This window comes from Paenibacillus sp. GM1FR (genome assembly GCF_002803315.1).
Classification (GTDB): domain Bacteria; phylum Bacillota; class Bacilli; order Paenibacillales; family Paenibacillaceae; genus Paenibacillus; species Paenibacillus amylolyticus.
In genome coordinates this window covers 749,729-807,399 of sequence record NZ_MKZL01000011.1, presented here as the reverse complement: position 1 = coordinate 807,399, position 57,671 = coordinate 749,729, and the positions used below count along the sequence as shown (strand labels likewise).

The 57,671-nt window shown below is 44.6% G+C and carries 57 protein-coding genes and 1 pseudogene (2 of these 58 running past the window's edge); 19 read left to right on the top strand and 39 right to left on the bottom strand.

The window, feature by feature from the left end:
• From PAEAM_RS09450 to PAEAM_RS09430, 5 genes are all read right to left on the bottom strand, one after another.
• Nucleotides 1-1,034, bottom strand: the 5' portion of a protein-coding gene (locus PAEAM_RS09450) for a methyl-accepting chemotaxis protein (RefSeq protein ID WP_100527317.1). Its footprint begins 556 nt before the window's first position; 1,034 of the gene's 1,590 nt are visible here — the first part of the coding sequence; its start codon is at nucleotides 1,032-1,034; its stop codon lies beyond the left edge, outside the window.
• 554 nt (nucleotides 1,035-1,588) lie between these two features.
• Nucleotides 1,589-2,269, bottom strand: a complete 681-nt coding sequence (locus tag PAEAM_RS09445; RefSeq protein ID WP_100527316.1) for a hypothetical protein — start codon at nucleotides 2,267-2,269, stop codon at nucleotides 1,589-1,591.
• A 178-nt stretch (nucleotides 2,270-2,447) separates the two neighbouring features.
• Complete coding sequence (locus PAEAM_RS09440; RefSeq protein WP_076250084.1) at nucleotides 2,448-3,044, bottom strand: cupin domain-containing protein; 597 nt, start codon at nucleotides 3,042-3,044, stop codon at nucleotides 2,448-2,450.
• A gap of 139 nt (nucleotides 3,045-3,183) precedes the next feature.
• Nucleotides 3,184-4,140, bottom strand: coding sequence for an aldo/keto reductase (locus PAEAM_RS09435; protein WP_036613441.1), 957 nt, complete (start codon nucleotides 4,138-4,140; stop codon nucleotides 3,184-3,186).
• A 135-nt stretch (nucleotides 4,141-4,275) separates the two neighbouring features.
• Nucleotides 4,276-5,082 (bottom strand): helix-turn-helix transcriptional regulator, encoded by an 807-nt coding sequence (locus PAEAM_RS09430; protein WP_243391289.1) that lies wholly within the window; start codon nucleotides 5,080-5,082, stop codon nucleotides 4,276-4,278.
• 162 nt (nucleotides 5,083-5,244) lie between these two features.
• On the opposite strand from PAEAM_RS09430, the gene PAEAM_RS09425 reads away from it, so the two are divergent.
• Nucleotides 5,245-6,783: a DUF3450 domain-containing protein gene (locus tag PAEAM_RS09425; RefSeq protein WP_100527314.1), complete on the top strand. Its 1,539-nt coding sequence runs from the start codon at nucleotides 5,245-5,247 to the stop codon at nucleotides 6,781-6,783.
• Nucleotides 6,784-6,903: 120 nt separating this feature from the next.
• On the opposite strand, the pseudogene PAEAM_RS09420 reads toward PAEAM_RS09425, so the two are convergent.
• Nucleotides 6,904-8,440 (bottom strand): annotated as a pseudogene (locus PAEAM_RS09420) (FAD-dependent monooxygenase).
• A 120-nt stretch (nucleotides 8,441-8,560) separates the two neighbouring features.
• Between PAEAM_RS09420 and PAEAM_RS09415 the strand changes: the two are divergent.
• Nucleotides 8,561-9,199: a TetR/AcrR family transcriptional regulator gene (locus PAEAM_RS09415; protein WP_100527313.1), complete on the top strand. Its 639-nt coding sequence runs from the start codon at nucleotides 8,561-8,563 to the stop codon at nucleotides 9,197-9,199.
• 184 nt (nucleotides 9,200-9,383) lie between these two features.
• Here the strand turns inward: PAEAM_RS09415 and PAEAM_RS32255 are convergent, their stop codons facing one another.
• The 7 genes from PAEAM_RS32255 to PAEAM_RS09385 form a co-directional block, all read right to left on the bottom strand.
• Nucleotides 9,384-10,034: a glucoamylase family protein gene (locus PAEAM_RS32255; RefSeq protein WP_243391288.1), complete on the bottom strand. Its 651-nt coding sequence runs from the start codon at nucleotides 10,032-10,034 to the stop codon at nucleotides 9,384-9,386.
• A 6-nt stretch (nucleotides 10,035-10,040) separates the two neighbouring features.
• The gene (locus PAEAM_RS32250; protein WP_243391287.1) at nucleotides 10,041-10,736 is read right to left on the bottom strand and encodes a DUF3131 domain-containing protein; all 696 of its coding nucleotides are present in this window, start codon (nucleotides 10,734-10,736) and stop codon (nucleotides 10,041-10,043) included.
• Between the two features lie 290 nt (nucleotides 10,737-11,026).
• Nucleotides 11,027-11,518 carry a hypothetical protein gene (locus PAEAM_RS09405; RefSeq protein ID WP_100527312.1) on the bottom strand — a complete coding sequence of 164 codons (492 nt, stop codon included), beginning with the start codon at nucleotides 11,516-11,518 and terminating at the stop codon, nucleotides 11,027-11,029.
• Between the two features lie 20 nt (nucleotides 11,519-11,538).
• The gene (locus PAEAM_RS09400; protein ID WP_100527311.1) at nucleotides 11,539-11,910 is read right to left on the bottom strand and encodes a hypothetical protein; all 372 of its coding nucleotides are present in this window, start codon (nucleotides 11,908-11,910) and stop codon (nucleotides 11,539-11,541) included.
• 18 nt (nucleotides 11,911-11,928) lie between these two features.
• Nucleotides 11,929-12,618: a hypothetical protein gene (locus tag PAEAM_RS09395; protein WP_165789867.1), complete on the bottom strand. Its 690-nt coding sequence runs from the start codon at nucleotides 12,616-12,618 to the stop codon at nucleotides 11,929-11,931.
• Nucleotides 12,619-12,671: 53 nt separating this feature from the next.
• On the bottom strand, nucleotides 12,672-13,979 hold the full coding sequence (locus PAEAM_RS09390; protein ID WP_100527309.1) for an SPFH domain-containing protein: 1,308 nt from the start codon (nucleotides 13,977-13,979) through the stop codon (nucleotides 12,672-12,674).
• Between the two features lie 285 nt (nucleotides 13,980-14,264).
• Nucleotides 14,265-14,534, bottom strand: a complete 270-nt coding sequence (locus PAEAM_RS09385) for a DUF6809 family protein (protein ID WP_100527308.1) — start codon at nucleotides 14,532-14,534, stop codon at nucleotides 14,265-14,267.
• A 253-nt stretch (nucleotides 14,535-14,787) separates the two neighbouring features.
• Here PAEAM_RS09385 and PAEAM_RS09380 point away from each other — a divergent pair, with 253 nt between their 5' ends.
• Entirely contained in the window at nucleotides 14,788-15,768 is a 981-nt protein-coding gene (locus PAEAM_RS09380; protein ID WP_100527307.1) for a serine hydrolase domain-containing protein, read from the top strand.
• 83 nt (nucleotides 15,769-15,851) lie between these two features.
• Here PAEAM_RS09380 and PAEAM_RS09375 read toward each other — a convergent pair whose 3' ends face one another.
• The 3 genes from PAEAM_RS09375 to PAEAM_RS09360 all read right to left on the bottom strand — a co-directional run bounded on the left by PAEAM_RS09375 (nucleotide 15,852) and on the right by PAEAM_RS09360 (nucleotide 18,408).
• Entirely contained in the window at nucleotides 15,852-16,874 is a 1,023-nt protein-coding gene (locus PAEAM_RS09375) for a serine hydrolase domain-containing protein (RefSeq protein WP_100527306.1), read from the bottom strand.
• A 239-nt stretch (nucleotides 16,875-17,113) separates the two neighbouring features.
• Nucleotides 17,114-17,842 (bottom strand): DUF1361 domain-containing protein, encoded by a 729-nt coding sequence (locus tag PAEAM_RS09365; RefSeq protein ID WP_100527305.1) that lies wholly within the window; start codon nucleotides 17,840-17,842, stop codon nucleotides 17,114-17,116.
• A gap of 29 nt (nucleotides 17,843-17,871) precedes the next feature.
• On the bottom strand, nucleotides 17,872-18,408 hold the full coding sequence (locus tag PAEAM_RS09360) for a hypothetical protein (RefSeq protein ID WP_100527304.1): 537 nt from the start codon (nucleotides 18,406-18,408) through the stop codon (nucleotides 17,872-17,874).
• A 361-nt stretch (nucleotides 18,409-18,769) separates the two neighbouring features.
• Between PAEAM_RS09360 and PAEAM_RS09355 the strand changes: the two genes are divergently transcribed.
• Together PAEAM_RS09355 and PAEAM_RS09350 are read left to right on the top strand one after the other, a co-directional pair.
• Entirely contained in the window at nucleotides 18,770-19,411 is a 642-nt protein-coding gene (locus tag PAEAM_RS09355; RefSeq protein WP_100527654.1) for a spore coat protein, read from the top strand.
• A 242-nt stretch (nucleotides 19,412-19,653) separates the two neighbouring features.
• Nucleotides 19,654-20,607: a hypothetical protein gene (locus PAEAM_RS09350; protein WP_100527303.1), complete on the top strand. Its 954-nt coding sequence runs from the start codon at nucleotides 19,654-19,656 to the stop codon at nucleotides 20,605-20,607.
• A gap of 99 nt (nucleotides 20,608-20,706) precedes the next feature.
• Here the strand turns inward: PAEAM_RS09350 and PAEAM_RS09345 are convergent, their stop codons facing one another.
• Together PAEAM_RS09345 and PAEAM_RS09340 are read right to left on the bottom strand one after the other, a co-directional pair.
• Nucleotides 20,707-21,642 (bottom strand): sigma-70 family RNA polymerase sigma factor, encoded by a 936-nt coding sequence (locus tag PAEAM_RS09345; protein WP_100527302.1) that lies wholly within the window; start codon nucleotides 21,640-21,642, stop codon nucleotides 20,707-20,709.
• A gap of 33 nt (nucleotides 21,643-21,675) precedes the next feature.
• A complete protein-coding gene (locus PAEAM_RS09340; protein ID WP_100527301.1) occupies nucleotides 21,676-22,122 on the bottom strand; it encodes a carboxymuconolactone decarboxylase family protein in 447 nt (148 codons plus the stop codon).
• A 409-nt stretch (nucleotides 22,123-22,531) separates the two neighbouring features.
• On the opposite strand from PAEAM_RS09340, the gene PAEAM_RS09335 reads away from it, so the two are divergent.
• Nucleotides 22,532-23,578, top strand: a complete 1,047-nt coding sequence (locus PAEAM_RS09335) for an aromatic ring-hydroxylating oxygenase subunit alpha (protein WP_100527300.1) — start codon at nucleotides 22,532-22,534, stop codon at nucleotides 23,576-23,578.
• A gap of 466 nt (nucleotides 23,579-24,044) precedes the next feature.
• Here the strand turns inward: PAEAM_RS09335 and PAEAM_RS09330 are convergent, their stop codons facing one another.
• Together PAEAM_RS09330 and PAEAM_RS09325 are read right to left on the bottom strand one after the other, a co-directional pair.
• Entirely contained in the window at nucleotides 24,045-24,866 is an 822-nt protein-coding gene (locus PAEAM_RS09330; RefSeq protein WP_100527299.1) for a cupin domain-containing protein, read from the bottom strand.
• Between the two features lie 151 nt (nucleotides 24,867-25,017).
• Nucleotides 25,018-26,067 (bottom strand): leucine-rich repeat domain-containing protein, encoded by a 1,050-nt coding sequence (locus tag PAEAM_RS09325; protein ID WP_100527298.1) that lies wholly within the window; start codon nucleotides 26,065-26,067, stop codon nucleotides 25,018-25,020.
• A 108-nt stretch (nucleotides 26,068-26,175) separates the two neighbouring features.
• Between PAEAM_RS09325 and PAEAM_RS09320 the strand changes: the two genes are divergently transcribed.
• On the top strand, nucleotides 26,176-26,475 hold the full coding sequence (locus tag PAEAM_RS09320) for a hypothetical protein (RefSeq protein ID WP_133120422.1): 300 nt from the start codon (nucleotides 26,176-26,178) through the stop codon (nucleotides 26,473-26,475).
• A 90-nt stretch (nucleotides 26,476-26,565) separates the two neighbouring features.
• Here the strand turns inward: PAEAM_RS09320 and PAEAM_RS09315 are convergent, their stop codons facing one another.
• The 7 genes from PAEAM_RS09315 to PAEAM_RS09285 are packed head-to-tail and all read right to left on the bottom strand — an operon-like array spanning nucleotide 26,566 to nucleotide 31,606.
• The gene (locus PAEAM_RS09315; protein ID WP_243391286.1) at nucleotides 26,566-27,171 is read right to left on the bottom strand and encodes an SMI1/KNR4 family protein; all 606 of its coding nucleotides are present in this window, start codon (nucleotides 27,169-27,171) and stop codon (nucleotides 26,566-26,568) included.
• A gap of 21 nt (nucleotides 27,172-27,192) precedes the next feature.
• Entirely contained in the window at nucleotides 27,193-27,615 is a 423-nt protein-coding gene (locus tag PAEAM_RS09310; RefSeq protein ID WP_100527296.1) for a hypothetical protein, read from the bottom strand.
• 32 nt (nucleotides 27,616-27,647) lie between these two features.
• Nucleotides 27,648-28,949: a hypothetical protein gene (locus PAEAM_RS09305; RefSeq protein WP_100527295.1), complete on the bottom strand. Its 1,302-nt coding sequence runs from the start codon at nucleotides 28,947-28,949 to the stop codon at nucleotides 27,648-27,650.
• Nucleotides 28,950-28,970: 21 nt separating this feature from the next.
• A complete protein-coding gene (locus PAEAM_RS09300; protein ID WP_100527294.1) occupies nucleotides 28,971-29,705 on the bottom strand; it encodes an SMI1/KNR4 family protein in 735 nt (244 codons plus the stop codon).
• A gap of 45 nt (nucleotides 29,706-29,750) precedes the next feature.
• Nucleotides 29,751-30,311: a hypothetical protein gene (locus PAEAM_RS09295; protein WP_100527293.1), complete on the bottom strand. Its 561-nt coding sequence runs from the start codon at nucleotides 30,309-30,311 to the stop codon at nucleotides 29,751-29,753.
• Nucleotides 30,308-30,958 carry a hypothetical protein gene (locus PAEAM_RS09290; protein ID WP_100527292.1) on the bottom strand — a complete coding sequence of 217 codons (651 nt, stop codon included), beginning with the start codon at nucleotides 30,956-30,958 and terminating at the stop codon, nucleotides 30,308-30,310. The genes PAEAM_RS09295 and PAEAM_RS09290 overlap by 4 nt, the downstream gene beginning before the upstream one ends.
• A 39-nt stretch (nucleotides 30,959-30,997) precedes the next feature.
• The gene (locus PAEAM_RS09285; RefSeq protein ID WP_100527291.1) at nucleotides 30,998-31,606 is read right to left on the bottom strand and encodes a hypothetical protein; all 609 of its coding nucleotides are present in this window, start codon (nucleotides 31,604-31,606) and stop codon (nucleotides 30,998-31,000) included.
• Nucleotides 31,607-31,885: 279 nt separating this feature from the next.
• Between PAEAM_RS09285 and PAEAM_RS09280 the strand changes: the two genes are divergently transcribed.
• Both PAEAM_RS09280 and PAEAM_RS09275 read left to right on the top strand, forming a co-directional pair.
• Complete coding sequence (locus PAEAM_RS09280; protein ID WP_100527290.1) at nucleotides 31,886-32,878, top strand: multicopper oxidase domain-containing protein; 993 nt, start codon at nucleotides 31,886-31,888, stop codon at nucleotides 32,876-32,878.
• Between the two features lie 56 nt (nucleotides 32,879-32,934).
• The gene (locus PAEAM_RS09275; protein WP_100527289.1) at nucleotides 32,935-33,636 is read left to right on the top strand and encodes a Crp/Fnr family transcriptional regulator; all 702 of its coding nucleotides are present in this window, start codon (nucleotides 32,935-32,937) and stop codon (nucleotides 33,634-33,636) included.
• A 132-nt stretch (nucleotides 33,637-33,768) separates the two neighbouring features.
• Here the strand turns inward: PAEAM_RS09275 and PAEAM_RS09270 are convergent, their stop codons facing one another.
• A complete protein-coding gene (locus PAEAM_RS09270) occupies nucleotides 33,769-34,491 on the bottom strand; it encodes a ZIP family metal transporter (RefSeq protein ID WP_017687819.1) in 723 nt (240 codons plus the stop codon).
• A 177-nt stretch (nucleotides 34,492-34,668) separates the two neighbouring features.
• Between PAEAM_RS09270 and PAEAM_RS09265 the strand changes: the two genes are divergently transcribed.
• The 6 genes from PAEAM_RS09265 to PAEAM_RS09240 all read left to right on the top strand — a co-directional run bounded on the left by PAEAM_RS09265 (nucleotide 34,669) and on the right by PAEAM_RS09240 (nucleotide 38,467).
• The gene (locus PAEAM_RS09265; RefSeq protein WP_100527288.1) at nucleotides 34,669-35,370 is read left to right on the top strand and encodes a Crp/Fnr family transcriptional regulator; all 702 of its coding nucleotides are present in this window, start codon (nucleotides 34,669-34,671) and stop codon (nucleotides 35,368-35,370) included.
• Between the two features lie 302 nt (nucleotides 35,371-35,672).
• Complete coding sequence (locus PAEAM_RS09260) at nucleotides 35,673-35,906, top strand: DUF2249 domain-containing protein (protein WP_036613358.1); 234 nt, start codon at nucleotides 35,673-35,675, stop codon at nucleotides 35,904-35,906.
• A 17-nt stretch (nucleotides 35,907-35,923) separates the two neighbouring features.
• Nucleotides 35,924-36,298, top strand: coding sequence for a hypothetical protein (locus PAEAM_RS09255; RefSeq protein ID WP_100527287.1), 375 nt, complete (start codon nucleotides 35,924-35,926; stop codon nucleotides 36,296-36,298).
• Nucleotides 36,285-36,890, top strand: coding sequence for a DUF2249 domain-containing protein (locus PAEAM_RS09250; RefSeq protein ID WP_036613355.1), 606 nt, complete (start codon nucleotides 36,285-36,287; stop codon nucleotides 36,888-36,890). The genes PAEAM_RS09255 and PAEAM_RS09250 overlap by 14 nt, the downstream gene beginning before the upstream one ends.
• 13 nt (nucleotides 36,891-36,903) lie before the next feature.
• Nucleotides 36,904-38,136: a hypothetical protein gene (locus PAEAM_RS09245; RefSeq protein ID WP_100527286.1), complete on the top strand. Its 1,233-nt coding sequence runs from the start codon at nucleotides 36,904-36,906 to the stop codon at nucleotides 38,134-38,136.
• A gap of 31 nt (nucleotides 38,137-38,167) precedes the next feature.
• Nucleotides 38,168-38,467: a metal-sulfur cluster assembly factor gene (locus PAEAM_RS09240; protein ID WP_100527652.1), complete on the top strand. Its 300-nt coding sequence runs from the start codon at nucleotides 38,168-38,170 to the stop codon at nucleotides 38,465-38,467.
• A gap of 226 nt (nucleotides 38,468-38,693) precedes the next feature.
• Here the strand turns inward: PAEAM_RS09240 and PAEAM_RS09235 are convergent, their stop codons facing one another.
• The 9 genes from PAEAM_RS09235 to PAEAM_RS09195 all read right to left on the bottom strand — a co-directional run bounded on the left by PAEAM_RS09235 (nucleotide 38,694) and on the right by PAEAM_RS09195 (nucleotide 51,747).
• A complete protein-coding gene (locus tag PAEAM_RS09235; RefSeq protein ID WP_100527285.1) occupies nucleotides 38,694-39,035 on the bottom strand; it encodes a cupin domain-containing protein in 342 nt (113 codons plus the stop codon).
• Nucleotides 39,036-39,178: 143 nt separating this feature from the next.
• On the bottom strand, nucleotides 39,179-41,137 hold the full coding sequence (locus PAEAM_RS09230) for an ABC transporter permease (RefSeq protein ID WP_100527284.1): 1,959 nt from the start codon (nucleotides 41,135-41,137) through the stop codon (nucleotides 39,179-39,181).
• The gene (locus PAEAM_RS09225; RefSeq protein ID WP_017687815.1) at nucleotides 41,112-41,882 is read right to left on the bottom strand and encodes an ABC transporter ATP-binding protein; all 771 of its coding nucleotides are present in this window, start codon (nucleotides 41,880-41,882) and stop codon (nucleotides 41,112-41,114) included. Before PAEAM_RS09225 ends, PAEAM_RS09230 begins: the two co-directional genes overlap by 26 nt.
• Before the next feature lie 190 nt (nucleotides 41,883-42,072).
• Nucleotides 42,073-43,071 (bottom strand): sensor histidine kinase, encoded by a 999-nt coding sequence (locus PAEAM_RS09220; protein WP_100527283.1) that lies wholly within the window; start codon nucleotides 43,069-43,071, stop codon nucleotides 42,073-42,075.
• A complete protein-coding gene (locus tag PAEAM_RS09215) occupies nucleotides 43,068-43,781 on the bottom strand; it encodes a response regulator transcription factor (RefSeq protein WP_100527282.1) in 714 nt (237 codons plus the stop codon). Before PAEAM_RS09215 ends, PAEAM_RS09220 begins: the two co-directional genes overlap by 4 nt.
• A gap of 83 nt (nucleotides 43,782-43,864) precedes the next feature.
• A complete protein-coding gene (locus PAEAM_RS09210) occupies nucleotides 43,865-44,839 on the bottom strand; it encodes a diacylglycerol kinase catalytic domain-containing protein (protein ID WP_100527651.1) in 975 nt (324 codons plus the stop codon).
• A gap of 71 nt (nucleotides 44,840-44,910) precedes the next feature.
• On the bottom strand, nucleotides 44,911-45,954 hold the full coding sequence (locus PAEAM_RS09205; protein WP_100527281.1) for an SPFH domain-containing protein: 1,044 nt from the start codon (nucleotides 45,952-45,954) through the stop codon (nucleotides 44,911-44,913).
• A 457-nt stretch (nucleotides 45,955-46,411) separates the two neighbouring features.
• Complete coding sequence (locus PAEAM_RS09200) at nucleotides 46,412-50,773, bottom strand: glycosyl hydrolase 53 family protein (protein WP_100527280.1); 4,362 nt, start codon at nucleotides 50,771-50,773, stop codon at nucleotides 46,412-46,414.
• A gap of 257 nt (nucleotides 50,774-51,030) precedes the next feature.
• Nucleotides 51,031-51,747, bottom strand: coding sequence for a YceI family protein (locus PAEAM_RS09195; protein ID WP_100527279.1), 717 nt, complete (start codon nucleotides 51,745-51,747; stop codon nucleotides 51,031-51,033).
• Nucleotides 51,748-51,939: 192 nt separating this feature from the next.
• Here PAEAM_RS09195 and PAEAM_RS09190 point away from each other — a divergent pair, with 192 nt between their 5' ends.
• Nucleotides 51,940-52,626 carry a response regulator transcription factor gene (locus PAEAM_RS09190; protein ID WP_036613325.1) on the top strand — a complete coding sequence of 229 codons (687 nt, stop codon included), beginning with the start codon at nucleotides 51,940-51,942 and terminating at the stop codon, nucleotides 52,624-52,626.
• Nucleotides 52,611-54,077 carry a HAMP domain-containing sensor histidine kinase gene (locus PAEAM_RS09185; RefSeq protein WP_100527278.1) on the top strand — a complete coding sequence of 489 codons (1,467 nt, stop codon included), beginning with the start codon at nucleotides 52,611-52,613 and terminating at the stop codon, nucleotides 54,075-54,077. Before PAEAM_RS09190 ends, PAEAM_RS09185 begins: the two co-directional genes overlap by 16 nt.
• Nucleotides 54,078-54,172: 95 nt before the next feature.
• Here PAEAM_RS09185 and PAEAM_RS09180 read toward each other — a convergent pair whose 3' ends face one another.
• Nucleotides 54,173-54,985, bottom strand: a complete 813-nt coding sequence (locus tag PAEAM_RS09180) for an AAA family ATPase (protein ID WP_100527277.1) — start codon at nucleotides 54,983-54,985, stop codon at nucleotides 54,173-54,175.
• 564 nt (nucleotides 54,986-55,549) lie between these two features.
• Here PAEAM_RS09180 and PAEAM_RS09175 point away from each other — a divergent pair.
• Entirely contained in the window at nucleotides 55,550-55,702 is a 153-nt protein-coding gene (locus PAEAM_RS09175) for a DUF1540 domain-containing protein (protein ID WP_076209985.1), read from the top strand.
• Between the two features lie 202 nt (nucleotides 55,703-55,904).
• On the top strand, nucleotides 55,905-57,362 hold the full coding sequence (locus PAEAM_RS09170; protein ID WP_100527276.1) for a 4-hydroxyphenylacetate 3-hydroxylase family protein: 1,458 nt from the start codon (nucleotides 55,905-55,907) through the stop codon (nucleotides 57,360-57,362).
• A 20-nt stretch (nucleotides 57,363-57,382) separates the two neighbouring features.
• On the opposite strand, the gene PAEAM_RS09165 is transcribed toward PAEAM_RS09170, so the two are convergent.
• A protein-coding gene (locus PAEAM_RS09165; protein ID WP_100527275.1) for a nitroreductase family protein crosses the window boundary here: on the bottom strand, nucleotides 57,383-57,671 show its 3' portion. The gene runs 278 nt beyond the window's last position; only the last 289 of its 567 coding nucleotides appear in the window; its start codon lies off the right edge, out of view; it ends in the stop codon at nucleotides 57,383-57,385.

Below are 57,671 nucleotides of genomic sequence, written 5' to 3'. Positions count from 1 at the left end.
AATGAAGTCTGTACAACAATTCCACCTTCACGGGCAGTCTTCACCGTATCGTTGGACAGTTCAGCCGCTTCTTCCGCACTTGCAGCGACGGAGTTGATGGCAAGTGAAAGCTCTTTGAACAATTCAGAGATATTTCCCGCCTCACTGGATTGGCTCGTGCTGGTGCTCGCAATTTCCTGTGTACTGGCTGAGATCTGTTCCGAAGAAGCTGCAACACTTTGGGAGTTCATCACGATATTGTTAATTAACTCTTTCAGATTATCAACCATCCGATTCAGTGCCGCGGCTAGTTGACCCACTTCATCTTTGCTGGAGATGTCTGACTTAAGGGTTAGATTTCCATTGGCAACTTCCGTAGCTAGACCCAGCATGGCCATGAGTGGCTTCGAAATGGAGCGAGAGATGATATATCCAATGAGAATACTGAAGAGTACGGACAGAACCACAAGAATTATCGTTACTTTAAATGCTTGTGAATAGGCAGCCTGAGATTGTATATTCGCCTGTTCAGCCATACTTTCATTAAGGTCGATCAAATTGGTAAGGAGTTCTACAATCCTGTCTCCTTGTGGTTTAAGCTCAGATTTAAGGAAGGTATTAAAGGCACTTTGATCATCTGCAACAGCCAGATTAGTTGCTCGTTCAAACATTGTTAAATATCCTGGATATTCCGCATCAAAATTACGGAGTAACTCTATTTCTTCAGGGGTTGTTGCAAGCGGACGATAGATGGTCAGGCGATCATTCACACTCTGACGGATCGAAGCGATGTTCTCCGTGATCCGAGTTTTTTCGGTTTCAACGGTTTCAAAGCTCAAATCACGCACGTTCACACGCATTCTTTGATAATCAATCTGAGCAGAGGATAATTCTTTCACAGAGATTAGATTGTTGTTATACATCTCTTGCATTCGTTCATTCGTACTTCTCAATGTTACTACAGAGTAGACGCCAAGCGCCGCAAGGATTATCGACACAACTAAAAACGCTGAGATAATCTTTGTTGCTGTTTTCAAATTTCCAAACCACTTCATGTAATCTCCTCCTAGGCATCGTAGTGTCCAGTTATGTATATAACGCTTGGTAAACCCTTCTCTTGGTCGCGCTCCAGACAACTTACGATCTATTTCGACATAAATATATTAAAACTGAATAGGAGATTTTTATTTCTATAAATTTGCACTATTATGAATTTTTATTTCAGATATAAAGAATCTTCTTTTTAATATAAATTATACTTTTTACCTATTAAATTGCTTTTTCCATTTACATATATACGTATAATCAACATTCTGAATGGACTTACACATACATCTCCATACAAAATTTCATGTGACATGATCTTCTTTTATTTTATATAAGAAGTTGTATAGTTCTTACGTCTAACAAATATCATTATCCACACAAAAAATTATGTATTTTTGCTGTACACACCAACATTTCAAGACCTAAGTCTAATAAATGATTACTTATACTGAGTCCATTTTCCCATAAAAAAAAACCAAACCCGAATCAACAAAGTTTGGTTCTGAAGCGAAAAAATACACTTTAATTTAATTTAACATAAAATCCGTTTAAAACTAATTATTTATGTGTTATATAGTTGCTCCAGTTCCATTAAGCGGTCCTTAATCCTGTGTGGAATAATTCCAAATAGATTATCCCACGTCATGAACATCTCCGGTTTTAGTAAATATTCTTCGAACTCCATGGTAGGTACAAACGCTTTGGTCTGCAGATAACACTCTACCTGATCATCGATCTGTTCATTTGTTTCAAAATAATCTTGAAACAACTCATTCACAAGTAGCCCATCACATCCAGCTTCGGCACCTGCTGCACTATACAGGTTTGGCAATAACTCAAATACAACCGGAAGTGGTGAGAAAGCATGTTTGCCAGGCTGTGAGTACAGACATACATGATGTCCAACCACATTGACCCGTTCCTTCAATAATCCGCGCAGCACCTTCCCATGAAAGCTGGCTTCACAGTCTACTACCTCTCCGTCATGACCCACATAAACCCATACATGCTCCATTTCATACAGATGTCCAATCTCATAATCCCACCAGATTGCATATTCAATTACATATTGTACTACCTCGGTCGGAAACTTAATGTCCCTTCTGAACGATGGTGAAGGCCCAGATTGATGCAACACAGAAATGCCAACAAAATCAGGATAAAAGGGTTCGGCTCTGTCAAACATCAAAATAGGTGCATAACTCATTGCAGTTTCAAGCGTTTTCATTTCTGACATGTTCATTCATGAGTCCTCCGTTTTTGTTGGATGTTCATACTATACTAACAGAGAACGTAACCCACTGACTCAAGCATTTTGAATTTTTATCATACGATTATTACATCGACACATCAAAAAAGCCTGCAACTGATATTCTCCAGTTACAGGCTGTGTACTTTGATAATAAATAAGGAATCTTGACTTAAGATTTCAGCTTATTGGATGGTGACACGGACGTCTTGGAAGGTGAAGTCGATTGATCAGAAACCTGCGTATCACACCCTATTGGAGGGCCCAGAATCGCATCATTTTTAATGGAAGCAACAGCTCTCGTATATGCCTCTTCATCCAAACAGTACGCGCGGTGAGCCACCTCCGGCGGTGTAGCTGCCAAGAAATCCGCTCCAAACACAATATCAGGCGTTGGTTGATCAAAGATTGTTAAGACATATACATCATCTGTCTCAGCGACAAACCAGTGAAACCAGCCTTTCGGAAATACCACAACCTGACCTGGTTTCAGACGATATGTCAATCGTTCACGCGTAAACGGATTAAAGACTGACGCTGTAATTTCACCGGTGATGACCACAACCATCTCCGTGACATTGGTGTGCCAGTGTGGCTGCACAATGATTCCTTTGCTTAAGTACACGTTGAAGAACCCATTTGCAATGGTCGGCAGCTGTTCTCCAAACAACTGGGTTACATAGTTGCGTGAATCCCTCTGATAATTGACAACCGCATTGGAATCGGCTGCCAGCGGAACATTCGGGGCTTGTAAAATCGGATTCATCATACGATCATTTCTCCTCCTTGGGCATACATCTCATTGTTGTACTGTATGCCGGAGAATAGAAAGATAATACCGTTGACACATGTTATATATTGTTTTTAATCCTGAACTTTAAGGTTTCTTAGAATCTTGTATAAACAAACTAGACTTGACCAGGGAATCTGCCTCCGGCTGCAATGCCTTGGGGAGATATGTGATCTATCTGGTTCATCTCATCATCCGTAAGCGAAACCTGTAGCGCCCCTAAGTTCTCGTGAACTCTTTCCAGATTGCGAGTCCCCGGGATCGGAACGATATGTTCTCCCTTTCCAAGCAACCAAGCCAGAGCAAGTTGAGAGACCGTACACCCTTTTTGCTTAGCCATCTCTTGGATCAATCCAACAACCTCCAGATTTTTCTGAAAGTTCTCACCTTGGAAACGCGGATAGTGACGACGATAATCATCTTCCGGCAGATCGTCTATAGAACGGATCTGACCTGTCAGGAAGCCCCGCCCCAAAGGGCTGTATGGAACCAAGCCAATGTTCAATTCATGCAGGACAGGCATAATCTCATCCTCAAGCTCTCGACTCCATAATGAATATTCGGTCTGCAATGCTGTAATCGGATGAACAGCATGTGCACGCCGAATGATCTCCACTGGCGCTTCGGACAAACCAATATATCGAATCTTCCCCTGTTGAACCAGATCGGCAAGTGTGCCTACGGTCTCTTCAATGGGTGTATTCGGATCAGGACGATGTTGATAATACAGATCGATATAATCCATTCCCAGGTTGTAGAGACTCGCATCTACTGATTTTTTGATGTAGGCTGGATCTCCTTTGGGGCCCTGCGTGTGTGTTATACCAAATTTGGTGGCAACGATTGCTTTGGATCTTCGACCTTGAAGCGCGCGTCCAAGCAGTTTTTCATTCCCACCAAATCGCTGTTTTTCATACTCTCCGTACAGATCCGCCGTATCAAACATGGTGACTCCTGCATCCAGCGCACCCTGAATGGTATGTACAGATTCGTCATTATCCGGCATCATCATCACACCCAGGCCGAGCGCAGATATTCGTAATTTATCATTTCCCAGTGTTCTTGTTTTGAGCATGAGGCTCCCTCTTTTCATCTTGAAATAGAAACGTTAACTAGATACGTATGAACTTGAGTTCATTCTATTTCACTTCCGAGACCCCAACCACACTCTGTTTATGCTAGTAAAGAAATTACCAGTTTGATTAACTTTCTATATGGCAACAGGAACGTAAATACAACAATGAATGCCTGATTGGCTGTTCAGATTATTCATGGAAAAGATATCGTATGCATGCACAACGCCATCTGCCCGATCCGTCGTTTCAAGCAGGACACGATTGACTTGTTTGAATTCAACTTGGTGCAGGTTCCAGATCGTTCGGAAGTCTACACTTTCTTCACTCAATTGTTTCACGATTCTGCTGAATTCGGGGTCACTCGGATACTTGTCATAATACGTACGGAATACGGCTACCGAGTGCCGCGCGAATTCCTCCCAGTTGTGCATACGCTCCCTGAGCGCTGTATCCAGAAATAAAATCCGCATCATTAAACGCTCATTCACATTCATCGACGAGAAGTTGAAGAGGTTCGTGTCTGCAGCTTCATTCCAGGCAAGTACCTCAGAACGTTCATTGGTAATAAATGAAGGATGAGTCAACTGGCCAATAATGCTCTGCCACCCTGGCTCCAGTTGCGAATACGAAGCAAGGAATTCATGTTCCGTATTAGGGTCCCATAAGTCAAACAGATGACTCTTCTCTTCCAGGGTTAAACGGAGCGCATTCGCTATACTCTGCATCACTTCTCGTGAAGCCGCCAACTCTCTACCCTGTTCGAGCCACGTGTAATACGTTGCACTGACACCAGCCAATACTGCCACTTCTTCCCGCCGTAGACCGGGTGTTCTTCGCTGTCCATGAGATCCTGACAATCCAACTTGTTCCGGTTGAATGCGGCTTCTCCGTGATTTCAAAAACTCACCCAGTTTTTTGTTACGGCTCATACTTGTATCCATAGACATCGTTCCTTTTTATAAAAGTATTCAAGCCTATTCGACCCTATCCCAAAATGGTAGTCTCTGAATGACTTTGATATAATTCATCTATTATTAGTTCTGCAGAATACGTGGTTTACAAGTAGCTTAGCATCGATTGGTGCAGAACGAAAGGAGCATAACATGATCCCCAATGTTGGAGATGTATACTGCGTGTATGTCGAAAAATTACAACAATATACAGCCTGTCAGGTAACTGGACTGAAAGAAACGGAGGGTAAAACTTCTGACACGATTGCCTCTGTCCTTCAGTTGGATTGGACTGGTGATCAACTGCCTAATGAAATGCATCTTCATCAGATGAAACCGCTGATCTGTAATTTCTATTTCTGGAATGACCGACTTGCCCATAGTTTCGTGAGTGCTAATGTTCCTTCACAGTATGTGCTTGCAGGCAACATCCCTCCTCTCTACACCGAGGAAACAAATACGTATGGCGGAGGCTGGCCGATCGGAGAAAGTCTCTATCTCCAGCGTGAATGGGAAGGTATCGATTCGATCCGAAGAGCGCAGTTCAAACAAGCTGCGGATGATGACGAAGAAGTGATGATTGGCGATCGTGTAATGCGGCGCAGTACGAGTACACTCCGCGATTTCAGCCCTACATCTTCTGAAGATGTAGCCGAACTCGCAAAGCTACCTTGTCTGACACATATTGAAATGGATGGATATACGGAATCAATCTTTCCATTTATAGAGGACAACCCGTTCATTAATGAACTTCATATCATACATCATGGTCAAACGATGCTCAATATCAGCAAGAGCCACCTGACCAGACTTATTGTGGATGTCAGTGGGTTGAAGGAGTTGATTTTGAACACAAAGATGAAAAGTCTGAATTTCACAGGAGAGTTGTCTCCTGATCTGCGTATCGCGGCTTATGAAGACGGTAAATGCATCACTCTCAATGTTCCATCGGGCATGCCACAGGTTACGGGTATCTCACGACTTGAAGGTCTGTATATCAGAGATATCACGGAACTCCATCTGGAGCCACTTGTGCAGTATTATCCTGAGCTTTCAGAGTTACGATTGTGGGGTAAACCCGGCAATGTATCCCATATAGAATCGATTCAGCATTTGGCAAATTTGCAAACCTTCACTACATATGACCTGTTCGGCTTCAATGGTGAAGAATTCCCTGATCCAGAGCAACTTCCAAAATTGGCTACGCTGTGGCTAACCAGCCTGCCTGCCGATGCAGCCAGATCGATCAAAACAAGATATAAAAAATCCGTTGCTGCCGGACTTGATATGGAAATCACCAAAGCACGCAAACCGGAATGGCTTGAAGAGAACCTGAACAATCCATTTCGGGATTGGGATGGACGGGACCACATCAAGGCGGCACACGCCAAAAAAGCAGCTCAATTGTACAAGCAGTGCTTGAAGGAAATCCGGCAATTAAGTCAAGATTTGAACAATCAGGAAGCTATACACAAACAGCTCGTCTCCATGGTTGAGAACTACACACAGGCCTTCAACAAGATGGATGCCAAGACCGGCTTTATTGAAACTGTTGAGCGGGAAGAGATTTATGTTGTTCTAACGGAGTTGCTGGAGCAATTACAGCAGCATTTGGAACTGCGTCAAGATGATTTGGTTAAGGTCAATCACGAGGATTTATATGAGGTATTTGATCGTTTGAGGGATTTTTAGTTTACTCAAAAAGGGTCCTGTTATGAAAATGGCAAGACCCTTTTTTGCATGAATAGAATTTCTTGCACTCTATTTTCAATAAGACGATGTGACTCGGGCAGAACCTTGGGTCGCTCGATCCTATGATAAGCCACACAAATTCAAGTAATTCAGGATCGATGCGGTATCATCAATGGAGGTGCGCAAGGCGATGTAACCGTCAGGACGAATCAATACAAGTTCTTTACTTGCGACATCGTAAATTCGATAGGCATTCCCTGCAGTGTCTATTATGCCTTCCGCCCCCTCCACCTTCGATGGAAGGATATAATGCAAATGGAGTGCATCGTTGGTGAAGTTCTTCAGAGAAGGATCGATGTAGTTTGCAAAAGCCAAAAGCGTCCAGTGTGGGCCGCGCAAGAGGTCAAAGACACTTCCTGCAAACCCGGTGCCTTGTAGTCCAGTAGCATTAGGAGCACGATCTCCAGGAAGTAAACGGGTAGCATTTGTTCGAGCAGACGGATGGGTAAGCGAACTTGAACGATAGGAAATGAGAAGCCCGCTCGTCAGATCGTCGGATATGGTGCTCAAGGATTGGGACAACCCTCCGCCTTCAGTCGCCGTTCTTATAACGCCTCCCATCTTCTTAGTACTGTCTTTGAGCACGGCCTGAGCCACTGGGCGGCGCTCCTCATCGTAGGTGTCGAGTAAGGCGGTGTCTGCTCCGTGTATGACAGCCGCCAGCTTCCAGCCGAGGTTGTATGCGTCCTGTATTCCCGTATTCATGCCTTGACCACCGGCCGGCGAATGAACATGAGCAGCATCACCGGCAAGAAAGACCCGGTTGTTTCGGTAACATTCAACCATACGAACGTTGACCCGGTAGATGGACAACCAAGAAGCATCCGTAAGCCGAACACGTCCGGACCCGGCGCGACGGTTGCTCTGGTTCATCAATGTCTGCCGGAATTGTAGCCTGCAGTTGCCAAATATCGGATTTTGGCAGCGGCGTCACCCCGATCATCCCCTCCGAAGAAGTCCAGATATGGATATGGTCACGATCTAACCCTTCCAATCGTACATCGCCAAGATACCATCGCTCATGATCATGTGTTTCCCCAACCAACGGTAAGTGTATAAATTTGCGGATATTGCTTTTGCCCCCGTCAGCGCCGACTACATAACGAGCACGAATTTGCTCTTCTCCTTGTGCTGTATTCACCGTTATCGATACACCATCCACATCCTGAACAAGCCCTACAGCTTCCATGCCCAACTCAACTTGACCGCCAAGCATTGCATATCGGTCGCGCAACGCTTTTTCCACATCAAATTGAGCAATCCAGACCGGATCACGATAGGGTGTCTCAAGTTCGGCGCTCGCTGCAACGGTAATAGTCGGCTTGTCCACACTTCTGCCATCTGCGGTATAATAACGAACAGGCAAGTCCACAACACCTGTATCAACAATGTAGTGAACGGCCTCCAAATCATCGATGACTTCAAGCGAGCGAGGCTGGATTCCTTTGGCGCGAGATGCAACGTTATACACGGTGCTTCGTTCAATAATACGATGGTTGACGTTTCGACGGGCAAGGTCGCAGGCAAGTGTAAGCCCTGTGGGTCCGGCCCCGACGATGAGAACATCAACAACAGACGGTATGGTATTGATGGACAAAAACCTCCTTGAGCATTGATTTGATACGCTACATTTGTTACACTACACCGTACAGTGTAGTTTGTAAAGCAGGACTCTAATCAATTTCTTAAATATACATATAAGGGGGAAAACGTAAGAATGGATCATACGGAAAACAAGAAAATCCGCAAAGGCTCTTCAGACAAACGAGCTAAAATTATTGCGGCGGCACGAGATCTGTTTCTTTCAGACGGGTTTGATCGTTCCAGCGTCGATGCGGTCGCAACTAAAGCGGGAGTTTCCAAACGGACAGTTTATGATTATTATGGCGACAAACAGAACCTACTGCTTGCCGTTGTGGAAGAATCCAGTTCGGCGATTCTGGTCATGATTGAGCAAGGGATTTCAGACCACCTCTTGAAATTCGAAGATCTTGAGCAGGCGCTCATTTTATTTTGTGAACAAATCGTAGCTTCTGCAAACGGTTCGGCAGATTACAAGGCTTTGATCCGTCTGGTTATGGTGGAAGCTGCCAACCTGCCAGACTCGTTTTTTGAAAGGCTGGATAACGCAACTGAAGAGGGGATTATCAGGAGGTTTACAGCGTTTGGACAAAACGGACTGCTCGATGTGATTGATCCTATAATGGCTGCAAAGCACTTCGCTGCATTAACGTTTTTATTGGTATTCAATCAACCGGGAAAAATCGGGACGTTAGAGGAGGACCAAACTAAACATATCATCACCGAAGGCGTACGCGTCTTTCTTTGCGCTTATGCCCCACAACGTAAGTCTTAAAATCGCCATTGTAAATGCCTTTTCTATTTCCGGATAAATTCCATAATCTAATCGATCTGCGACTTCATTATCAATGGTAAACGCAAAAACGGAACGAAGCATGCTGATACCCTGCTTCGTTCCGCCCATCTTTTAATCTTCGTCCCATTTCGTTAGTGAACTTGCTATAATCTAAAGCAACCCTTTATTGAATGGAAAACACTTCTTTTTTCAATGATTCTTCTGGCGTCTGCCCTATCACATCACTGTGAAAATAATCGCGGATAACGCCATCTTGAAGATAGTTGGTGATCGACACCATAATCATCCCTTGATCCAGTGCCAGATAAGCTTTTGCAAGTTCTCCCGTTTCAACATTGAGTGAGTCATAGAACCCATATTTGCCAAACATTTTGAAGTTCTTTAAAGCTTTAATGTTCTTTCGAACAGCTTCAGGGGCATAATCCAGAGCAAGGAATGTTGCGTGTGCTGTTACCGTTGCTCCATCTTTGTAACCTGAGGTACCTAACGGCGTTGCTGCAAACTCACTGTAACCTGTCGGAGTTGCAGAAGGTGAAAAGCCCCATGCGGCATACCCTTTTTCTTTGGCATATTCGATTTGCAATTCAACATGACGCTGGTTGTTCAATCCCAAAGCTTGAGTACCCAGGTCTTTTTCCTTTATAACCATACCGGGCATAAGAGCTTCAAACATACTACCTCCCCAGCTTGGTACGAACTTTTTATCCTTGTATACATAACTTCCTTCAAACACATCCACTCCATCGTACTTAACGGATTGGCCTTGAGGAATCTGAGCTTGCCAATCCCATTCTTGAGGTAATGTGCGATACATCTTCCACTAATGATCTTGAGGAACATCACCTTTCCCAATAGCAATATAGCTGCCTACACGTGGTTCCGTATAAAACATTCCATAATGGTGGTCCGTCAGTGCGCCTTTAGCCACATCATAACCTCCGCGGAATTGGCCGACTTCAGGATCATATAGCGGAGTATAATTCATATCTGTAACCAACTTGCTTGTTTCCCCATGAAGTTCTTCATAGGCTTGCCCAACAACAATTAAACCAGCGGATAACCAGCCATTATCGACTTGGGAAATAAATTGCCCCCAATCTTTCTTCACCGAACCGTCATCTGTGTTATACCAGTTATAAAATAGGCCGTTCCACTTTTCTAACTTCTCGAGGGAATTTATAGTTGTTTGCAGGCGATGTACAGCTTCTTTCTTAGAAATAATGCCCAATTGTTGCGCTGAAACGGTACTCATCATATACATTGCGATGTTTGTGGGCGAGGTACGTTTAGCTTCTTCTATCCCGTTTTCACTGTGTCGCACTTCATCGTAAGTCAAGCCCGTGTTCTGATCCGTATAGTCCTCAAAAAACGTATAGGTCTTATATGCAATCGCTTTCAATTCTGCTCGGAATCCAATTAAATGGCTTGAGTCACCTGCTGAAGCCATAGGAGTTAAAGCTAGATTAGCTAACAGACAAAAAGTTAAAATGAAGCTGAATTGTTTTACTTTTTTCATGATTTTCTCCCTTCAAATGGATTCGAAACGTTTCGTGTATATGTTATCATAATTTTCCCATTTCCGTAAACAAGAAAATAGAACGCTTACAAATACTGAATATAATGCGGTTTATTAATAAATGTAAATTCGAAACGTTTCATTAAAGGGACTACATTAAGGCAACTCACGTGGAATTATATGACGACTTGATCGTTTGAGGGTCTTTAAGAGATTCTAAATTGAAGAGGTAAAAAGCCTGACTCCATAGGAATCAGGCTTAACCCTTCACGTATCCATTCTAAACCGTTCTAAGTTGCTACAACTGTTGTTCCGCAATACTCGCAGTCCGTTGATTGCTTAGGAAAAACTTTTGCCTTCGCCCCACATCCCGGGCAACTCACTGAAACAGGCCTTTGTGGCTCTTCAACTTTTTCATCGGCTTTCTCTTCAGTGTTTTCCTTATCTGAAGAATTGATCTCTGTATAGTTAATTGTATTATGACTGCTGTAATTCACGGTATTGCTATTGTAACTTGAATAAGTACGTGGATTCGGAGTTTCGCGATCAAGATGACCTCCATAGTCTCCTCCATAAAAATTTCGTTCAGGGCCACGCTTTTTCTTAACACGTTTTTTCCTAAGCAATTTAATACCAAAAAACAAAAATAAAAATTCAACGATAATAATTTCAACTACAAGAACTATATTCAATTGATCTACGAAATTCTCTTCCATAAGTAATCGTATGGGTATAGCAATGGCATAAAACATGAAAAAGAGTCCAAATAACTTCCTTAACAACACGATTCCTCCTATGCAGTTTAAGAGATCCTCATCGTTGTTCCGCAATACTCACAATCCGCAGACAAAGTAGGATATACCCTTACCTTGGCTCCACACCCTGAACAATTCACGGCTACAGTTTCTTGAGGTGCCTCGTCATATTTCACACGATGCTGATCTTCCTGATCTTGCTTATCATTAGAATCATAATGCTGGTATGGATTAGTCTTAGAATGAGATTTAGGTCTACCACACATTTTAATGCCTGTAACAAGTACGATAACCCCAGGGATAAAAAGAATTATCGTACTGATAATGGCTGTTTCTGTTCCCTCGGATATTAATATTAAAGATAACAAGATCGTCAGAGACGAAAGGATAATGAATATAATTCCAAAAAATCTTTTCACCGCGTTTCCTCCTGCAATTTATGATTTGCTTGTCATGATCTGTTGATTGCGCTCTTTCAAACGGAACTTTAACTGGGATAGTTGCGAAGCAAAACGTTCACTATTTACCAATTCCCCTGCTTCGTACTGATTTGCAAGCTCACTGTTCATCAACTCAATGTCCAGCAAGATCTGGCGGTCATTTTTCTCAAGGGAATCCGGAGTGATTGGGTCACTATACTTTACAAGTTCAATTAATGACTGAACGGTTTTGCGCTCCTTTTCCACAGTTAGGACGGAATGTTGCACCATGGTATGAAGCAATTGCTGTAAGGCTTTTTCGATTAATTGTAAGTTTGCGATTTTTGTATGTTCATCTGTTTCATGACGGCGCGCACTCTGAATATAGATCATAATGATTCCGCACAAAATAATTGCGATCGCAATCGTTACCGTGTGTAACAATACGAACCAGCGAAGCGCATGATCTGCTGAACCTGTTAACAACGTGTAGATCATCACACAAATCAGATAAATACCTAATACTACACCTAAAGCTGTGTAACCTGGAACAAACCGTTTATACCGATCCATATTTTGCATGATGAACCGCGCGTAGATCCAAATAGCCGTAATCGCTACATAAGAAGCAACGAGATTCATCCAAAAAGAAAACGACAGAAGCGCATGATTAAACAGCGTAAAAGAAACGATTGATGATACTAACATGCATATTAAATAGACGACATCCAAAATCAAGAGATTGCTCCGTTTTACCATCACTATGCCTGTCCTCCTTCTTGCAGATTGTTTCCGCAATCGAGACAGAACTTCTGGCCGGGTTTTACTTCATGTTGGCACCGACTACATTTCAAGCTTAAACTTGTGCCACAGTTGCCACAGAATTTTGTATGACCGGAATTCATATGGTTACAATTTGGGCATGGGCTAGGCATCGGTTGATGACATTGGATACATTCCAATGCGTTCTCCGCATTATCCGCCCCACATGAAGGACATGCATGGTATTTGTCACCACAGTTAGGACAGAATTTGGTTCCCTTTGGCAAGGCATGTCCACAATTGTTGCAATCTGTTGTTGCTACCGATTTTTCGGCTAATAAATTGCCACATTTGCTGCAAAAAGAGCTATTCTCCTGATTCGGATGATGGCACTGCTTACATATACTTACTGCAGGCGTTTCCTTCGTAGACATCACTTTAGACATCTGGGACATTTCGCCACTGAAAGAACCACCCAGACCAACCCCCATGCCCATACCAAGCCCTGCGCCCATGATGTCTGACTGCATGCTTCCTTCATTCTTCGCTGCACCTTCAAGCGTATCAAACGAACGTTCTTGCTGATATGTGTACCCAATAATATCCATCTCGGCTTTGCGTGCCAAGGCTTCTCTTAATCGAATGACTGATGGGTCTTCTTCGGGCAGATTAACATTGTGAATATACAAATTGATTAACTCAATACCAAATTCTTCAAAAGTAGGAGCTATCGTATCTGCAAAATGTCGTGATATCTCGGCGATATATGCATTGATCTCCAAAACACTTACTTTTCTATGTATTAGATATGATGACAACATGGAGTTAATATTCATGATAATCAACCCACGGAAGTAATTAATCATATTAGCTTGGTTAAACTCAGGCAGTGTTCCCACAAGCTTGACCAAAAATTTTCGTGAATCCGAAATTTTAATTCCCATTTGTCCAAATGTTCTTACGGGAACAATAATATTATACTTGGGATCCTGGATCTGAATCGGATTCGCCGTTCCCCATTTAACGTCCAATGCGCTTACTTGATTGACATACCATACTTCTGCTGCAAAAGGTGACTTCCCTCCGAACGGAAGGTTAACGAGTCGGTTCAAGATTGGGATATTTGCAGTACTCAACGTATGCCTTCCGGGTCCAAACATATCAAGTGCTCTTCCATCCTTGAAAAGAATTGCTTGTTGAGATTGATTCACAATTAACTGAGTCCATGTTCCCAGTTCAGTCTCGGGATGTTTCCAAGCAAACACATCAGGTGAGCCATCATACTTAATTACGTCAATAATCGCCATGTTCAATTCCTCAATTCAGTATTAGATTACTATAATTTACTATAAAGTTTTTTTGCTAAAACACTGATTCTACACTATTTCCTATATTTAATTGTCTTTAATCTACTTATTCCATGTCTAGGCATTGATATTTTACCATTTCTAACCTTAATACGCACTAACATAGTTCATGTTTCATATGATATTTTTCCTATATTTAGCATATTCATAATAGTAAAAACCTCTTCCATATCTTCATAGGAAAGAGGTTAACTATGTAACCACAAATTGTGAAAAACCAGAATATTAGCTTGAGTATCCACTCTCGATCATAATCAACGTCCCAATTTTGAAACCACTCGCAAAAGCCTCTCTTGAATGAATAGAGTGAACTTGATCCATCATATCAAACAATACCTCGAGTTGTTTAAAGTCATCCTCCGAAAGCTTGCTCTGAAATTTTTCGATATAAGCTGTAATCTCCTTGTTAATAGATCGATACTCCGAATCTTTAGGAACAATATTCTCCTCTGGTCTCAGGTTACCGTAATATAATTCTTCTATTATATTTCCCACATCACAGACCCCTTTCTCTTATACATGTCTGGTACTCTTCTCATGACAATTATATAAGATTGACAGACAATGCTGGGAATTTATGCGATATTCGCATGTGATTCTTATAGCTTTCATGGGATATCGCATTTTGCATGCTTGCTTTGACATAATAATGTAGCGCTTGTTGAGCCCTACCTCGGGAGTATGCTAAGATAATGGACACCTATTTCTACAAAATCCTATAACAAATCAACCGTACAGAAAGGACACTATGAATCCTTCATCACTGTCATCCAAGTTACAACAGATCGTTCCGCAGCTGGATCTGCGAAGCTGCCTCGTCAGCGTACGCGGTGAGATTATGTACGAACACTACCGCAACCAAGAGGCTGCGACTGATATTGCAAAAATCAATTCATGTACCAAGAGTGTGCTGTCCGCGCTCATCTGTATAGCGAAGGATAAAGGCTTGTTGCCAGAGGCATCAGCCCCAATCTCTACTTTTTTCCCACAGTTGACATCCGATCCTGATCCGCGCAAACCAGCGATCACGCTGGAACAACTGCTTACCATGACAGCTGGGTTCAACTGGGACGAGTTCGGCGGGCAGAATTCATTCCCTCGCATGACCCGCACCGATCATTGGGTGGATTTTGCGTTGGAACAACGCTTAAGTCATGAACCGGGTACATACATGGAATACAATTCAGGAGTATCACAGATCCTATCCGCCATCCTGATGCAAAATGCAGGTATGGACGTAGCCGAGTTCGCAGAACGTTATCTTTTTGGCCCGCTGGGAATTAAGGATTATGAATGGGAAAGTGATCCTCAAGGTGTACATACCGGCGGATTCGGTCTTAAGATGTTACCCGTAGATCTGCTGAAATTTGGTCAGCTGTTTCTACAGCAAGGTATGTGGGAGGGTGAGTCTCTCATTTCAAGTGATCTCGTATCCCGTTCGACGCAGCCTTTCATTACAGTCACTCCACCGAATCACGGCAGTTATGCTTGGCATTGGTGGGTGGATGTCTATCCGAACGAAAGGTCTGACTCCGAAAATATTGCTGCTGTAGACGACAAATCCAATCTCCATTATTATTACGCGCGAGGATTTGGTGGTCAGTATGTATATATTGTGCCAGAGCTCGAACTTGTTACGGTGTTAACCAATGACAAACGAAAGAAAGAGAAACCTCCGCTGGATGTTTTCCCTCGATTAATTGCCCCTGAGCTATGGAAAATGTTATAAACGCAGGCAGTCCTTCTTTCCTGTTCGATCAATTAACCCCCAACCTTGTGGCCATAACCTGACCATAGGTTGAGGGTTATTCGTCATGCCAAAGCTTCTTCGATAGCAATTATTATTGGATACGGACCAGACTCTTGATTAGAGAGCACAACCAGTTGTAGGTCATAGTCCGGATACACGGAAGACATGAACGACACCCCTGGATCAAACCCCATAACATGAAATTTGAAAATGTCTTCCCCCTTGCGGTCAATCCAGATACCCTGCCCATAATACTCTTCATCCTCTTGATGAGCGTGTGGAGTTAATAACTGCTGTGTCGTCTCTTCATTTAACAATTGGTGACCCAGTAAAGCATCCCAAAACCGAATCATATCCGGTGCTGTAACATAGGCTCCACCATCTGATCCACCTTTGACAGGAATAGAGAACATATTAGTATTCCAAGAGCCATCTTCATAATCGATATACCCTAAAGCTGTGTTACCCGGGAGCTGATCTGTTACGAAATAACCGGAGTCCTTCATGCCACACCTTTTGAAAATGTGCTCTTCCACATAATCTGTAAACGACAGTCCTGAATGTTGTTCCACGATAAGCCCCAGCACAATGAAACCCGCATTGTTGTAGTGAAAACGTTCACCCGGAGCAGACTTCATTGGCAGATGCTGAAACATGGGCAGAAAGTCACTTAATCGCCGCATCGCATAGACGGGTCTGTCTTTCCACAATTCTGAAAAGTCATCCATCACTTCTTCATCGAAATAATCAGGAATGCCTGACGTGTGTGTTAACAACTGCTGGATGGTGATCCCTTTGTCCCACAGTGGAAACTCCACCTCCAATACATCCGTAAGCTTGGAATCCGCAGACAACTTGCCCGCTTCAATTAGTTGGCATATACTCACTGCCGTGAAGATCTTACATCCTGATGCAATCCCAAAGCGTGTGTCCACCTGATTGGCTAGCTCTTCGCTACGATTTGCATAACCACGTTTCATATTCAAAAGGGTTTTCCCGGCTTGCTGGAGTAATACAACACCCGAAAAATTCACGCGTTCCATGACTTCTTCTACTTTTGTTGTCAGCTCTACTGCATTCAACATTTTGTTGTTCACCTACTTGTCTATGTATTCATTACATTCTCATTCTTAATTCTTCGTCATATCCTGCATACCTGCCATATTTTCATAAAAAGAAGGATTACTCCCTTATATAAGGAAATAACCCTTCTTCATACAACGTAAGATTAAGTTTGACAAAGCATGCTCAAATGCTGTTCAATCACTTGTTCCACTCGTTTTACTGTAAGTCTATCTGGCTGTATGTCTCGAGGCAACATGAATTAGCGTAACGCTTGCAGGTCCGATTCGGGACTTCCTGCACTCTTCTTCTTTTCACGTGGAGCCCTCGTATTGATCAGATAATACAATGTGGCATAGATTGTAGTGATAAACGTGCCAAAAAACAGGCAAAACGCCAGAGACGGACGGCTTACACTTTCGTGCATCAGTTCAATCAGCGTCTCGCGATTCGTCAGTGCATCCCAGCTATTCAGTCGATATACACGTCCAAGCAATACCCCGTAACTTCCCAAAGCACAACCTGCCAGTACAAAGATCCAGGATGCCCAGCGTCCAATTCGGTGATAAATCACTTCCTGAAGCTGATACATCGACAGGAATCCAAGCAGGAGTCCAGTCCAGACAAACATTAATACAACACTTAAGTCGTACCAATACGTATAGTCCACCCCATTCCCACCATAATACCGGGAACTTCTCGCTGTCAGATGAACCAGATCCGTAACAATGTAAGAAGAGTTCGGGAAAAATAACAACCATAGCAGACCACTTGCGACTGCAAGCCATGCGGCACCTTTCCATTTCACATCACTTAGAAGATAGGCTGCATAAGAGAACACAAAAGGAATCCAGCCCAAGAACAGATTCCAGATCAGGAAGCGGAAATAACGCTGATCCAGCCTATCAGCAGCTACATAGTACAATCCAAGCGTTACTATGGTGACCACACTAAGGAAAATAAATATGCGAATATAATTCAGTTTTCTCAATGATTCTGACCTCACTTGATAAAATTCAATTAGTTTCGAAAATAGCGGATGATTTCTTCCTTATTCTTTTCCACACGCAAATTCAATCCTCGTTTATCCTTTAATCCATACTGCTGTAATTCATGCCCTGGATCAAGCACCAACGGTTTAGTCGCCACATCAACCAGCAAATCCATCGTCAGTTGATAGGTTTCCCGTATCTTGTCCATCGGCAGAGAGGATTCATACCGTTTAATCAGCTCAATCAGACGTTCAGCATACACGAGACGAACCATACTGTCCGCACTCTTCAATTGTCTTGAAGCAAATGCTGTAATGGCTTTAATTATACTTGGTTCTGTCCGATGTTTGGCAATCAACGTAAGTTCATCCACCGCATCCCAATTCATGATAGACAGCTCGGAACTTAATTGTTGAATCCGTTCCCCTATCCATTGTTCCTCTAACTCTTGGGGTACGTCCCATCGCTTATAGTCGGCATACACGCCTTCTCGATGCATCTGTATAGCGCTCCCGTAATGTTTGACGAACAAATCCTTTGCTAAACCCCAATCGGTCTCTTCCATCTTAACCACCACCATGCCTATTCCTATTTGTGCTTATACTCCTAACATATTACATAAGTTTACTACTCTACAAGCATACTATAGAAGTTGAACTATACATTTGCACAAGAACGCAGAGGACAGAAACAAACTACAGAAGCGAAGCGTTCGCTAAAAGCTTTCTACAAGAAAGCTACTTCGGAAGCATAAGCTTATCACCGGATTTTCACCTTTGTAAAATCGAATTAAAAATCTGGGGATAACAGCGATCGGAAGGTTGTTCTGTCATCGGAGTGGCTAGTGTAAATATTCTTTCGTTCAGCTTATATAGAATCATACCATTTACCAAAGGAGAATCAAATTTACAATGAATCCAAATTCGATGCACCCTCAAAATTTAGTACAACCCACATTGAATGCTAATCCAAATGTCACTCCTAACATGAATCATGGCGGCCATGAGATGTTCGATGTACATGAGATTCTGTCCTCCAACATTAACGTCCTGGATCAATACATGATCTTTCGCACATTTGTGCAGAGCCAGGAACTGATTGGCATTCTGGACCGGCAGTACAACTTCATACTATCCCAGTACAATCTGACAGCAGAGTGTTTCGCATCCGGACAGAAGCCTCATCAAGAGACAGCTACCTATATGATCCCCAACATGGTACCACCGGTATATGGCCTTAAGCCATCAGCACCGAAAAAGCCAAACCAGAGCTTGGCCGATGTAAAGGATGCCGGGATTAGCGGTCATATGCTGGGACTGATCAAGTCACATGCGAGTCTGCTCGGCATGTCTTGCAGCGAGATCACAAATGGAACGGTTCGCCGAGTCATCGCTTCACAGATCCAGCATTTTATCGAGATGGCCTATGAAATTTTCATGTTCCAGAATAAAAACGCCTATTATCAAGTACCTCAACTCACTCCAAGTGATACACAACAGATGCTTCAGGCATACATTCCAGCAACCGGAGCACCTCAGATGCCTATTAACAATAAACCACTTCATTAATTAGAAAATAAAGTCCGATTCCCCAGAACAGTCTCTTGAACCCTTTCGGGTTATAGGGGCTGTTCTTTCATTATTTGTAATCATTTTCCTACTGAAGACACTTGATTCGCTTACCAGAAACTGGTTTAATCAAAGACAAACCCGTACATATTCAACTTACGGATCATACATATAAAATAGGGTGAAATGCCGTTATACGAGAATTCAAATGGCTTTTTCTTCATTAATGGGGAGGTATACAAATGAGATGGAAGCAACCTGCTAAACTTGGTTTACTGGCTATGGCTCTTGGCTGTACTGCCATTGGCGCAACACTCACACCTTCAACAACACTAGCTGCACCTGTCCCCGCTTCCAAAGCGGTGTATCATCAATTCCAAACCTATCGAACAGAAGCAGTAAAGTCCACAGAAAGTCTGGTTAAAGCGCGTAAATACCTGATGAATCATATCGATAAAGTCGACCCTTGGCAGGCCACACTAATGACGCTGCAACTGGAGAACATGCAGAACGTGAAATTGGCTAATATGGACTACCAAATGTATACGGAACAATTTCAACAGGCCATATCTCAAGCCCATGAACAACTTGGTTACGAACAGAAGCTTACATATAGTCGTCTGCTCAAAGAAATTAAAGATCCGACCGTGAAGAAACTTCTGCAGGAAGCTTCAGATCTCGGGTTCAAACTGGAAACCAGTGAAGGCTTGTATTACCCCATCATCAATTATGAGATATACCAAAAGTTCAAGCCTTTTGTAAAGGCTGATATTGCTGCATACATTGATATTATGGCTACCGAGTCCAACCAAATGACAACTTCAGATGGGGGCATTATCATCTCTTGGAACGAATTAATCCAGCGTGCATTGGAGAAAGAAGCCTTTTTGAACAACTTCCCGAATTCCAATCGCACATCAGCAGTGAAGCAAGGGTTATTTGTGGATTATCTCTTTTATGGAAGTGACAACACGCCTGCTTATGATTGGTACACGGATGAAGAAATTCGCACCATGGACCCTGAGGTGAAACAGGCTTACGAGAAAGCTTTGGCTAAGCGGGAGCCCAATACGGAGAGTGTTCTTCTGGACACTATGGAAAAGATTTTACTGGTTCTCAATCAGAACAATGATGAGCTTACACCTGAAGTCAGAGCAATCATTGAACCTGTTCAACAACAATTTGCCCGTGAATAATCGGATGCTGAATCGCAAAATGTGAATGCCAAAAAAGCGGCAATCCTCGTGACAGAGGTTGTCGCTTTTAAGTCTACATATCAAGTCGTTACGTTTGGATCAAAGAGTTGAAGTGACTATTGATGTAAGTTTGTTCGGATTGACAACGAGATACACACCCTCAATCCGCTCTCCGGAAGCGTCCAGCTCCAAACAGAGTACCTCGGACAACTGCCCTTCTTTCATCAACGCGAGTTGAAGTTCGCCATTGATGCACATCGGTACCCATTCTCTTTCACGCAATCGTGTAAGGACTCGCCGTGAGGTCAGGAGTGCAAGCACACCTTTGTGCACGTTCATTGTTCTCATAACCGTATGCACAACGCCACCGCCATCTGCTGTAAATACAGGCTGATCCGCGAGTAACTCGAGCATAGCAGAGACATCATAACGAAGGAAAGCCGTTGTAAAACGGCTCAGCAATTCACCTTTGGCTATCATATCCGCATCACTCTGCTCGATCGGCGGAAGTCTTTCGGGCAGATTTCGTCTGGCGCGGCTAAAGATTTGACGACAGTTACTCTCCGTTTTGCCCAGCCAATCCGCTATTTCGGAATAATCATATCGGAACGCTTCACGAAGGACAAAAACAGCCCGTTCCATGGGCGATAGACGCTCCAACATGACCAGATAGGCGTAGGAGATCAGCTCTTTTTTCTCCATCGTTTCCTCTGGCATGTTCGCCTCTTCACTGTCACCCATCGGCTCTGGCAACCACTCACCAACATAACTTTCCCTCTGATTACGGGCGGAATTTAGCAGATTCAAACTTCGGTTCACAATCAATCTGGCGATGTAGGACTTGGGATTACGAATATCCTGAGCAGACGTGCTCTGAATCCCCGCAAAGCAATCCTGCACAATATCTTCAGCTTCTACCACACTGCCCAACATGCGGTAAGCTATTGAAAATGCATATTTTTTATAACGAATATACAACTCACCAACATCCAGAGAAGACTCATCTGGCTCATTGGCGTGGAGATTGGAATTCATAAGAATGGCCCCCTCTGGCATAGTGCGTGTATTTTAGTTAAAGCAACCCGGATACATCCCAGTTGTGATCGCAATCCGGTTCCAGTTATTAATCGTGTTAATGGCCAAGATCAGATCCACCAGTTCGGATTCACTGAAATGTTCACGAACCTTATCGTATAACGCAAGTGGTACACCGTGTTCCGAGATTCGGGTCACCGCTTCAGCCAGCTCCAGCATAACACGTTCTTGATCCGTGAAGAAAGGCACTTCACGCCACACACTCAGCAATAAAATATGATCCGCATAATCTCCCAGTTTCATCAGATCTTTGGCATGCATATCTAGACAAAAGGCGCAACCATTAATCTGGGACACTCGGATTTTTAACAGCTCATACAATACTTTATTTTCAAATTGCCCGGATATATATTGCTCCATTGCCATCATCGCTTTAAAAGCGCCTGGACTCGCTAATCTGTAATTCGTTCTTAAATTCATTTTTCATTCGCCTCCGTCATTTGGTTTACATACTGTAGACAAATGACGGCTGGGATCTGTGACATTTTCGCGAAAATCTTTTTATGCCCACAAGAATGGTTGCTCAACTAACGGATATTCACAATGAATTCTGATGGCAGGACAACCTCCATGGAGTTAGTAATCAGTAATGGAAAAACATACTGAAAGGTTATTCTCTTTTCTACAATTAACATCTAACGTAAGAAAAATCCGCGTTTTTCCGTATCCATGTACGGTTTTTACTGAACTGTTTGTGATTTCAACTAAAAGTAGGTTGGATATATTGATATTTTGACCAAAAGAGTAGTAACATACGGCTAATAAAGTTAACTTTTCTGACATGAAAAAAAAGAGAATCGTTTATCCATATCAGCAAGGAGTGTTTCCTATGATAACTTACAACGCAAACCATACAATGACTTCCGAATTACCTAGAGGGTGTACGTTCACCGCTGAAGACTGGCATGTATTATCCCAATATTGGTACCCGGTAGCCCAAGCAACCGAAGTAACAGACAAACCCCTGGCTGCTCAATTACTCGATGTGAAGCTGGTTCTCTATCGCAGTAATGATCAGGTTGTGGTAGCCAAGGATCTTTGTTTTCACCGCGGGGCTCCACTTAGTAAAGGCTGGGTAGAAAATGGCGAGATTGTCTGCCCTTATCATGGTTTCCGTTATAATTGTGAAGGAAAATGTACCGCAGTACCTGCGCACCCAAGCTCCAATATCTCGCCTAAGCTCAAACTTATCGTGTACCCGGCAGTCGAACGTTTTGGCTTGATCTGGACCACTTTGGCGGGAACGGAAGAACAGATCCCCTCCTTCCCTGGATGGGATGATCCGGATTATATCAATATTCTGCCGCCCAACTTTGACATTGCTGGTTCCTCTGGACGACAAATGGAGGGATTCCTGGATGTATCCCATTTTGCCTATGTGCATACCGAAACGTTTGGTGACCGAAACAACACCGAAGTCCCCCAGTACAAGGTGAAACGCGAAGGTAATGAGTTACTGGCTGAGTATTGGAGTACTGTAAGTAACTATGGCAAAGGACAAGATCTTGTTGCACCTGAAGGTTTCCAATGGCTGCGCGAGTTTCGAGTGTTCCCACCTTTTGCGGCTTCTCTTACGGTACATTTCCCAGGAGACGACAAGCTGAATATTCTGAATTGTGCTTCGCCAATCTCTGCCCGTTATACACGTTTATTCTGTCCAATCACACGCAACTTTGACAAAGACGCTCCGATTGAAGACACAATCAAGTTCAACTTGCAGGTATTTGAAGAAGACCGCGAGATGGTCGAGTCACAGAAACCGGAGGATCTGCCCCTTGATCTGCATGCCGAGGCCCATATTCCCGCAGACCGTACTTCGATAGCTTATCGTCAATTATTGACGGAGCTTGGCTTGGGACGAAATTACACATCGTAAATTAAATAGCTGTTCTTCTTTAACCTCAGGCAAGCTATCGATGATGGATGTCAGCGCCTAAAAAGTCTTGAAGTACTATCCTGCGGTCTCTGGGGAATGGGTTGAAAATTTTCTTAGGAACTCAGGACATCTTATTTGGCCTCTAGGTCCTCAGTTAAAATTGTAAGGAACCTCAGACTCGTTATTTCCCAAAATCCCCGATAAAAACACTTCATACGGCTGTTTATTCTGATATAACGTGTCTCAGATTCTTTAGATTTTTGAGCACGCCTCAAATCCTTGATTAAGACGCCTACGATTCGTTAGCACTCCATGCTCCGGACACGTTCAGGTATGCATCGGCTTTCAGCAGGTTTGAAGACACCTTTAATCAACAAAAGAAGCGTTCCTTTGCGGACGCTTCTTTTGCTATACCTAATTTAACTGAAATACTTATGTGTATTAGATAAACCTCGCCTCATGACCGTCATCTGTCCTCTTGATTATTCGTATTCATAGGAAGCTCTCTATAATACGGACAGCCCGGCTCATGAATAATACGTGGATCAACCCAAGTGCCCCAGTACGGAAGACGGTTTACGTAAGGTTGCATGTTTGGTTGGTTGTTCGGCTGTGAGTTGGGTTGCATGTTTGGTTGTACATTGGGTTGTGTGTTTGGTTGCATGTTTGGCTGTACATTGGGTTGTACATTAGGCATTACGTAAGGCTGATGATTCACATTTGGAGCACTGTTAGAGGCAGGAGCCGTTGAAGGCTGGCAATCTGCCGGCGGGCCAATAATCACTGTTTTTTGAATGGGAGCCAGCGCTTCTTGAACTTTTTTCTCATCCAGACAGTACGTATAAGCCAAAAGTTTTGCAGGGGTAAGACGTAAGGTGTCTGAGCCAAATATCGCTTCAGGAACCGGAGCATCAAATATTGCGAGTAAGTGCGTGTGATCTGCAGTAGCCACTTCATAGTGCCACCAGCCTTGAGGAACGTTAGCCACCTGCCCCGGAGTAATCGGGAAATGAAGAAGCTCGTTGGTAAACGGATTAATGAGGGAAACAACTGCCGCACCGCTGATGCAGTATACCAACTCCGTTGCATTCTGATGCGTATGTGGTTCAACCACATTGCCCGTGTTGAGGAAAATATCCAGTAAAGAAGCATTGCCCAGTGTGTTTAACTGCTTGATGGAAAGAGCGTTAATATAGTTGTTCTCATCCTTCTTGAATAACGGGTTATTGCTCAAATCGTAAGTAAATTCGGTGGTTGGTAAAGTGTAATCCATGTATGAGGTTGCCAAAATAAAACGCCTGCCCTTCGCTCTCGGTTTAGGTCATAACCTATATGCCAGCTTATGCCCAGCGCCCAGATACGTGAGCCCATTTCCGCCAAGTTTTCCTCGCATAACAAATATCCCTGACTCGGACATCCCGAGCAGGGCTCATTGGCTATTAAAGTTCTGCTTCGTCGGAGATGTCATCACAACTAATCCCTAATGGAGTACTGTTCAAATTTACACTCTGAAGCCAACTCATTCGCTTGACCATGTCTGGCGTTCCCTCGATCAAACCATCAGTTACACTCAAATAACGTAGTTTCTTTAGTTTCTCCAGTTCAGGCGGAAGCTCACGTATGCCCGAATAGCCTATATCCAGAGTTACGAGTTCGCTCAATTCACCAATCTCGGCTGGAATATGTTTCAGACCAAGATCCGACTTCTCCTTAGGCTTCCATCCGGTCGGAACATGATAAGAACTGCCGCAATAAATTCTAAGCTCTCGAAGTTGTTTCAATTTTCCAATGTCTTGGTGAATACCTTCCAAATCCGCCGTCATGATCTCCAATTCTTCCAATGATGTCAGTTCGAAAAGGGCTGGAGGAAGCGTATAAACATCCTGCTCAAAAATTGTCAAACGTTTCAAGTGCTTTAATTCCCGAATACGTTCCGGAATCTCTTTCAAGTAATGTGAACTAATATTCAGCACATCCGTCTGATGTCTAATCGCATCGTCCAGTAAGCAATGAATGTCCTGATGTCGATCTAATCTAAAAAATAACCCAGTGATTCGCTCCATTAGCTCAATTGCTTCTTCTTGTGTAATATGCATGCCATACATATTCTCATGAGCAACAGTGTAGAAGTAGTCACTTCCATCCTCGTTCAAAAAACAAAGATCATCTGGCATTGAGGGATATAACCAGTCATGAAAGCGGTTGGCTTCCTCCTTAAGGATCTGCCCTGATTCCGGCGTGCAACGATATATGTAATAAATCCCCTCTGAATACATGGCGCCACTTTTCATCATCATTTCTTCCATCGTACTGCTTTCAATCAAATACGGATCCAATCTCCGTAACACTGTAGTAACTCTTTCAGGTGTAGCTTCCTCAGCATATTTTCTGTCAACCAGCATAAAACGATCTGTCTTCTCGATCAATTCGTCAATCAATAGTTCATAGGCAGTTCCTCTTGGATCAGTGTGAAAAGCTACGGCTACCATAGGTTCCCCCTCATTACTCATTATTCATTAATCTTCAATCTGCTGTATCATCTGAAACCACGGTGGCATAGGCTGATATCATCAATGAAGTTATTGGAGGCTTGTTACATGGCATACGGCCCTGGTTCAGTGTCATCCCCGCAACCTGCGGGTTATCCTTACCCTTATTATCCGCCACCCCCACCGTATCCTTACCCTTATCCTTATCCATACCCGCCCATCGTTCCTGTTCCACTACCATATCCGATCGGTGGTCCTTGGTGGCATGGTGGATATCCCGGCGGTGGTTACCCCGGTGGACACCCTGGTCATTTCCCAGGAGGTGGCTATCCAGGCGGACCTCATGGAGGTGGACACGGAGGACCTCCAGGCGGAGGATTTCACGGACATCGTTTCTTCCAGTGGTAATCATTAGACTTATTCAAAGTACTGGTTCAGATAAAGGAGCTGCTTCGGCAGCTTCTTTATTATTGAAGGAATTTTCTAATCGTGCAGAATTTAATACGTGATCTCATCCATCATCTTCAGATTACGGTTAGACATACTGAGGAGATCCGTGAAGGTAGGCGTTAGATAATAGACAAAGTCCGGATCGTGCACATACATAATAATCTGCCCATACGCCCCTTCATCCGTCGGATCAAAATCGAGCATCAGATACAGTGAACCACCTGCGATCGTTGCAAAAGGAATCCATGGTTTATGGAACAGGTATGGTTTGATCTCCGGGTCCAGCTGGCTGATCTCTTCGGCAGAATAATACTCTTCAAGCTTCTCATCCACTTCACAGAAGTATTGTTTGGTCTCTCGAATCTCTTCCAATGACATCAGATAAAAGGGTATACATCTGCCCGTCTCGGCATCACCCGGGTACAGCACATGCAACCCGTAGCCACTACCGTCTTTCCTTTGGTAAAAGGCACGAAAATCGCCAGGCAGCCGGACGCCATACTCCTTTTCGAATAGATCCAGACTTTCCTCGGATGCACCTTCCCGATGTTGATATTCTGCAAACAATTGCCGAATCTCTTGATCCTGTATTCTCTCATCTAACAAGTGACTCAACTCGTCCATTAGCACGTTTAATGATACATTCTGCTCCAATCTCACCACACCTCCCCTAACTCAGTTCTTCTCTTCTTGTAGATATTGATGATATTCCCAAAACGCTTCTTCCTCTCCGCCGCCTTCAATCAGAATCATGACTGCATAAGATAACAAATTAAGCCATTGTTCCATCAACGCCACCTGTTCGTCGGAAATGAGGTTGTTGTTGCGAAGCATGCCTTCGGGTTCAACGGCCCAAGCACGGGCCATATGAGTAATTCCCCATAGACATGCCATGACTTCCCGATCCAGTGAAGGCCGTGCAAGTTCGGACGCCAGAACACGCAGTATCTCCATCAACTCATGAAAATTCTCCTTAATCAAATGTCCACGGAAAGGCCGCAGACTGCCAATAAAACCGTTCTCCATCTTGGGATGACTCAGATCATCATAAGAAAAGGAGTGACATTTTAATAACGTTACAGCCTCTTCACGTTCCATCCCTTCACCCCTTTGCAGGTTGTAATACGACCTTACCAGCGAAGAGGTTCTTCTCCACGCCACAACACATACCGCTCCAACTCACGAAGAGTGCCTGTACCGATCCCGTACTCGTCCATTTCTTTGGAACGAAGATCAAGCACATGCAGCATGCCACCATATGTACCAACTGCCAGCTTGGACTGCTCTGGTGATACGGCGAGAGAATAGATCGTACTACCTACAAAATGGCGCCATACTTCCTTTCCCTTGTTATTCACACAATACAGATAACCATATGCATCTCCAAGCACCATGCCGGCCTCTATTTCCACTGCTGCATACACACGTGCATTCTCATCCATCACTGGCCAATCTTCCTTCGTTTCGTTGCCTGCAATTGATTCCAGCGGGACCTGTATCGTGACCCCGTTATAGAAATGACATGCGTTAAACCAGACGTTCTGGTTATCACCGGTGAATGCTGCATAATGAGGGTAGCTCGATTCTGGATAGAGAGAGTATGTCTTGCTCAGCCGACGGTCCATCACCATATGATTGCTTCCTTGGCTGCCATAGGCAATCCATCTACAATTCCTTGATACAGCTGCATGTCCCATATCTATCTGTGTATCCTCTAGCTCATACTCTTCGATCTCTGCCAGATCGGGATGAAGCAAGGTCACCTGGGCTTGTGTGACGAGATATATCCCGTATCTTGAATGTATGAGTAGTGCTTTGCCTTCATCGATAGGGATAAGTCCTTCAAGTGTCCGTTCGGGATGCTCACAGTCCGCAAGTGATTCAATCCGAGGTAATGCCGACTGTATCCGGGCTTGAATATCTTCCCATTGATATGTCGCTATCTCCTGTCCTTCCAACTTGCGATCTGGCTGACGAATGATACGAATCCCATCCGGTCCTGCAAGCGCAAAGTCAAGTCCATCCGATGAGCAACCTGCAAAAGTATATGGAGAGATCAACTGCCATCCGTGCTGATCCATCGTATATATCTGACTATTCTCCGTGAAAATCCCCGTATTACATACAATCGTTTCCTCGTTCAGATAACCTACAACTTTGACCGCTTGCATGGAAGCCTGAAACGCCTCGTTCAATGGCCACGTCGCTGCGGGTAGCTCATGTCGAAGCACCTCCACATCACCATGGAGATTGGCCTGTCTCACCATATGGAATACTTCAGTACTCATTCCGCTTCTGGAGTCTACCTCCAACTCGGATTCATCCGGTTGCTCTCCCTGCATACTTCTCCGGACAAATGCATTGACATCCCTTGCATAACGCTTGCCTTCATTGCGCCATTGTTCCGCAATGTCTTCCTTTAACCAACTCATAGGTGTCCCTCCACTCTGCCCCTATTCATATGCCGTACAATGATGTGCCTGCAAGAACATACTGATTTCGTTATCCGTCGCCTCCTCCGCACCATTCTTTTCTTCATAGAACAGGGCAACTTCTCTCCCAGCTGCATAGTTAAATCGTAAATATCCTCCCATCGACACCATGAACATCTTGCACATGTACTCATTCTCCAACACAGCATCCCACTTAAATTCTGTTTTGCATGTATCGGCGAGTTCCTTCATGGTGCTTCCTTGTTCCGTCCCTGAAAAATGGTAAAACGTATGTTTCCGCAGCTCATTCCACGGCTCAAAATAAAGTGGCGTTATTGGTTTATCCTGATGGTAATACCCACAATAGATCCGGTCCAGCGTTTCGCCAAATTCAGTCTCCGAGCATGTCCATAAGGTGATATTTTCATCATGACGCGGTAGCCACAACAGCCCCTCAACTTCCGGATGAACAGCAAGGAAATCTCCATCTACAGAACTGCCGATGGAGATGCACTGCTCAAGTTGCTGCTGACTTATAGGCGAATCATCCGTATGTATCCAAAAATCATAATCCACAAAAGGCTTCAACACTTCCGGGTCTGGCCTCTGCACATTCATCCATCCCGTGTATGTACCTTCCCCATATTGTTCAATCCAGGTACGGTATGATAAAGGTAGCGAGATGGCGTGCTGTTGTTCAAAGTGATCCAGTTCCTCCGCTGGAACCGGCTTAAGTACACGGGATACAATATACATTTGTCGACATCTCCCATCTCAGTTTGGTTCATTCGTTTTCAGGATCTAAGCCAGTTCTTCCTGTACAATTTCAGTCCATACTCCTTTACGATTCAGAATGCGAATGGCAAAAGCATCATATCCATCACGCTTGACCTGATCAAAATGCATGCGCTCTCCCGTAATCAGTTCATATGCACCATTTTCATCTACATCTTCGCCAAACTCTTCATCCCAAGGCACATTGTAGTAAGCCGTCAACTCTACTTCAAAGATGTCCTCTCCTTCAACATCCAGGTAAGGACGAAGGGGTCTGTCATGTAGTGCGTCTTCCGAATAGGTCTCACATAACATGGCATCATATCCGTGCTTGGCGGTATCAATGAGCAGATAGCGCTCACCCGTGACCGTATGCTCCGCATATACAAGAAGAGGTGTCGAATCATGCCAGGCAATCAGATCATCTTCCGTCAAGTCACCATAATAAAAAATATGGAATTTATCATGACCGTCACTCATTTGAAGTTTGCCTTTCCACTCCACTTCATCGGACTTTATGTTCTCTTCCTTCCTAATTAATCCTTCCAGATAAGCAGGTCCATGTTGTACACCATACTCATTCATCATCTCGCCTCCGATTTGTTCATTCGAATGGTAACCACTTTGTGTTCCTCATCCACCGTCAGTTTCACATCGATGTTCAGCTTGTCACGGAATAACGCCGTAATATTGATATACGGATCGCGGGCAGCTTCGCTACTACCGCCACTATTACGGCTCATTCCCTGATGAATGATGGACTTCACCAATTCGTTATCCGCTTTGCCGGTATTATCGTAGGTGTAGATCACCTGCCCATCCTGATCATACAGATTTAAGACCGTTGCAAAATCATTGGCGTTCTCATACTTTCTTTCAGTCTGCACATAGTTGTGATCCGTATGTTGATAGTTTACAGTACCAGCCAGATACGGATTGTCCCCGCCGGGCTTCACATCATACTCCTTATAGGCCAGATTAAACAGGTATTGGATATGATTCATATCAATTCGGTAATAAAACTGACGGTTATCTTCCTCTTTGTCCATCGCTGCAAAACTGTTAATCAGCGGCCAAGCCCCATAGGACTTCCCATTAACATCAACGGCCAGAGCATAGTCAGATAATACTGTCTCTTTTTGAAATACACCAAATGTCTGTAAAATAAAATAAGCCGGAATCATCAACATACCCAGAATGACTGCAAAAATAGTAAGTTTAACTCGTAGTTTCATGTCTTCTCTCCTTGCGGCTTTAACTCTTCGCTTTCAGTCTTATCCAGTCTTGTGCTGAAGCTTCGACAGTGTACGCACAACTACATCCCTGTTCTTCGCATCCTTGATATAAGAAGGAATACTATGTGAAGCCGTTCGTATAGGCATATTGCCGTATTTTACACGCAGATCTGCGGAGACATAAGCGATGAGATAATTCAGATGCTCCCGATTCACAGCCCATATTATTTTTCCTCTGAAATTATCCAGGAAGTATAATTCCAGCCCGAACACAGGATCTTTCCCTGCACAAATCTCGGAAAAACACCTTTGGTATGTCGGCTTGGCGTGTAATTCAACCTGATTCACAGAACCACAATGCGGACATTCCACATGCGTCGATCGGTGAGACGTTTTCTTCTCGTCTGTGACTTCCACGTTAAACCAACGTTCACATACAGCGCAATTCCCCTTGGCTTTATATTGATATACTGGTCCTTCAAAAGCTTGAGCGTAACATTCGTAACACTTCCACCCCATTTGACCATTCCGTTGATCAATCGAAGCGTGCCCACCGCATTTGGGACATTTCACATCAATCCGCTCTCCCCGTCGAAGAACCGAATAGAAACTATACTTATACGCACCTTCATCTTCGAAACGTTTCATCCTGTATCCACCTTTCTTCTGAAACTACGACATACACAGCGTCAAAATACTCAACATTTACCAATCCATCTCTCTAAAATTATATGAAACTCCGTTGCTCAGCACAACAATTGAAGACAGATTGTTGGAAATGCCTCTAATACGACATACCCAAGTGTGTGCCTCATCACACCCGTCTCCACCTCAATAACGTAATCTATAACTAAATAACTACTGAAATGAAAGAAAACCTGCTTTTTAGATTGTGAAAAACATCACTTGAGTAAAGGTTGTGCAACTATGTCCTCCTTACTGAATGTATATAAATGGTCACTCGTATTCGCTATATTCACAGCAACTCTCTCTCACTGTAGTTCAACCGATACAGTTAAACCTGTTGACCACGATGAAGTCTCCTCCTCCTCTGCGATCAGTCAACCCCCGGTGGACCCGATCATTCGCAGAGAAGGTACTACGGTATATATTGAAATGACGGCCCAAGTTACAGATGTCGAAATCTCCGAAGGTGTGATCTACAACGCTTGGACATTTAATGGCACCGTTCCCGGACCCGTCCTACGAGTGACCGAGGGAGATACCTTGGTGTTCACGTTGAAAAATAAAGATTCCAGCCTGCCTCACTCCATGGATTTTCACGCTGTACATGCTGCTCCCAGCAGCAAATTTATTGATGTTATGCCAGGCAAGGAAGGCACGTTCACCTATTCCACCTCCTCACCCGGTGTATTCATGTATCACTGTGGAACCAAACCGGTCCTTGCCCATATCGCCAACGGGATGTACGGCATGATTATTGTGGAACCCAAAGCAGGATACCCTTCCGATCACTTGGTTGATCGTGAGTATACCCTTGTTCAGAGTGAATGGTACAAAGAACATGACTACGAAGCTTTTTTGAACGGGGAACCGGATTATGTCGTATTTAACGGCAATGATTATGGATTAATAAAACATCCCCTGTTAGCCAAAGTAGGAGATACGGTGCGAATCTATGTCAGTAATGCCGGACCCAATGAAGTCTCATCCTTCCACGTTGTGGGTACCATTATGGACCGTGTGTATACGGATGGAAATCCACGCAACATCCAGTATGGAATACAGACGGTTATGCTTCCCGCAAGTGGTGGAGCTGTCGTAGAGTTCACCGTGACCGAAGAAGGTGATTATGCGATTGTAACCCATCAGTTCAACCATGTAGCCAAAGGCGCTGCCGCTGTTCTGCGTGTGACCAAGGATGGAACTGATCATGGTGGACCCGCGATGTCTCACTGAGACATGACAATAGATAATGGCTATACTTATCCTGAACCATTCGAGGTGATTAAACGATGATCTGTACACACGAAGTGAAGGATGCCTGTTTCTCCAAAGTATCTCTGTTCCAGCATCTTGATCCATCCGAAGCTGCCTTGTTGATCTCCCTTCTGCATACCCGCAAATATAACAAAGGCGAAGTTGTCGTCCAGGAGGGAGAACGCTCAGATACGCTTTATGTGGTTCATCAGGGAGGTGTGAAGTTATCCAAATACAATGAAAATGGCAAGGAACATATTATTCGGTTTCTGTTTCCCGGTGATTTCTTCGGACAAGATTCCCTGTTACACCAAAAACCACATGCCGCGAACGCCGAAATTCTGGAGCCTTCAGCCATCTGCTCTATCAGCAAACATGACTTTGACCAATTACTTGAACATGATCCGAAGCTTGCTTATCATTTCCTGCTTGCCATTACCAAGCTGCTCCGTGAAACAGATGAATGGAACAGCTCGCTCAGTGCGATGACAACGGAACAGAAGATTGCCAAGTTGCTTTTGTATTTTCATACCCGAAATCATGCAAAACATGAGATACGCTTGCCTGTTTTCAAAAAAGATATGGCTCTGCTGCTCGGTATCACACCAGAGACACTTAGTCGTAAACTCGCCATGATGCAATCTCAGGGACTGCTTCAGGTTACAGGAAACTGCATCCTTATTCTACAACTGGAGCAGCTCAGGGAAAAAATTGAATCGCCTGCCCGAAGCCAATGAATTAGGTACGAAAACTTGCAGATGCGTAGGAAGCTGTTTTGGCAAAAAAAGAGTATCCAATCAGAAAACACTCTGTTCGGATACTCTTTTTATGTAAAATTCAACTCATAGATCGGAAACTTGTTCTGTCATCTACAGATCCAGCAACAGCGACACAAGCAATCCCATGGATGCAATCAAACCCACAACAGGCCCACCCTCTTCAAAGGCTTCCGGCATCATCGTCGAGCAGATCATGGCAATGATTCCGCCACCTGCAAATGCACCAATCGCTGCACCCATCTCCTCTGGAAGCTGTTCCAGAAACAGATATCCACCCAGTGCTGCAATCGCGGAGATCAATAGTACACTCAGCCACATTAATATGATTTTGCCACGACTGTATTTGCCCTGTAGTCCAACCGTACTGGACAGACCTTCAGGAATGTTGCTGACAAAGATCGATACTACCAGGACCACACTGACACCGTTACCGGCCAGCAAGCTGGCACCAAGCATGATGGATTCCGGGATAGCATCCATTACTGTTCCTGCAAAGATCCCAAGCCCGCTTTGGTTCGAGTCTCCCGACTTTGCCGAACGTTTACGCCCCGCCCCTCCCTTTGCAGAAACGAGCAGGTCAAACAGGGTATACACAACGGCACCCGCCGTAAATCCAATGGCGGTAGGTATTATTCCTCCATCATTCAGCGCATCTCCGAGAAGTTCAAAGGTCGCTGCACCAATTAATGTTCCTGTCCCAAAAGCCATGATCCATCCAATGACTCGTTTGGGAATCTTCAGAAACAAGGCTGCGAGTGCGCCAATGACAACCGCTGAGGCAGAGATGCCGCCCCACATGAATGCAGTCCACATCCGGGCCGACCCCTCTCTTGTTTAATCATATTCTATCATTCCATTAACCCAGGTTGAGTAATCAAAAACAGTGATGTGGCTTTACGGTGATCTATATCACCTGATGTGTTCAAAAATCACGCTATGATGAAATGATGTCGTCGTTCAGAACTATGAACACAGAGAGGAGAGATTCTCATGAATAGGGTAAACAAAGATACAACAACGGAGTTTCTACAACAGTTCCCCATCTTCCAGGACCTTAGCCCCGAGGAATTAAAGCAAGTCGAAGATATCGCCATTTCCAGAAGTATTCAGAAGAAATCGGTTATTTTCAGCGAAGGAAGCGAAAAAGAAGCTGTCTTTTTCATCCGTACCGGCATTGTAAAGGCCTATAAAACCGATGAGAACGGGCATGAACAGATTGTCTCTTTCCTCAAAACAGGAGATATGTTCCCACACACCGGCTTTTTTAATGCGCACCCTTACCCGGCTACCGCAGAAGCAATTACCCCTACCGAACTACTAGCCATACCTGTCCGACTTTTCGAACGATTAATGCTGAGTACACCTTCCATTGCGATCAAAATTATGCGTGTGCTCGGTGACAAAATAAGAGAATTACAGGATAAATTGCAGGTGCTCTCTGGTCAGGATGTACGCAATCGTGTACTTTCCTTCCTTCTCATGCTCGCAGATCAGCACGGACAGACGCATGGAGACCAGATTATCATCAACCTGCCCATGACACATCAGGAGTTTGCCAACTCCATTGGAACTACAAGGGAAACAGCGAATCGGCTTTTAAACCAGCTTACAAAAGAGAATTTGCTCGAAGTGGATCGCAGCCGGATCATCATTCATGATTTGCAAGCTTTGAAGGAACAAAGGGATACGTGACCACCCTGCACCCAGCTACACTGTTTTCTCCCACGCTATTACATTACACTGTGTGTGCACAAAGAGACCTTAACGACCGTAATCGATGTTAAGGTCTCTTTCGCATGCGCAATTAGCAATATACGTATCAGAATATTTTTAGTTTTGGCTTGACAATGGCACTTTTTCCATACAGGATTCTGACTCAAATAAGGCGAGACTATGACATTAAAAAAGGTGTGAGCAGGCTCACACAGCCCCCTCCTCATGTTTTCTATAATCAAATTGCAACACCACACTATCCCTATTTGGAGGAATGACACATGAACACATACGCAGCAACCATTAATGCCACAGAGTATCCACCGCATTTGAAACATAAAGTTATTTTCGAAACGTTTGATCAGTTGCAACCACAGGAATCCATGTTGCTTATTAACGATCACGATCCAAAGCCTCTTCGATTCCAGTTTCAATCCACACATCCCGATGGCTTCAACTGGGAGTATATTGAGCAGGGTCCTACAACCTTCCAGGTCAAAATCAGCAAATTATAGATTGGAGCTGAACCGCTATGGCGCACGTTGAAATCATTGACGATACTACACTCCGCATCACGCTGCGGCTGGAAGACGCTACAACCATGGTTCAAATGGCACAGCGTGAGCAAGCGGAATATGCTCAAGAGATTATCACCATTTACGAAAAAATGCCTGTGTTCGAATATACTCATTTCTGTTTTTACGCCTATGACAGTGCAAGACTTTTTGAGCGTGTGCTCGGCATGGACCCCAAAGCCTACCTGTCCTTCTCCCTCGATGCGCCGGAGTCATTCTTCTATGCGCTGTACGGTGGAATGGCCGCCCTGTATGAATCAGCGCTACAGTTGGTACAGCAGGCGGATGCAGCTAGTGCAGGATCGGATGTGAACGCACATGTCTCCATCTGATGTCCATATTGTTGAATTGGATGTGCGTCCTCATCTGAGTAAAAAGTTAGAGCCGTTTCAACTGATCATGGACACGGTCAAAGGCCTTCAGCATGAAGATGTCTTTGTACTTCATGCTCCATTCAAACCAACGCCTCTGCTCGGTATTCTCAAGATGAAAGGGTACTCCAGCACATCGGAACGAAAGGGTTCAGATCACTGGGTCACCACGTTTGTGCACAAAAAAAACAAAACCGGTGCCAAAGCATTATCTGCAATGGTTTTATCTGGATCGGAAGTCGATTCTAAGCCCGGTTCAGACGAAGAATCAGCTTCATGCAATGGCCATCCAGAGGAGCAAGCTGTTGCGATTGAAAACTTTGAATCCCTACAGGCGCCCACCGTTATACTGGACAATCGCGGATTGGAACCGCCACAACCCATGATGCGAACACTTGCCGCACTGGAACGTTGCAAACCTGGGGAAGTCGTACTGATTCATAATGACCGTGTGCCAGTCTTCTTGATTGAAGAGTTAAACAATCTCGGTTGTTCCTACACCGTTGAGGATCAAGCCGATGGTACGGCCAAAGTGAGAATTGAAAAAGGGTAAGGAGGCAAAGGCCATGTCCAGGTTGCCGTTTCTTTTTATCATCACGGGCATCTTTGGATTTGTAATGTATCACGCATTCTCCCTGCTCTCGCTGACAGGCTGGCTTGGTGAGGAACTCAGAGGACCCGAAGGCTGGTTTCATGCCCATTTATTTGTGCTCGGGTGGGCAACCATGCTGGCTATGGGTGCCGTTTATCAGTTGATACATGTTATTTTGCAATCCAATATCTACAGTCTGTTTCTTGGTTATTGTCATTATTTCTTGTTCAGTATCGGAATCGTGGGCATGTTATACGGCTTCATCCGTGCAGATGTCATCTGGATTGCGGGTTCTGCTACACTCGCTCTCTCTGGCATTCTGTTGTTCGGATGGAATATGGCCGTTACCCTCATCCGTGCCTCACAGTGGAATCCGGTAACGATCAGTGCAGCTTGTTCCTGTCTTTATCTGGTTCTAACCGGGCTTTCCGGTATGCTGATGGGTCTGAATTTTGCCTTTGGTGATTGGAATAGTCTGCATGAACGATTATTCGGTGCACATATCTGGATGGGAACACTAGGCTGGTTTGGCATGTTAATTACCGGCTTCAGTTACAAAATGCTTCCGATGTTCTACCTGTCCCACGATTATTCCATTCGACTGCAAAAAGTGGTCTTGGTTCTGTGGAATGCAGCTGTAGTTACAGGTGTTGTCGCATTTCTGACAAGTATTAAGGGAGGATTGCTCTGGCTTGCGCTCTTACTTCTAACCTCAGCCCTGCTCTTCTATGTGTATCACTTGGAGAAAATTCAGGAGAAACGGCACAAAAATAACCCAGGTCCGGGCATTCGCTGGTCTGTGTATGTAAGCCGTGCGTTTGCTGTATATGCTTTTGCCCTACTGATCTATTCCTCGCAAGGGACTGAACTGCTGCTCCATCCAAGGGTTGTTCTGCTGTCTGGATGGGTATATCTCGGGGGCTGGGTGTCCCTCACCATACTCGGATATGCCTCCAAAATCGTGCCTTTTCTATGGTGGACCCACAAATATGGCAAGCAGGCCGGCAGACCCGGAACACCGCTAATGGCTGGTATGCTGAGTGAACGGAACGTCCATTGGGGGATGATCGCCATGGTGGCTGGAAGCCTTCTGCTTGTCAGTGGAATTCTGATTAATCTGGCAGAGGTCATGATGGTTGGAGGAACAATCTTATCTCTGGTCTCCATCGTATATATAGCGAATATTGCTTTGGTATTCCGACGTTAATATTAAAAAGGTAGATTGGAGAGTGAGCATGATGGAACAAACCACGCATTTGCTAGAATGTCTCAAGCAAGTGTATGACCCTGAATTAGGTGTCAATATCGTTGACTTGGGTCTGGTGTATGAAGTAAGGGAAGAGCCTGAACGGGTTCATGTACGGATGACGCTGACTACACCAGGTTGCCCGCTGCATGATACGATTGTCGGAGCAGTAAAATGGGTTTTGCAGGAAAATACAAATAAGACCGATATTGATGTTCAAGTCGTGTGGGAGCCACAATGGTCTCCACAGCTGATGTCGAATGAAGCCAAGGAAATGCTGGGATACTTCTAGGCAGAATGACTATAGACCGGATGAATGAACAAATTGCGGGCAGAATACGAAAAAGCGTACTTAAGATCTGATACTCTCAGACCCAGGTATGCTTTTTGTTTGCTATGAGAACCACACTTGGTCAAGCATTCTTGAATAAAAAATAAATAAGGAAACTCCAGAATAGAGTTCCCCTTATATTGGTGTCGATCAGTGAATCATTTTATAGATTCCTTGATGTTAGATGTTAGATGTCCTTTGCATAGGATGCTGCTGGCACTTTGTTTAACACCACGAACAAACGAACCTCCTGATCTCCTGTATTATGGAATGCGAACTCTGCTTCACCGCCGCAATGGATCACATCCTCTTGTTTCACCTCTTGTTCTTTTCCATCCAGAATAAGTGTACCTGTGCCTTCGACTACCAGCAAAATAACGTCTGTGCCTGGATGTTTATGAACGGGAAGCTGCTGACCTGGCAGAAAATGAAGTACAAAGGTCACTCCACCACCCTGTTGGAATAAAACCCGTTTCGTGAAACGGTCCTCACTGAATGTTTTGACTTCTTGCAATGACGTAATACTCATGATAATCGTCCTCCTCGATATTATAATCTGTGAATACATTCATCTTATCGCAAGAAAGCCCGCGTTTCCTTGATCTGAATCAAGAAATGCGGGCAATGAACAAATCATGGGTCGGTCCTCATGACCGCTTGTTTCTAAGATGGTCACACCATCATTTTACGCAAAGAAGCGATATATCTCGAACGTATAATGATAAAATAAAACGTCTGTGCAAGTACAAAGGCACCAAATACAGTCAACACGGGCATCGTATAATTGGTAATACCGAATTCAGTCAGGAATGGCTTAACCACCACCAAAGTTTCAATGATAGCTACTCCGATCGGTAAAAAGAACAAAATGGCAATCTGAACGGTGGATGATCGTTTCATCTCCTGGAAACTGAGACCCATTTTCGAAAGAGAATGCACCATCTTTCCATCCGCTTCAAGATCGGTATGCAGTCTGAAATACAGAAAGCTTGCAGAGGAGATCGAGAAGATTAATCCGATAAATATGCCCAGAAAGGTAAAGAGTGCTGTAGCCTGTCTGTATCTCTCAAAATCTCCATATCGAGTGGTCAGAAATCCGGAGTAATTCTCATCCGAAGCATTATCGCTTCGAATGGTATCTGCGGACGACAGTAGCTGATCGCTAACCATGGCTTCCGAGGAGTGCCGGTCAGGTACAGCATGACCCCATGCCGGAATCTGGTACAGAACTTTGCCTGATAACCTATTTGCATTGAACTGTTGTGTGATCTCTTCAAACTTCTCATCTGGGAGAACGACTACACCTGTAGAATAGATCAAGGTTGCGAAACGTGGCTCTACATCCGTAGCTGTAACTCTTGCTTGCAATGAGCCATCCTCCAGACTCAGAGTCAAGGTTTCTCCTTCCGCATAATTGCGAAACCTGTTGCGATCGATCTGAGCCTGATCCTTCTCATTACGGGAATCTACGAACAATGCTGAGTCTGAATCCAATTGGAATGTCTTTTTTCCTAGGATTGTATTGAATCGGTTGTAATAACTGAGCGGCATGACCGAGACAGCACTCTGATCCGCATCAGACCAAAAGTACTCCAGATACACTTGCTGATAATTCAAGCCTGCTGCTTCAAGTGTCGAATCAATAGCACTCATATCCATTTGATCCGAAGGTGTGTACACATTGTATTTGATTGGAAAATCGTTATTGGTAAACTGCTCCCGGTTCTCCTGATCCAGTGACAAAATTACAACTGCACTCATTGAAGCAATCGCAATCACCACGGTCACCATAAAGAGCATGCGGGCATTATCCTTCATTTTATAGCTCATCTCTGAGATCCATAACAGACGTGTACCATGCCATACGGTTTTACGATTACGCTTCAATAAACGGATGATGAGCACGGAAAGTTGTGAATAGAAAAAATACGTCCCGGCTATCCCTGTTACTGCTGCAATCATGATGGTTCCGCCATTTAACCCGTTACGGAGTACCACAAATCCTACTGTAAGTAATGCAAAACCCAGAAGTGAGAAGAACCATGAAGCTTTGGGCTCTTTTTTAGGTTTGTTGGTTCCCGTTAGAAGTTCTAACGTCCGTTTATTTCCGATAAAAACCAGTGTGAAGAGTGAAATGCAGAAAAATAATAACAGAAAGGCCCCGATCGTAATCAGAATCGCCTTCACGGGAAAATAAAAGGGCAGATCATCCATCCCGATAAAACGAGTAGTTAACATCAGGAACAGCTTGGACAACAACATACCTCCGCCGATACCGGCAATAATGGACAGGGAGCCGATCAACATATTCTCCAGAATGACCAATCTCCGAATCTGCCTGGGCTCGGCACCAAGTATGGTCAGAATGCCAAACTCTTTATTCCGTGATTTGAGAAAAGCACTGATGGAATACATGACAAAGAAAAATGCAAACACATATACGATAATCGAAGCGATCTGCATTCCCGTAGCGGTTGTGTCACCCATCGGCAACTCTGTCACATACGGATGATAAATGAACACCGCATAAGCGAAGAATATCATGACCATAAACACACTGCTAAGAAAAAAAGCAATATACGCTCGCCCGTTCCGGCGAATGTTATTAAACGCGAACTGAGGAAAGCTCATGTGAATTCCCTCCCCAGAAGGATAAAGTATCAATGATCCGCTGGAAAAACGTCTGTCGATTATCTCCGCGGTGTACCTCGGCTGCCAGTTTTCCATCCTTGATGAACACGATACGGTTGCAATAACTTGCAGCAAGCGGGTCATGTGTGACCAACATAATGGTTGTTTTCTCCTGCTGGTTAATCTGTTCAAGTGACTCCATGACCGCTTGGGATGACGTAGAATCCAGGGCACCGGTGGGTTCATCCGCCAAAACAATCGAAGGCATATTGATCATGGATCTCGCAATGGCTGTCCGTTGTCGCTGTCCGCCCGAAATTTCGTAGACTCGTTTATCCAGAATATGATCAATCCCGAGCTTCGCTGTAATGCGATGTAGTCTGCTCTCCATCTCCTTCAGCTTGACCTTGTCCAGTGTCAATGGAAGTACAATATTCTCAGCAACAGTCAGCGTGTCCAACAGATTGAAATCCTGAAAGACAAATCCGAGTTCCCGACGTCGGAACATGGCAAGTTCTTTCTTTTTCATATCAAACGGGTTCATGCCATTAATCAGCACCTTGCCTGAGCTGGGTTCATCAATGGTGGAGACCATGTTTAACAATGTGGTTTTGCCACTGCCCGACGGGCCCATAATACCCACAAACTCACCTTGCTTGATTGTCAGATGAATATCACTAAGGGCTTGAGTCTGCACTTTGCCCTGATATACTTTGTTCAGTCCCGATACCTGTAACATTTCCATTCGTAATTCCCTCCTAATCCATCATTCTTTATACGTTAATTCTATTCTTATCCTAACCAACCTCCCCTAACGGTGCTATCGAATTACCTTAAACTTCTCTTACAACGCGTTTAAGGTTTTGTTCCCCTGCCTCCTCTATCACAGTTCTGTGCATTAAAAAAAAGCACCTCGCCCATGGGCAAAGCGCTCTTTACTTCGGATATTTCGAATGAATCCAGCTGAATCTGACCAACGTTCCCTCATTTGGCTCCGAAAACAACTCCACACGGTTATCCAGTCGGGCACTGATCTCACGAACCAGATATAATCCCATTCCAGTAGATTCGTGATATTGTCTGCCCCGTTCGCCTGTAAAATAGGGATTAAACACGCGATGAATATCTTCGGACGAGATGCCGATTCCCTCATCCTGAATGTCCAGGATTGTACGCTCTTCCTGCTTATAGCCTGTAATGATCACTTTTTTGCCTGATTTGCTATCGGAATAGTTCACGGCATTGGTCAAAATCTGGGTGAACATGAACCGCAGCCACTTGGAATCACTGTATATCTGAAGGTCACCCTCCATACGAATATCCGGTGTAATGCCTCTGCGAATAAACAAACGTCGGTTCTCTGCAATGCTACTCCGAAGCACTTCTTGCAAAGACAACAGCTCCACACGAAAATCCCCTTCAAACTGTTCAAGCCTTGATGAATGCAAGACCATTTCAAGTCCTTTGCGCAGCTTATCCAGCTCATCCTGAATACTGCCCGCCGTCTCATCTTCTACATCTTCCAAGGTCAGTTGGATAATGGACAACGGGGTCTTCATCTGATGAACCCAGCGATTCATGAATACCACCTGCTGTTCCTTACTGGTACGTAACTGACCCATCTCGTTCTGCCGATTACGCTCCAGTTCATGTAATAATTCCTGGATGGCTTCCGCCACGACCGAATTTCCAAGCGTTTGGAAAGGCTCGTTTACAAGTTTACGTGGTTGTTGAAGTAGACGGTAATATGCTCGCAACTGGAAGTAACGAGTGACCAGATAAACCATCAATACCACGATACTGATCAGCATGCCATAGAGAACAATCTTCATCGGACGGCCCTCACCAGAGAGCCAGTAGACACACGGAACCAGCAGCATCTGTAACACATAAAATCCGACTAACATCAGGTGGTCTTTCAGGAAAAGTCTCATTTCCCTTTCCCCTGTGCGGACGAATCCAGATCCAACACACGATAACCCGCTCCGCGAACCGTCTCCAAAATCTCTTCTGCACCCAGCTCCTTCAACTTCCGGCGAACACGTGTAATATAGACATTCAACGTATTATCATCGATAAAATGCTGATCTTCCCACATCTGTTCTAACAATTTTTCTCGGCTGACAACTCGCCCTGCCTTCGCCATCAGCGCTTCCACCAGTATCGCTTCCTTCTGTGTCAGCTCGGTAGAACGCTCATCATATTCCAATACAAATCGCTCAGGATAGAGGATCATGGGACCATTCTTCACTGTTACTTCCTGTTGAACAGCAGCGTAAGAACCATAGGCTCTGCGCAGCTGACTACGGACTTTGGCAAGAACAACTTCATATTGAAAAGGTTTTGTAATATAATCATCCGCTCCATGTTCCAACGCCATAATCTGATCCATACCACTATCACGAGCCGATATGAATAAAATGGGACATATGGAATGTGTGCGTATCTGCCTGCACCAGTAGTATCCATCATATTGAGGCAAATTCACATCCATCAGCACAAGGTCCGGCTTCACTTCCACAAATTCATCCAGTACATGACGAAAATCATCTGTGACCTGTACCTGGAATCCATTTCGGGTCAGATAAGCCGCCAGTAATCCTGCTAACTTGGCATCATCTTCAACCAACAATATCGACTGCATCGTTAACCCTCTTTCCGTTTCCTGACGTCAGTGTATCACATCTAGTTACCCATTCTAGTCGGAAACGGCTTGAAAATAAAGGGTCAGACCACCAGACGTCCCCTCTTCTCTGCCAACCCGATGATAGCTTCCACCCCTGAATTAAACTCAAGAAAATCCTGCTCGACCCCATCGCTGAAAATAACACCGTCCTCCGGCATCTGGGATACAATGTGCAATGGCTGCTTTGAATGGATCTGTCCAAATACCAGATTGGCCGCAGTCGTTCGGCTCGGGAACGGTTCCCGTACTGAAAAATATAAATAAGGCGCATCCCAGTTAAAATGATTCAGATCTTGCCTGCTTCCATGAATGAATGCTGATGCTGTAGCGACCTCCACTTCGGAATTCATGTTCTGCCATGCAGCGGACCCTACAATTCCGGTGGCTCCGGCCAGCACACTTTTGAACCAGCCTGTCGACCCCATGCCTGTGGATACAATAATACCACTGGAAGATTGTTGTTCTGCGGATGTACCCAAACGCACTTCATAACGAGCCGACACATGTGTCTTCCGACCAATGAACAGATCATTCACACCATATAGATACTGTCCATCATTGAGTTCTACTTTGGCGAGAGTGACTTCTTTCAAGGTTCGTTGCTTTCGAATGACATCAGGGACAATGAAGCTGAGATCCTCTACGGTAAAAGGTAATAATACCCCGTCCCACCGCATCGGATCCGGATTCACACCAATGAGCGGTTGCTCGGTCACATACTTGAGGGTGTTGGCTACAAGCCCATCCTGTCCAACCACGACCACGATATCCTGCTCTCCAAAGATAAAATTGGGCACATGTTCTCGATCAATCGTCTGAACCCGTCCCAATTGACCCAGTTGCTGTTGTGCCTGCTGCACAGATTGCCGATAACGACGGTCTTCCTCCATATAATCACTGAAATCTGCGCCCAGACGTTCAATATAGAACTGAGCTTGCTGCACCGTGTTATATCGAACCACCAGTTCCTCCAATCGGGTCCGGCGCTTCACCAAAATCAGCTTGTGTTCGCTCATTCGATCATCAGCAGCAGGCTGCTGACGTACAGATTTCCCTGCCTGCTCTGCTTGCTCTCTTCTTCCTAATCTCATCTCGCTCGACCTCCCTGATCTCTGCCCGGCGCAGGAGACATTAATCCCTGTAACAGATCCGGCGAGATATTAAGTTGCCCAATCTTGCCTGCATTTTCAGCCAGTTCCTGGAACGCTAGTGCGATCAGCTTATCAGAATTCATGCCCATATTCGCCATTGCTTGCAGTACATTCGGCTGTACATTTTGCAATGAATTCATTACGGCAGCAATCTCATAGGCTTTGGCATCTGCTTCGGCATTGTGATTAGCAATAGTTAACTCAATCAGTTGCTGCTTCCGTTCCTCCATCGCTGTATTGAACTGAAGCTGCTCCTGCTCCATCTCGTTTTGTTTCTGTTTCACCGAGCGTTCTGTCTGCAATTGGGTCTCACGAATTTGCTGTTTCTTTGTCTCTACGGCAATTTCGGTGTTCAGTTCGTTCTCTTTCACTCGTCTTTCCTGTTCAATGGAGGCATTGCGACGTACATAGAGCGCTTCATCTGCCTGACGCAAAATCTCTTCCCGCGCTTGTGCTTCCAATGCACGCATCGTCTCTTTATTAGGCAGAATGGCCAGAATCGATAGACTCATCAACTCAACGCCCAATTTCTCCAACTCTTCACTTTGCACAACCTCGCGTTTCATGCTGCTTGCCAGCCGTTCACTGGATTGAATAGCTTCTTTCAGCGGCATTTGCTCCAGATGTTTCTTGGTTAGTACTTTCGCTGTGGTGATCACCCGTTGATCCAGCTTGCCGGGGTCGTCGGAGATATACCGATTTTTGCGCAAATTGTACGTGTAATTCAGGCTCTGGGTTATTTTCAAATAATCCACAATGCGATAACTTAATTGCCCCTGCACAGTAACCGTCTGATAATCCGCCGTAATCTCTTCAAACATGAACGGTACATCCACCGAGGACACGGGTAGAACCACTACCGATGTGGTCGGCTCATAATAATAGAAGGACAATCCTACACCTTGACGTTGTACCTCACCATTTTTTACCTTCATGACATATTCACTGGGTTGAAATTTCGCAAATCGGAATCCAAACATAGCTCATTCCCCATTTCTTTAATATTGTCGTTTTGATATTATCGAAATGATAACAAATGAATTCGATATTGTCAATACGACATTAACAAAATGTTTATATGCCTATTTAAAGAAAGCGGGTCCGTTCTATATAAGTTGAACTAAAGATTATTTACACTGACACTCCGATGACAGAATAACCTTCTAATCGCTGTTATCCCCAGATTTTTTCGATTCCCTTTTCTAAAGGGAAAATCCGGTGATAAAGGCGAACGCTTCGCTTTTTCAGTTTTTTCTGTCCTCTCCGTTATCGTGTAAATCAATAGTTAAACTTATATAATCTCTTTTCACAAAAAATAAAGAGACCGAATCATATGATCCGATCTCTTTACCTGCTTTGTTATTTTCTATTCATGAGTGTTGATAATGCCACCAAGCATCATCCTTCATAATCAAAAGCGGGCTTTTTGAACTACCTCTAATACAGTTGTTCCATTAATCTGGCGATTGCAACAGCACCCTGTGCACGGTTCGCTGTTTCTTTCGGAGCAAACGTGCCATCAGGCATGCCATTTAACAGTCCAAGTTGTTGCATCGAGGCTACAGCTTCTTTGGCGTATGCCGCGATCTCAGCATTGTCTACAAACACCATATTTCCTTGTACAGCATTGGTCGCATCCTGATCATGTTGCACAACCTTCAGTGCTCTGTTCAGCATAACGGCCATGTCTTCTCGCGAAATACGTTCATTGGCTCCAAAGCTTCCATCCGCCCGGCCTTGAATAATGTTCATTTCAATTCCGAGTCGTACTGAATCGGCATACCACTGCCCTTCCTTCACATCCGTTGGGACTGAAATAGATGGATCCGGCTGGCGTGTATCACCAATACCTTTAATAATCATTTGCAAAAATTGTGCTCTGGTCAGTTCACCTTGCGGGGTAAAACGAGTTGCACTCATCCCCGTAATAATTCCCTTACCGTATAGGTTCTGCACTTCTTGGAGAGCCCAATTGTGATTTTGCAGATCATTTAATGGTACTTCAACTTCTGCAATGACATAACTGCCGGATTCCAGCGGTTTAAACGCCATCGTTTTGGTCTTATCATCGTACTTGGAATACGTAACAGGCTTCATTTCTCCACTTGTGGATATGGAATGCACGACCATAACTACATCATTCTTCTTAGGCTGCTCTACATTGGATAGGGCAACTTCAACCGCTCTGTTTGACCATTGTAATGGCTTACTGTTCATTAACAGATTCACATCAACAATTGTATGATTAACGATCGCTGCTTTTTGCGATGTAGTCAGTGTATCTGTCGATCCTTTTGCCACTACGATGTCGAACGTTCCCGCAGTCTCCGCAATGGTTAGCGGGAGTGATTTTAGAGGAACACGAACGGTAGTCTGTCCTACGACTACATCCAGAGATTTCACTTCCTCGGAACGAATCCATGCCGCCAGTTGACTTGCAGCCAATTGGAATGTGACTGTCTTGGCTGTGTCAGGTACATCTGCAAGCAGCTTCAACGTACGATTTCCTGCATCCATGGATTGCAGTGCCTGAGTTAATTGGGATACATCTGGACGAATGGAATACTTGTCATTCCCGGTTGCTGTTCCTTTTACCGTTATTAGACCCTTAACTGGCGGATTACCAGGTTCAACCGGTTGTGTTACAGCCGGATTCCCCGTTGAAGGGGCTGTTCCCGGGTTGGAAGGTTGTGATGGCTGGCCAGGGCCAGGTGTTACATCTTGACGTACAAGCTTACTCACAGCATCTTGTAACGCACGATCCGCATTGCTTACATCTTGCGTTGAAGATTCAACATCCAGAATGAATGCCTTCGCTTCAGAAAGTGCCTTACTGAATACATTCCAGCTTGATGTCGTGTATTCGGTTTGCTTTAATTTCTCAGCGGTATCTACAGTAGCTTGCAGTGCAGATTTGTCCGCCGGGAACGTACCATATGCTTCAAATTCCATGAATCCTACCCAGGTGGGACCTGTTTTAATCGTTACCCGAATGTAACGGCCCTCCGTGCCTTCTGGAAGTACATGGCTAGGTGCGGTCGATACAACAACATCACTTGTGGTGTCCACTACTTTCACAAAATTTTTGTTATCGTTGGACACTTCGATCGTATATTTGATGCCGCCACTCCACATGGACATCTCGATCTTGCGCAGGTTTGCGACTTGCCCCAAATCTACTTGCCACAAGCTGTCAATACTCTTATCGGTCCCCCATGAAGTGTTCGGATTGTTGTCAATTGCACCTTCAGGAGAGTTGGCTTGATTACCTCCTGTCCCTGCACTGCTTGAAGCCGTTGCCGTTTTTCCCGTTGTTAAAGCCTCTAGAGAGACCAGATTAGTAAAGGCTTGCTTCAACGTACTCAGTGCTGAATTCACCTCAGACTGTACAACAGCATTGTTATCTCGGACCTGGATCGCTGCCTGTAAAGACTGTTCCAATACAGACCAGCTCCGGCGTGTATAGGAAGATTTAGTCTGCTGCTGCATTTGTTGAATGTACTGGTGCAGTTGTGTTTTGTCTACATTGGATAGACCTTGAATGGCATCATGCAAACGTTTAACCGCTGTATTCGCATCAGTCTGTGTTGCTCTTGGATCATTCAAGACCTGCTCAGCGCCTTCCAGCGCTTTGGTCAATACCACCCAAGTGGCCGCAGACCAGTAAGTCTGCTGATACGTACGCGCTTCCGCTATTTTGGCTCTGAGCTCGTCAAGCTGCGGGGCGATAACCTGCATCTGCTGCATCACACGTTCCAATGCTGCTGTCGCTGCATCTGTATCTGCTTGAGTCACCCCGCCCGGCGTGTATGCCTGTTCGTATACATCATTCGCTGTCGAGATTGTCGGAGCCAGAGTCACCCAGCTTTCCGGAGTAAAATCAGTCTGTACCAATGATTTGGCTCGTGTAAGTGCCGCATCCAGTTGCTGGCGGTCTGCGGGCAGAAGCTCCAGTCCGCGTTTGTACACATCAAGGGACCATAACGCTCTGCCTTCATAAGAATGCCCGCCGTTGGCCGGAAATTCGTCGTAATCAAACATGGCTTGGTTCTCCCATGCATTCCCTTCAGATGCAATCCAGCCTACACCGGCCGGAATCCAAGCTGGCTCCCAGTAGAAGAAACCTGCGCCATGATTATCTGGCACGTTCGCAATCATGTCCATAATTCCGGCAATGGCATCATATTGACCTTGAACGGTTGCGGGGAAGTCTGCTCCCCCAACATGAAGCGCTTCATCTGATCCAATGATGTTACCGTGTGCATCCCCGTTTTTGTAGGAAAACGGATAGGACGTTTCAGCGATAATGACATCTTTGCCAAACTCGACTGACACTTCATTCATCGTTTTCTGTACATCCGCAAATGTCCCATGCCAGAACGGGTAATACGATAGTCCGATAATGTCATAGTCCAATTTGCCTTTCCGTAACTCTTCAAAGTACCATTTAAACGTATCCACCTTGCCACCTTCAGCCAGATGGATCATAATCTTCACCTTATCCGCGTTATCGGTGATCTCTCCTTCTACTGCACGTACAGCATCAACTCCGCTTTTTAGCAATGCAACATTTTGCTCGAAATCCACGTCACTGCTCAAGCCGTTCAGAACACCACTGTTGATCTCATTACCGATCTGCACCATATCAGGCATAGCGTTTGCGGCCTTCATCTCACTTACAACTTCATACGTATAGTTGTATACGGCCTGCTTCAGCTCTTCGGGCGAAAGACCTTCCCAAGCTTTGGGACGAAGCTGCTGGCCCGGGTGCGCCCACTCATCCGAGTAGTGGAAATCCAACAGGATCTTCATACCTTTTTTCTTCACCCGCTCGGCCAAACGAATGACATCGTCCTTGTCGTTGTATCCCCCTGATTTCTGTGGATCATTCCACAGACGAAGACGCACATAATTGACACCGCGATCCTTCAGGATATCAAGCAAGTCCCTTTCAGTGCCATTACTATCCAGATACTTCCCTCCATTAGCCTCAATGGCGGTTAACGTGGAAATATCCACTCCTCTTACGTAATCCGTCCGATATCCTCCAACTGTTACAGTGGCCTCCGGTTGAACAGGGGCTCCATATACTGCACCCGTCACGGTAAAGCTGCCCGCATGTGCGTACTCTGAAGGGTCGATACTGTCCCATTCTACTGGAACCGAACCAGATTTGTCGTTCAGATACTGCGCTGTCACTTTTGTCGGCAGAACAGGAGCAACCCCAGCCACTGTATTGACCTTAACGGGATCGTAACTTGTAATGGTTGCTGGATCAATTTCTTCCTCTTCTCCCCAGACTTTAAGCTCGGATATCCCGGGCCACCAAGTTGCTCCCGCATAGTACGGAATCGTAACCTTCACATACTGGACAGATGTACTGGTCTGGAATTCTTCACTAGCAACAGTCTGTTTTATTTCGTTAGTCGTTTGGTCCACAACAGTCGACCAGTTGTTACCATCATCAGATACTTCAATCAAATATTTTACAACTTGGTCTTTGTCCTTCCAAGTCAATTCCGCTCCGGAAAGCTCATATGGCGCACCTAGGTCTATGGTCAACCAATGAGGATTGCTTTCAGAAGAAGGTGAGCTCGCACTCCAGTGAGTATTCACATCACCATCCACCGCCTTTTCTTTTTGTCCCTCATACAATAGATCTTGCTCACTTACCGTAACCGCCTTGTTAAGTGCCACGTTCACTTTTGCATCTTCTGCAGCCGCTGGACGAACCATCAACCCCAGATCACAGAACAGCATTAGTAATACCAGACACCCGCTTATGTAACTCTTATTCACTCTTGATCTCCCCCTTTTTGTGTTTGATTGTGCATGGATCAATGAATGTTATGAATCCTCCTCATTGTAAGCGCTTAATAGTGATAGGCGACACGGCATAATCCAAAGGAAACAGCAGTTATTTTAACAATGTGATCCTGTGATAGTTACATTTGAGCTATATCGATCACGCTATTTTGCAAAAGAAAGCAAAAAATCTGTCCGTCCACCCTAAGGCAGAACAGAACAGATTCTCAGGTATATGATCATTGTTACACTTATTTAGTAAGTTTCAATTCAAGTTGTACCTGGATATCATTTTCAGTCGAGAGCACAACGGAGTGTGGATTTTCCATTCCGAAATCTTCGAACGTTACCATCGATGTTGCCGACAACAATACTGCATTATTCTCATAAGCAGCTTTTGCGTCAAAGGTTACTTCTTTTTCAATACCTTTAACCGTAATGGTACCATTCATTTTGATATCAACCGTTTGACCGACAGGCCATTCCGCAGGTACCCCTTCAAATGAAGTCGCTGTAAATGTAGCTTGTGGATATGTAGCGACATCGAAGAAATCGGCTTGCTTCACGTGACCATCACGCTGTCCATTCCCGGAATCAATTCCGTCCATCTCGATCTGTCCTTCTGCCTTCATCTGAGCAGCATCATCTACATTAATTGTCCAATTGCCTGTTACCTTCTCGTCCACAAAGTTAACTGTCTCCTGTGATGTGGTTACGGAGAAGTATACTTTGGAACCTTCGCTGATGCTCCAGTCTCCATTCAGTTGCTCTGCTCCAGCAGTTTCATTGGCTACAACCGTTCCTGTGCTATCTACAGCTGTGGTGGAAGTCGCTGTGCTCGCAGGAAGCACCTGCTCAATCTCCACGTTGTTGCCTAAGTAACTGTTTGTGATATAGTAACCACCGCCACCGATTACGGCAACCGCCGCTACACCTGTAATAAGCCATGCTTTTGCTTTCTTGTTCATCTCTATGTTTCCTCCAGTACATGATTGTTTAGGTTGCTTCTTGGAGTGAATCATATCAATTGAATGTGTCAGGAAGAAGTCAAGATAAGACAAGTCACATATTTTTTTGAAATTCGTAATACAGGATTGGCTTTACGCTCTTGCTCATGTAAAATCAGTACAAGTTTACAAAGCGAAAGGAGAACGCTTTTTTTGAAATCCATACTTATCGTCGAGGATGAGCAAGCTATTGCACGAGTATTGGCCGCTTATCTGAGAAAAGCAGAATTTGAAGTTCATCATGCAGCAGATGGACCGACTGCACTTACCCTTTTTGATACCGTAACGCCTTCCCTTGTATTACTTGATGTGATGCTGCCAGGAATGGACGGATGGGATCTGCTGCGAATTATTCGTGAAAAAAGTGCTTGTCCCGTGATCATGCTAACTGCACTGGATGACATTTCAGACCGTCTCAACGGACTAAATGCCGGTGCTGACGATTATATGAGCAAACCTTTTGTACCGGAAGAAGTGGTTGCCAGAGTTAATGCAGTGTTGCGCCGTAATCCACATTGGACCTCAGGTGGCGAAGAGAAGCGTTCTTTTGGAAATCTCGTCATTGATCTTGCTGCCAAGCAGGTGCTGCTGAACGGTGCAGAGGTTGCACTCACACCTCGTGACCTGTCGTTACTGTTCTTCCTGTCCGATTATCCGAATCGCACATTTACCAGAGATCATCTTATTGAACAGGTATGGGGGATGGACTATGATGGCAGTGATCGTGCTGTGGATCTATCGATTAAACGACTACGTCAAGCCCTCTCCCACTGGTCGCCAGAGACGGGAGAAATTCGGACGTTGCGAGGAATGGGGTATCAATTTTGGATCGCCAACTGAAACAGAAGAAACCCAAACGAACGATATCCATTCTGTCACACTGGACACTGCGATATTTTCTCATTTTGTGCATTGGTTTCACGATTATTGTGGCAGGGGCTCTCTACTGGATTCGAACAACTTCCATTGAGAAAAGCCTCAAAACCGCAGAACTGCTTGGTCTGGAGATTGCCGATCGAGTGACCAGTGAGAATAATATGCTTCGAGTTCCACCCGATCTGGACAGACTGGTAACCAAGCGAGAGAAACTATTTAACACAGATCATTATTTTTGTGTCATGATCTTGGACAATAACAATCAATTGATCTTTTCCCAGCCTAAAATGGAGCAAAAAGATGTGCATTATCGACTGTCAGACGACTATCTTGAACCGCGAAACAACAAATATGCAGGTGTAACGGTCAACATATCCGAGGGCGATCAAACCTTGGGCAAAGTGTGGGTCATGCAGTCCAAACAATCCATTACATTTGGTCCAGAGACGATATGGCTCGTGGCTCTAATCCTCGGAGGACTAACCCTCTGTGGATGGTTTACAATCTATCTCCTGTCCAAAAAGTTATCCAGACCGATTCGTCAGGTCGCCTATGCCGCTGAACAGATTCGAGGTGGCAATTATGATGTGAGTCTTGACTTGAATACACGAGAACGTGAGATCAATGAACTTGTAAATTCATTTCGCGATATGGCCACTCGTCTCCAACAACTTGAAGAATGGCGTACACTTTCGCTGGCAGGGGTAAGTCATGAACTCAAGACACCGGTAACTTCCATCAAGGGGCTCGTTATGGCAGTACGTGACGATGTCGTGAGTCCACAGGAAGGTAAAGAATTTTTGGATATCGCTTTGAAGGAATCTGAACGCATGGAGCGAATGGTCGCAGATTTGCTTGACTATAACGCCATGGCTGCAGGAAGTGTTGCCGTTCGAAAGGAACGGACGGATCTGAAACTGTTGGTCGGTGAGATCATCTATCAGTGGAAGATTGCGTACGAGGACAAAATGCCAGAGGTTCAGCTGCACGCCCCTCCAATTAACTTTTTTACCATGGGGGATGCTCTCCGCATTCAGCAGATCATTGTCAATTTGCTTAATAACGCACTTCATGCCACAGCTCCTGAACAGAAGGCTGTCTTCGATATTTATCTAAGTACAGAAGAACAGATGCTTTACGTTGATGTTAAGGACCACGGCACAGGCATCGCAGCCGAAGAACAACCCAAAATCTTCGAACGGTTCTATCGTGGAGAACTCAAAAAACGTCGTAACCGCGGTCTGGGTCTAGGATTAACATATAGCCGCCTACTCGCTCAGGAACAGGGCGGTGAACTGACACTTGTCTCCAGCAGCCCGGAAGGTAGCATGTTCAGATTAAGCCTGCCACGCTGGACTGCAACACAAGAAGCTATGAATACTGAAAAAGCATACGGAGCAGCCGTTAAAGTATAAAGCACCTCGCTAACATGACAATTAGCCCAGAACTCCATTCAGGAGACTGGGCTAGTTCAACGTGTTCCTTGTTGCTTTATCCAGAATAGAAGCAATCAACACTCTAATACACGTGGTCTGTATTCATCGTAAGCATCCGAGATCAGTTGCTTATGAAGTGCACTACTGGCAATGATTGCTTTCCGCTTTGCTTTCAGAACGATCTGCTCTATATCCGCATAACTGCACCCAGTCAAGCGTTCACATATGTAATCTTCCAGCCGAGTCTCCTGTTCAAATGCCCCTACCAATTTGCTGATATACAATTTGCGACTCGAATCATCAGGCATACCGTAGGTCATCTTCGTATCAAACCGCCGCCAGATGGCGTGATCCAGTTGGGTTTCCAGATTCGTTGCAGCCACCAGAATGCTTTCCCCATCGAATTCGTCCAGACACTGCAACAATGTATTCACGACACGAGCCATCTCTTTCACTTCATCATTGCTCTCACGTGTCCGGCCTATGGCATCAAATTCATCCAGAAATAACACACAGGGATTCATTCGTGCATATTCGAATAACTTACGTACGTTACTCCCCGTCTCCCCAAGATGGCTATGAATGATCGCATCTAATCTCACAAGAACCAATGGCAGATCAAGGCGCTCCGCCAGATGTGATGCCGTTAATGTTTTTCCCGTACCGGGAGGCCCGAACATGACCATTTTGTTAGGGATTGATACATCATGCTCTCTGAACTTTTCTTTCATGCCCAGGATGGTGACAAATTCATTAATGATGCGTTCATTTTCAGCGGAAAATACAATATGCTGGGCTTTGCGTCTACACTCTTTCGGCGTGTAAAAAGCAGCCATATCGATCCCTTTTGCGCGGGGAATCCGGTTCATATGGTTTATTTTGCTCATGTATACACATGCTCCTTCATTTATAGTTTCAGTCCGTGATTCAAGTTATATAAGTTGAACTAATGAATATTTACACTGACCACTTCGTTGACAGAACAACCTTCCGATCGCTGTTATCCCCAGATTTTTTGATTATTTCCCTAGAGGGGAAATCCGGGGATAAAGGCGAAGTATATGCTTCCGATGCAGCTTTTTTTCCAAAAGCCTTTAGCTCCGCTCCTTCAGGTTCTTTCTGTCCTCTCCGTTTTCGTGTAAATGTTTAGTTCAATTTATATAGAATCAATCAGACTTTTAATCGTAATTATTACTATTAAATAATAACATACTACTGCCTTTTTGCAAATATAACCACAGCACGTCCACTATTTTGCCACAGATGGGGGCATTTGGTTGCAAGCATCAAGAAAATTTGCTATTCTGAATATGCATCGTTGTGTATAACGCAAAAAAGCCCTCCGAATTTCGTGAGAGCAACAAAATTTTCCAGATTGACAAGCGGCAACTTGTTATATCCGAATTCTTTATACCAACGACTGTAATCCAATTAAAGTGAGGTTAACAATCATGGCAAAAGACGTATTGTGTGAAGTTAATTCCTGTCGTCACTGGGCTCAAGAGAACAAATGTAACGCTTCTTCGATCTACATTGTGAGTCACAGTAACAAAGAAGCAAGTCAGTCTGCTGAAACAGACTGTAAGACTTTTGAAGTAAAATAAGTAATTTCATGTGATTCACTTAAAGGAGCCCTTACCGGTTCCTTTTTTCTTTGTCTATTGTAACAAGAATGATAATTATTATCAAGCCCTATTCTGTAAAAATCCTTCTCACCTCTTCAATGCACATTGGACAGATGACCTACGTACACTACGTAAGAAGTCAGTATGCCCATGAACGATTAGAACCAAGAGGTGAATAACAATGCCTGTTAAAAGTGGCACACAGTATCGCGAACGAATTGATGCACAGTCCGTCCCCTGCTGGTACAAAGGTAAACTTATTACTGGAAAACGCTCTGAACATGTAGCATTTGCTGGTTTGATGGAGACTCAGATGTACATGTATGATCTGCAATCTGATCCTAAATTTGCAGAAACGATGACGTATGCCTCCCCGGCAGACGGCAAACCTGTAGGCATATCCTTCCTGCCTCCAACCAGTGCCGACGACCTCCGTAAACGACGGGAAGGGATGAATATCTGGGCAAATGTGCATCATGGCTTTCTTGGTCGCTCACCCGATTACATGAATACAGCCATAATGTCCTTTTACACAGGTGCCGATCTCCTGAAAGAATTATCTCCCCAGTATGCAGAAAATCTCAAAAATTATTATGCGTACTGCCGTGATCATGACATCACACTATCCCATGCCTTCATTCAGCCATATGCCAGCAAAATCTCAGGGCAATTGGATGCTACGGAGGATGCTATTGCCGCAAAGGTCGTAGATCGCACTGAGGAAGGTCTCATTATTAGCGGTGCATTCATGATGGCTACACAAGCTGCCACTTCGGATGAGATTTTTGTCTATCCGTCACCTTCTCCCGCCCCATTTGATGACGAAAATCCATTTGCCTTCTCTTTTGCTGTCCCCAATGATCTTCCGGGAATTAGTCTGGTATGTAGGGATACCTACGCAGCCGAATCTCACACTAATTATCCGCTGAGTTCCAGGTATGAAGAAATGGACAATATCGTCATCTTTGACCGGGTGCTCGTTCCGCATGAACGAATATTTTTTGCAGGAAGTGAGGAAATGTCCTCGCGTCTCTTCAGTGGTAGCAACTTTCATATTCATGCAGGTCATCAGGTATTGTGTCGTTATATAGCCAAGACGGAATTTGTTCTCGGTACAATCCAGCTTCTCACGGATACGCTGGATCTGAATACGGAAGCACATGTTATAGAGAAATCTGCACGTGTGTTCGCAGGTCTTGAATCGTTAAAAGCATTGGCCTTGGCCGCGGAGGCAGGTGCCATACCTGACGGAAGAGGATTTGTATTACCTGCACCCAAACCGTTGATGGCAGCCAATCTCCTCTTTCCGAAACTTTATCCTGAGATGATTGAAATTCTGCAACTCTTGGGTTCAAGCGGGGTGATTATGATCCCTCAGGAAGAAGAGTTTCAATCCGATATCGCTCCTTCACTGAATATATATCTGAAAGGGAACGATATGGCTTCTCACGAACGCAACGCTCTGTTCCGCCTGATCTGGGAGCTTGGGTCTGGATCATTCGGGGGCAGACAGACCCAATTCGAACGATTCTTTTTTGGCAATGTCCTTACAGTATCCAATCGGTTGTTCTCCGTCTACAACAAAGATCAGACGAATCGTCAGCTCGTTCGTGATTTTCTATTCAACACCAGCAAATAAGAGAACTAATGAATCATTTTTTAGACCAGATGGTCATAAACCGTCATCAGTTCAGAGGCTGGTCTGCTTGCATCCATATCCCGCAATGCAGGCTGGTCTCCGTAACCGATATGGAATACCCCCAGCACCTTCTCTTCACTTGTCAAACCCATCAAATTCATAAACACAGGATGTTGTTGATAATCATTGATCTTCCAGACCGCATTCAATCCCTGTTCCGCAGCCAGAATACTAAAGCGTTTGCTCCAGGCTTTGGCAGGCAGAAGATCATCCTCACGGGCATTTTTAGGCGCCACGACAACCAGATGG

Coding starts and splice junctions, on each gene's coding strand:
- PAEAM_RS09415 (WP_100527313.1), top strand. CDS start 8,561: ATGGATCATACGGAAAACAAGAAAATCCGCAAAGGCTCTTCAGACAAA.
- PAEAM_RS09295 (WP_100527293.1), bottom strand. CDS start 30,311: ATGATGAATGAGTATGGTGTACAACATGGACCTGCTTATCTGGAAGGA.
- PAEAM_RS09285 (WP_100527291.1), bottom strand. CDS start 31,606: ATGAAACGTTTCGAAGATGAAGGTGCGTATAAGTATAGTTTCTATTCG.
- PAEAM_RS09430 (WP_243391289.1), bottom strand. CDS start 5,082: ATGGATACAAGTATGAGCCGTAACAAAAAACTGGGTGAGTTTTTGAAA.
- PAEAM_RS32250 (WP_243391287.1), bottom strand. CDS start 10,736: ATGAAAAAAGTAAAACAATTCAGCTTCATTTTAACTTTTTGTCTGTTA.
- PAEAM_RS09250 (WP_036613355.1), top strand. CDS start 36,285: ATGTCTCCATCTGATGTCCATATTGTTGAATTGGATGTGCGTCCTCAT.
- PAEAM_RS09425 (WP_100527314.1), top strand. CDS start 5,245: ATGATCCCCAATGTTGGAGATGTATACTGCGTGTATGTCGAAAAATTA.
- PAEAM_RS32255 (WP_243391288.1), bottom strand. CDS start 10,034: ATGTATCGCACATTACCTCAAGAATGGGATTGGCAAGCTCAGATTCCT.
- PAEAM_RS09205 (WP_100527281.1), bottom strand. CDS start 45,954: ATGTTTGGATTCCGATTTGCGAAATTTCAACCCAGTGAATATGTCATG.
- PAEAM_RS09380 (WP_100527307.1), top strand. CDS start 14,788: ATGAATCCTTCATCACTGTCATCCAAGTTACAACAGATCGTTCCGCAG.
- PAEAM_RS09270 (WP_017687819.1), bottom strand. CDS start 34,491: ATGTGGACTGCATTCATGTGGGGCGGCATCTCTGCCTCAGCGGTTGTC.
- PAEAM_RS09360 (WP_100527304.1), bottom strand. CDS start 18,408: ATGGAAGAGACCGATTGGGGTTTAGCAAAGGATTTGTTCGTCAAACAT.
- PAEAM_RS09265 (WP_100527288.1), top strand. CDS start 34,669: ATGAATAGGGTAAACAAAGATACAACAACGGAGTTTCTACAACAGTTC.
- PAEAM_RS09435 (WP_036613441.1), bottom strand. CDS start 4,140: ATGCTCAAAACAAGAACACTGGGAAATGATAAATTACGAATATCTGCG.
- PAEAM_RS09440 (WP_076250084.1), bottom strand. CDS start 3,044: ATGATGAATCCGATTTTACAAGCCCCGAATGTTCCGCTGGCAGCCGAT.
- PAEAM_RS09255 (WP_100527287.1), top strand. CDS start 35,924: ATGGCGCACGTTGAAATCATTGACGATACTACACTCCGCATCACGCTG.
- PAEAM_RS09340 (WP_100527301.1), bottom strand. CDS start 22,122: ATGAATTTAAGAACGAATTACAGATTAGCGAGTCCAGGCGCTTTTAAA.
- PAEAM_RS09195 (WP_100527279.1), bottom strand. CDS start 51,747: ATGAACAAGAAAGCAAAAGCATGGCTTATTACAGGTGTAGCGGCGGTT.
- PAEAM_RS09220 (WP_100527283.1), bottom strand. CDS start 43,071: ATGAGACTTTTCCTGAAAGACCACCTGATGTTAGTCGGATTTTATGTG.
- PAEAM_RS09300 (WP_100527294.1), bottom strand. CDS start 29,705: ATGTATATTGTATCCCGTGTACTTAAGCCGGTTCCAGCGGAGGAACTG.
- PAEAM_RS09275 (WP_100527289.1), top strand. CDS start 32,935: ATGATCTGTACACACGAAGTGAAGGATGCCTGTTTCTCCAAAGTATCT.
- PAEAM_RS09240 (WP_100527652.1), top strand. CDS start 38,168: ATGGAACAAACCACGCATTTGCTAGAATGTCTCAAGCAAGTGTATGAC.
- PAEAM_RS09170 (WP_100527276.1), top strand. CDS start 55,905: ATGCCTGTTAAAAGTGGCACACAGTATCGCGAACGAATTGATGCACAG.
- PAEAM_RS09245 (WP_100527286.1), top strand. CDS start 36,904: ATGTCCAGGTTGCCGTTTCTTTTTATCATCACGGGCATCTTTGGATTT.
- PAEAM_RS09215 (WP_100527282.1), bottom strand. CDS start 43,781: ATGCAGTCGATATTGTTGGTTGAAGATGATGCCAAGTTAGCAGGATTA.
- PAEAM_RS09350 (WP_100527303.1), top strand. CDS start 19,654: ATGAGATGGAAGCAACCTGCTAAACTTGGTTTACTGGCTATGGCTCTT.
- PAEAM_RS09260 (WP_036613358.1), top strand. CDS start 35,673: ATGAACACATACGCAGCAACCATTAATGCCACAGAGTATCCACCGCAT.
- PAEAM_RS09280 (WP_100527290.1), top strand. CDS start 31,886: ATGTCCTCCTTACTGAATGTATATAAATGGTCACTCGTATTCGCTATA.
- PAEAM_RS09325 (WP_100527298.1), bottom strand. CDS start 26,067: ATGGTAGCCGTAGCTTTTCACACTGATCCAAGAGGAACTGCCTATGAA.
- PAEAM_RS09175 (WP_076209985.1), top strand. CDS start 55,550: ATGGCAAAAGACGTATTGTGTGAAGTTAATTCCTGTCGTCACTGGGCT.
- PAEAM_RS09375 (WP_100527306.1), bottom strand. CDS start 16,874: ATGTTGAATGCAGTAGAGCTGACAACAAAAGTAGAAGAAGTCATGGAA.
- PAEAM_RS09335 (WP_100527300.1), top strand. CDS start 22,532: ATGATAACTTACAACGCAAACCATACAATGACTTCCGAATTACCTAGA.
- PAEAM_RS09290 (WP_100527292.1), bottom strand. CDS start 30,958: ATGAAACTACGAGTTAAACTTACTATTTTTGCAGTCATTCTGGGTATG.
- PAEAM_RS09230 (WP_100527284.1), bottom strand. CDS start 41,137: ATGAGCTTTCCTCAGTTCGCGTTTAATAACATTCGCCGGAACGGGCGA.
- PAEAM_RS09235 (WP_100527285.1), bottom strand. CDS start 39,035: ATGAGTATTACGTCATTGCAAGAAGTCAAAACATTCAGTGAGGACCGT.
- PAEAM_RS09225 (WP_017687815.1), bottom strand. CDS start 41,882: ATGGAAATGTTACAGGTATCGGGACTGAACAAAGTATATCAGGGCAAA.
- PAEAM_RS09395 (WP_165789867.1), bottom strand. CDS start 12,618: ATGTTAGTATCATCAATCGTTTCTTTTACGCTGTTTAATCATGCGCTT.
- PAEAM_RS09305 (WP_100527295.1), bottom strand. CDS start 28,949: ATGAGTTGGTTAAAGGAAGACATTGCGGAACAATGGCGCAATGAAGGC.
- PAEAM_RS09320 (WP_133120422.1), top strand. CDS start 26,176: ATGGCATACGGCCCTGGTTCAGTGTCATCCCCGCAACCTGCGGGTTAT.
- PAEAM_RS09355 (WP_100527654.1), top strand. CDS start 18,770: ATGCACCCTCAAAATTTAGTACAACCCACATTGAATGCTAATCCAAAT.
- PAEAM_RS09345 (WP_100527302.1), bottom strand. CDS start 21,642: ATGAATTCCAATCTCCACGCCAATGAGCCAGATGAGTCTTCTCTGGAT.
- PAEAM_RS09310 (WP_100527296.1), bottom strand. CDS start 27,615: ATGGAACGTGAAGAGGCTGTAACGTTATTAAAATGTCACTCCTTTTCT.
- PAEAM_RS09445 (WP_100527316.1), bottom strand. CDS start 2,269: ATGAACATGTCAGAAATGAAAACGCTTGAAACTGCAATGAGTTATGCA.
- PAEAM_RS09180 (WP_100527277.1), bottom strand. CDS start 54,985: ATGAGCAAAATAAACCATATGAACCGGATTCCCCGCGCAAAAGGGATC.
- PAEAM_RS09210 (WP_100527651.1), bottom strand. CDS start 44,839: ATGAGCGAACACAAGCTGATTTTGGTGAAGCGCCGGACCCGATTGGAG.
- PAEAM_RS09390 (WP_100527309.1), bottom strand. CDS start 13,979: ATGGCGATTATTGACGTAATTAAGTATGATGGCTCACCTGATGTGTTT.